At 62.7% G+C, this 56,878-nt stretch carries 55 protein-coding genes and 2 pseudogenes (1 of these 57 cut by a window edge); 27 read left to right on the top strand and 30 right to left on the bottom strand.

The window, feature by feature from the left end; genetic code table 11:
* The 18 genes from IVA78_RS12570 to IVA78_RS12485 form a co-directional block, all read right to left on the bottom strand.
* A protein-coding gene (locus IVA78_RS12570) for an MBL fold metallo-hydrolase (RefSeq protein ID WP_247278144.1) crosses the window boundary here: on the bottom strand, positions 1 to 840 show its 5' portion. Its footprint begins 9 nt before the window's first position; only the first 840 of its 849 coding nucleotides appear in the window; the start codon lies at positions 838 to 840; its stop codon lies beyond the left edge, outside the window.
* Positions 841 to 871: 31 nt separating this feature from the next.
* The gene (locus tag IVA78_RS12565) at positions 872 to 1,756 is read right to left on the bottom strand and encodes an amidohydrolase family protein (RefSeq protein WP_247278143.1); all 885 of its coding nucleotides are present in this window, start codon (positions 1,754 to 1,756) and stop codon (positions 872 to 874) included.
* Positions 1,753 to 2,874 carry a VWA domain-containing protein gene (locus IVA78_RS12560; protein WP_247278142.1) on the bottom strand — a complete coding sequence of 374 codons (1,122 nt, stop codon included), beginning with the start codon at positions 2,872 to 2,874 and terminating at the stop codon, positions 1,753 to 1,755. The genes IVA78_RS12565 and IVA78_RS12560 overlap by 4 nt, the downstream gene beginning before the upstream one ends.
* Positions 2,871 to 3,752 (bottom strand): MoxR family ATPase, encoded by an 882-nt coding sequence (locus IVA78_RS12555; RefSeq protein WP_247278141.1) that lies wholly within the window; start codon positions 3,750 to 3,752, stop codon positions 2,871 to 2,873. The genes IVA78_RS12560 and IVA78_RS12555 overlap by 4 nt, the downstream gene beginning before the upstream one ends.
* Before the next feature lie 10 nt (positions 3,753 to 3,762).
* Entirely contained in the window at positions 3,763 to 4,785 is a 1,023-nt protein-coding gene (locus tag IVA78_RS12550; RefSeq protein WP_091887626.1) for a molybdopterin cofactor-binding domain-containing protein, read from the bottom strand.
* The gene (locus IVA78_RS12545) at positions 4,786 to 6,378 is read right to left on the bottom strand and encodes a molybdopterin cofactor-binding domain-containing protein (RefSeq protein WP_247278140.1); all 1,593 of its coding nucleotides are present in this window, start codon (positions 6,376 to 6,378) and stop codon (positions 4,786 to 4,788) included.
* A gap of 9 nt (positions 6,379 to 6,387) precedes the next feature.
* Positions 6,388 to 6,864 carry a (2Fe-2S)-binding protein gene (locus tag IVA78_RS12540; RefSeq protein ID WP_247278139.1) on the bottom strand — a complete coding sequence of 159 codons (477 nt, stop codon included), beginning with the start codon at positions 6,862 to 6,864 and terminating at the stop codon, positions 6,388 to 6,390.
* 12 nt (positions 6,865 to 6,876) lie between these two features.
* On the bottom strand, positions 6,877 to 7,695 hold the full coding sequence (locus IVA78_RS12535; protein ID WP_247278138.1) for an FAD binding domain-containing protein: 819 nt from the start codon (positions 7,693 to 7,695) through the stop codon (positions 6,877 to 6,879).
* A gap of 2 nt (positions 7,696 to 7,697) precedes the next feature.
* Positions 7,698 to 8,141 carry an SRPBCC family protein gene (locus IVA78_RS12530; RefSeq protein ID WP_247278137.1) on the bottom strand — a complete coding sequence of 148 codons (444 nt, stop codon included), beginning with the start codon at positions 8,139 to 8,141 and terminating at the stop codon, positions 7,698 to 7,700.
* Between the two features lie 2 nt (positions 8,142 to 8,143).
* Positions 8,144 to 8,581, bottom strand: coding sequence for an SRPBCC family protein (locus IVA78_RS12525; protein ID WP_247465491.1), 438 nt, complete (start codon positions 8,579 to 8,581; stop codon positions 8,144 to 8,146).
* 10 nt (positions 8,582 to 8,591) lie between these two features.
* Positions 8,592 to 11,489, bottom strand: a complete 2,898-nt coding sequence (locus IVA78_RS12520; RefSeq protein ID WP_247278136.1) for a flotillin family protein — start codon at positions 11,487 to 11,489, stop codon at positions 8,592 to 8,594.
* A 25-nt stretch (positions 11,490 to 11,514) separates the two neighbouring features.
* Positions 11,515 to 12,348 (bottom strand): phosphoenolpyruvate hydrolase family protein, encoded by an 834-nt coding sequence (locus tag IVA78_RS12515; RefSeq protein ID WP_247278135.1) that lies wholly within the window; start codon positions 12,346 to 12,348, stop codon positions 11,515 to 11,517.
* Positions 12,349 to 12,351: 3 nt separating this feature from the next.
* The gene (locus IVA78_RS12510; protein WP_247278134.1) at positions 12,352 to 14,562 is read right to left on the bottom strand and encodes an ABC transporter permease; all 2,211 of its coding nucleotides are present in this window, start codon (positions 14,560 to 14,562) and stop codon (positions 12,352 to 12,354) included.
* Positions 14,555 to 15,337, bottom strand: a complete 783-nt coding sequence (locus IVA78_RS12505) for an ABC transporter ATP-binding protein (protein WP_025035423.1) — start codon at positions 15,335 to 15,337, stop codon at positions 14,555 to 14,557. The genes IVA78_RS12510 and IVA78_RS12505 overlap by 8 nt, the downstream gene beginning before the upstream one ends.
* On the bottom strand, positions 15,330 to 16,412 hold the full coding sequence (locus IVA78_RS12500) for a branched-chain amino acid ABC transporter permease (protein ID WP_247278133.1): 1,083 nt from the start codon (positions 16,410 to 16,412) through the stop codon (positions 15,330 to 15,332). Before IVA78_RS12500 ends, IVA78_RS12505 begins: the two co-directional genes overlap by 8 nt.
* Before the next feature lies 1 nt (position 16,413).
* A complete protein-coding gene (locus IVA78_RS12495) occupies positions 16,414 to 17,424 on the bottom strand; it encodes a branched-chain amino acid ABC transporter permease (protein WP_247278132.1) in 1,011 nt (336 codons plus the stop codon).
* Between the two features lie 483 nt (positions 17,425 to 17,907).
* Positions 17,908 to 18,735 (bottom strand): AraC family transcriptional regulator, encoded by an 828-nt coding sequence (locus IVA78_RS12490; RefSeq protein WP_247278131.1) that lies wholly within the window; start codon positions 18,733 to 18,735, stop codon positions 17,908 to 17,910.
* Between the two features lie 124 nt (positions 18,736 to 18,859).
* On the bottom strand, positions 18,860 to 20,110 hold the full coding sequence (locus tag IVA78_RS12485; protein ID WP_247278130.1) for an ABC transporter substrate-binding protein: 1,251 nt from the start codon (positions 20,108 to 20,110) through the stop codon (positions 18,860 to 18,862).
* 265 nt (positions 20,111 to 20,375) lie between these two features.
* Here IVA78_RS12485 and IVA78_RS12480 point away from each other — a divergent pair, with 265 nt between their 5' ends.
* The 4 genes from IVA78_RS12480 (at position 20,376) to IVA78_RS12470 (ending at position 23,049) form a co-directional block, all read left to right on the top strand.
* Complete coding sequence (locus IVA78_RS12480; RefSeq protein WP_247465488.1) at positions 20,376 to 21,503, top strand: mandelate racemase/muconate lactonizing enzyme family protein; 1,128 nt, start codon at positions 20,376 to 20,378, stop codon at positions 21,501 to 21,503.
* A gap of 231 nt (positions 21,504 to 21,734) precedes the next feature.
* Entirely contained in the window at positions 21,735 to 21,857 is a 123-nt protein-coding gene (locus IVA78_RS34390; RefSeq protein ID WP_256464607.1) for a hypothetical protein, read from the top strand.
* 624 nt (positions 21,858 to 22,481) lie between these two features.
* On the top strand, positions 22,482 to 22,700 hold the full coding sequence (locus IVA78_RS12475; protein ID WP_247278128.1) for a hypothetical protein: 219 nt from the start codon (positions 22,482 to 22,484) through the stop codon (positions 22,698 to 22,700).
* Between the two features lie 142 nt (positions 22,701 to 22,842).
* The gene (locus IVA78_RS12470) at positions 22,843 to 23,049 is read left to right on the top strand and encodes a hypothetical protein (RefSeq protein WP_247278278.1); all 207 of its coding nucleotides are present in this window, start codon (positions 22,843 to 22,845) and stop codon (positions 23,047 to 23,049) included.
* A gap of 586 nt (positions 23,050 to 23,635) precedes the next feature.
* Here IVA78_RS12470 and IVA78_RS12465 read toward each other — a convergent pair.
* Entirely contained in the window at positions 23,636 to 23,842 is a 207-nt protein-coding gene (locus tag IVA78_RS12465; protein ID WP_247278127.1) for a hypothetical protein, read from the bottom strand.
* 589 nt (positions 23,843 to 24,431) lie between these two features.
* Between IVA78_RS12465 and IVA78_RS12460 the strand changes: the two genes are divergently transcribed.
* Entirely contained in the window at positions 24,432 to 25,646 is a 1,215-nt protein-coding gene (locus IVA78_RS12460) for a c-type cytochrome (protein WP_247278269.1), read from the top strand.
* Positions 25,647 to 25,681: 35 nt separating this feature from the next.
* On the opposite strand, the gene IVA78_RS12455 is transcribed toward IVA78_RS12460, so the two are convergent.
* Positions 25,682 to 27,652, bottom strand: coding sequence for a 4Fe-4S binding protein (locus IVA78_RS12455; RefSeq protein WP_247278126.1), 1,971 nt, complete (start codon positions 27,650 to 27,652; stop codon positions 25,682 to 25,684).
* 182 nt (positions 27,653 to 27,834) lie between these two features.
* Here IVA78_RS12455 and IVA78_RS12450 point away from each other — a divergent pair, with 182 nt between their 5' ends.
* The 10 genes from IVA78_RS12450 to IVA78_RS12405 all read left to right on the top strand — a co-directional run bounded on the left by IVA78_RS12450 (position 27,835) and on the right by IVA78_RS12405 (position 36,971).
* On the top strand, positions 27,835 to 28,557 hold the full coding sequence (locus tag IVA78_RS12450) for a biotin/lipoate--protein ligase family protein (protein WP_247278125.1): 723 nt from the start codon (positions 27,835 to 27,837) through the stop codon (positions 28,555 to 28,557).
* Positions 28,554 to 29,093, top strand: a complete 540-nt coding sequence (locus tag IVA78_RS12445; protein WP_247278124.1) for a DUF6505 family protein — start codon at positions 28,554 to 28,556, stop codon at positions 29,091 to 29,093. The genes IVA78_RS12450 and IVA78_RS12445 overlap by 4 nt, the downstream gene beginning before the upstream one ends.
* Entirely contained in the window at positions 29,090 to 30,097 is a 1,008-nt protein-coding gene (locus tag IVA78_RS12440) for a DUF6352 family protein (RefSeq protein WP_247465486.1), read from the top strand. The genes IVA78_RS12445 and IVA78_RS12440 overlap by 4 nt, the downstream gene beginning before the upstream one ends.
* Complete coding sequence (locus IVA78_RS12435) at positions 30,094 to 30,609, top strand: DUF3305 domain-containing protein (RefSeq protein WP_247278122.1); 516 nt, start codon at positions 30,094 to 30,096, stop codon at positions 30,607 to 30,609. The genes IVA78_RS12440 and IVA78_RS12435 overlap by 4 nt, the downstream gene beginning before the upstream one ends.
* Positions 30,606 to 31,229: a DUF3306 domain-containing protein gene (locus IVA78_RS12430; RefSeq protein WP_247278121.1), complete on the top strand. Its 624-nt coding sequence runs from the start codon at positions 30,606 to 30,608 to the stop codon at positions 31,227 to 31,229. The genes IVA78_RS12435 and IVA78_RS12430 overlap by 4 nt, the downstream gene beginning before the upstream one ends.
* 121 nt (positions 31,230 to 31,350) lie before the next feature.
* Positions 31,351 to 32,130 (top strand): molecular chaperone TorD family protein, encoded by a 780-nt coding sequence (locus tag IVA78_RS12425; RefSeq protein ID WP_247278120.1) that lies wholly within the window; start codon positions 31,351 to 31,353, stop codon positions 32,128 to 32,130.
* Between the two features lie 29 nt (positions 32,131 to 32,159).
* Positions 32,160 to 32,378, top strand: a complete 219-nt coding sequence (locus IVA78_RS12420) for a twin-arginine translocation signal domain-containing protein (RefSeq protein ID WP_247278119.1) — start codon at positions 32,160 to 32,162, stop codon at positions 32,376 to 32,378.
* A gap of 2 nt (positions 32,379 to 32,380) precedes the next feature.
* A complete protein-coding gene (locus IVA78_RS12415; protein WP_247278118.1) occupies positions 32,381 to 35,323 on the top strand; it encodes a formate dehydrogenase subunit alpha in 2,943 nt (980 codons plus the stop codon).
* Positions 35,324 to 35,335: 12 nt separating this feature from the next.
* Positions 35,336 to 35,932 (top strand): formate dehydrogenase FDH3 subunit beta, encoded by a 597-nt coding sequence (gene fdh3B, locus IVA78_RS12410; protein ID WP_027571966.1) that lies wholly within the window; start codon positions 35,336 to 35,338, stop codon positions 35,930 to 35,932.
* 31 nt (positions 35,933 to 35,963) lie between these two features.
* Positions 35,964 to 36,971 carry a formate dehydrogenase subunit gamma gene (locus IVA78_RS12405; RefSeq protein ID WP_247278117.1) on the top strand — a complete coding sequence of 336 codons (1,008 nt, stop codon included), beginning with the start codon at positions 35,964 to 35,966 and terminating at the stop codon, positions 36,969 to 36,971.
* Positions 36,972 to 37,000: 29 nt separating this feature from the next.
* Here the strand turns inward: IVA78_RS12405 and IVA78_RS12400 are convergent, their stop codons facing one another.
* Positions 37,001 to 37,210: a hypothetical protein gene (locus IVA78_RS12400; RefSeq protein ID WP_247278116.1), complete on the bottom strand. Its 210-nt coding sequence runs from the start codon at positions 37,208 to 37,210 to the stop codon at positions 37,001 to 37,003.
* A 2,106-nt stretch (positions 37,211 to 39,316) separates the two neighbouring features.
* On the opposite strand from IVA78_RS12400, the gene IVA78_RS12395 reads away from it, so the two are divergent.
* The 8 genes from IVA78_RS12395 to IVA78_RS12360 all read left to right on the top strand — a co-directional run bounded on the left by IVA78_RS12395 (position 39,317) and on the right by IVA78_RS12360 (position 44,996).
* Entirely contained in the window at positions 39,317 to 39,772 is a 456-nt protein-coding gene (locus tag IVA78_RS12395) for a GMC oxidoreductase (RefSeq protein ID WP_247278115.1), read from the top strand.
* A gap of 78 nt (positions 39,773 to 39,850) precedes the next feature.
* Positions 39,851 to 40,045, top strand: a complete 195-nt coding sequence (locus IVA78_RS12390; RefSeq protein ID WP_247415326.1) for a hypothetical protein — start codon at positions 39,851 to 39,853, stop codon at positions 40,043 to 40,045.
* A gap of 247 nt (positions 40,046 to 40,292) precedes the next feature.
* Positions 40,293 to 40,712 carry a CopG family transcriptional regulator gene (locus tag IVA78_RS12385; protein WP_247415325.1) on the top strand — a complete coding sequence of 140 codons (420 nt, stop codon included), beginning with the start codon at positions 40,293 to 40,295 and terminating at the stop codon, positions 40,710 to 40,712.
* A 5-nt stretch (positions 40,713 to 40,717) separates the two neighbouring features.
* On the top strand, positions 40,718 to 41,896 hold the full coding sequence (locus IVA78_RS12380) for a PHB depolymerase family esterase (protein ID WP_247465483.1): 1,179 nt from the start codon (positions 40,718 to 40,720) through the stop codon (positions 41,894 to 41,896).
* Positions 41,897 to 42,178: 282 nt separating this feature from the next.
* The gene (locus IVA78_RS12375; protein ID WP_247465527.1) at positions 42,179 to 42,484 is read left to right on the top strand and encodes a hypothetical protein; all 306 of its coding nucleotides are present in this window, start codon (positions 42,179 to 42,181) and stop codon (positions 42,482 to 42,484) included.
* A gap of 233 nt (positions 42,485 to 42,717) precedes the next feature.
* Positions 42,718 to 43,062 (top strand): DUF1236 domain-containing protein, encoded by a 345-nt coding sequence (locus IVA78_RS12370; RefSeq protein WP_247279936.1) that lies wholly within the window; start codon positions 42,718 to 42,720, stop codon positions 43,060 to 43,062.
* A 91-nt stretch (positions 43,063 to 43,153) separates the two neighbouring features.
* Entirely contained in the window at positions 43,154 to 43,576 is a 423-nt protein-coding gene (locus IVA78_RS12365; protein WP_247279937.1) for a hypothetical protein, read from the top strand.
* A gap of 241 nt (positions 43,577 to 43,817) precedes the next feature.
* Entirely contained in the window at positions 43,818 to 44,996 is a 1,179-nt protein-coding gene (locus IVA78_RS12360) for an MFS transporter (RefSeq protein WP_247465481.1), read from the top strand.
* 895 nt (positions 44,997 to 45,891) lie between these two features.
* On the opposite strand, the gene IVA78_RS12355 is transcribed toward IVA78_RS12360, so the two are convergent.
* The 8 genes and pseudogenes from IVA78_RS12355 to IVA78_RS12320 form a co-directional block, all read right to left on the bottom strand.
* Positions 45,892 to 46,182: a hypothetical protein gene (locus tag IVA78_RS12355; RefSeq protein ID WP_247279939.1), complete on the bottom strand. Its 291-nt coding sequence runs from the start codon at positions 46,180 to 46,182 to the stop codon at positions 45,892 to 45,894.
* Positions 46,183 to 46,851: 669 nt separating this feature from the next.
* Complete coding sequence (locus tag IVA78_RS12350) at positions 46,852 to 47,286, bottom strand: hypothetical protein (RefSeq protein WP_247279955.1); 435 nt, start codon at positions 47,284 to 47,286, stop codon at positions 46,852 to 46,854.
* A gap of 1,061 nt (positions 47,287 to 48,347) precedes the next feature.
* Complete coding sequence (locus IVA78_RS12345) at positions 48,348 to 48,671, bottom strand: low affinity iron permease family protein (RefSeq protein ID WP_247279956.1); 324 nt, start codon at positions 48,669 to 48,671, stop codon at positions 48,348 to 48,350.
* An 815-nt stretch (positions 48,672 to 49,486) separates the two neighbouring features.
* Positions 49,487 to 49,657, bottom strand: a complete 171-nt coding sequence (locus IVA78_RS12340) for a hypothetical protein (RefSeq protein ID WP_247465478.1) — start codon at positions 49,655 to 49,657, stop codon at positions 49,487 to 49,489.
* A gap of 41 nt (positions 49,658 to 49,698) precedes the next feature.
* The gene (locus IVA78_RS12335; RefSeq protein ID WP_247465474.1) at positions 49,699 to 49,878 is read right to left on the bottom strand and encodes a hypothetical protein; all 180 of its coding nucleotides are present in this window, start codon (positions 49,876 to 49,878) and stop codon (positions 49,699 to 49,701) included.
* Positions 49,879 to 49,939: 61 nt separating this feature from the next.
* Positions 49,940 to 50,179 (bottom strand): annotated as a pseudogene (locus tag IVA78_RS12330) (hypothetical protein); the annotation flags it as partial.
* Positions 50,180 to 50,323: 144 nt separating this feature from the next.
* Positions 50,324 to 50,554 carry a hypothetical protein gene (locus IVA78_RS12325; RefSeq protein ID WP_247465470.1) on the bottom strand — a complete coding sequence of 77 codons (231 nt, stop codon included), beginning with the start codon at positions 50,552 to 50,554 and terminating at the stop codon, positions 50,324 to 50,326.
* A gap of 37 nt (positions 50,555 to 50,591) precedes the next feature.
* The gene (locus IVA78_RS12320; protein WP_247465467.1) at positions 50,592 to 50,873 is read right to left on the bottom strand and encodes a hypothetical protein; all 282 of its coding nucleotides are present in this window, start codon (positions 50,871 to 50,873) and stop codon (positions 50,592 to 50,594) included.
* 357 nt (positions 50,874 to 51,230) lie between these two features.
* Between IVA78_RS12320 and IVA78_RS12315 the strand changes: the two are divergent.
* From IVA78_RS12315 to IVA78_RS12305, 3 genes and pseudogenes are all read left to right on the top strand, one after another.
* Positions 51,231 to 51,579 (top strand): annotated as a pseudogene (locus IVA78_RS12315) (transposase); the annotation flags it as partial.
* 196 nt (positions 51,580 to 51,775) lie between these two features.
* Positions 51,776 to 53,455, top strand: a complete 1,680-nt coding sequence (locus tag IVA78_RS12310; protein ID WP_247415318.1) for a cytochrome b5 domain-containing protein — start codon at positions 51,776 to 51,778, stop codon at positions 53,453 to 53,455.
* Between the two features lie 519 nt (positions 53,456 to 53,974).
* Positions 53,975 to 54,715, top strand: coding sequence for a hypothetical protein (locus IVA78_RS12305; protein ID WP_247465464.1), 741 nt, complete (start codon positions 53,975 to 53,977; stop codon positions 54,713 to 54,715).
* 67 nt (positions 54,716 to 54,782) lie between these two features.
* Here IVA78_RS12305 and IVA78_RS12300 read toward each other — a convergent pair whose 3' ends face one another.
* Complete coding sequence (locus IVA78_RS12300; RefSeq protein WP_247415314.1) at positions 54,783 to 55,406, bottom strand: HWE histidine kinase domain-containing protein; 624 nt, start codon at positions 55,404 to 55,406, stop codon at positions 54,783 to 54,785.
* A gap of 1,061 nt (positions 55,407 to 56,467) precedes the next feature.
* Between IVA78_RS12300 and IVA78_RS12295 the strand changes: the two genes are divergently transcribed.
* Positions 56,468 to 56,878 (top strand): transposase (locus IVA78_RS12295; RefSeq protein WP_247464310.1); only part of this gene is annotated, 411 nt, incomplete at its 3' end.

Raw genomic sequence — 56,878 nt, 5'->3', positions numbered from 1 at the left:
GAACCAGTTGCGCTCGGGCAAGGACTGCACGATCGGGCCTGGGACCTGGTCGTGCAGCCGCCCGACGACATTGCCGCCTTCGATCTTGGCGGGGCGATCGTGCACGGGAAGGAGATAGCGCGAATTGCTGAGCAGCTTCTTGATCGCCGCCTTTTCCGCGCGCTTGCTGGTGCCGTGGTTGCCGGTGGTGCGCGGCTCCCAATCGTGGATCTCGTTGAAGGGCGTGACGATCTGGTCGTTGAAGTCGTAGATCACGTCGCCGCAGATGGTGGCAATGCCGTCGGCGGTGTGAACGATGATGTTCATCGATCCCTCGGTATGGGCGTTGGCGGCATCGCAATAGACGCCGGGCATCAACTCGATCGGGCCGGTGACCTCGAGATCCAGAAAGCGCAGCGCGCTCTTGGTGTGCAAGCGGTCGATCAGGTGCTTGATGTCGGGCGCTGGATATTGGGGATGCATCAGGCCGGAAACGGAATATTCGAGCTCCCTGCGGTTGAGGACGACTGTCGTGTTCATCGGAAATAGATCGTCCTTGCCGGCATGGTCGATGTGCAGATGAGTGTGGCAGACGAAGCGGACGTCGCCCATGCGCACACCATGGCGCGCAAGCTGATTCTCGATCATGTTCTCGTGGTATTGCAGCCCGCGCATGCCCAGCGTCTCCATGATCTGGTTGGAGCGATAGCCGGTATCGACCACGACCGGATATTTGCCGCCGAGGATCAGGAAGCCCAGGGTGAGAACGCGGCGCGTGCGGCCGCAGTCGCGGCCGAGCACCAGGAAGCTCGATTCCAGCTCGATATCGCCGTAGTCCAGGATCTTGATCTCCAGCGCCATTCGCGTCCCTCCTTGTATTGCTTCTTGTCTGTCAAAGCCGATAGACGCGCGTAGCGGTCGCCCGAAAGATCGCGTCCTGTTGTTCGGTGCTCAGCGGTGCGGCTGCCGCGCAAAACGCGTCGACGAGCTCGCGATAGCTGGTCCACAATTTCTCGATCGGGAAATTGGAGCCGAACAGGCAGCGCTCGGCACCGAAAATCGCAACGGTGTCGGCGAGAACGGCAGCGATGTGCGCGGGATCGTTGCGATGGATGAAGGTGCCGAGCCCGGAGAGCTTTGAGACTACGTTCGGGCAGGCCGCAAGCCGCGCCATGCCGGCGCGCCAGGCGGCGCGGCCTGCCGCCGAGAGGTCCTCCAGCATGCCGGCATGCTGGAGGATGAAAGTCACCTTCGGACAAGCGTCGGCCAGCTCCGCTGCCTCCGGCATCTGCGGCGTGAACACCTGCAGGTCGAAGCTCCAGCCATAGTCGGCGAGATGCGCGACGTTGCGGCGGATTATTGGATCTGCGCAGAGATCGGGGCGGGCTGCAAAGCGGTAGCGCGGGTTCTCGTGCCAATGCAGTTGCATGCGTACGCCGCGCACGAGCGGATAGCGCTTGAGACGATCGAGCTGGGGACGAACGTCCTCGACCGCGAAATTGGCGTAGGCGATGATCGCGTGCGGCCAGCCGTGTTCGTCGGCGGCCTGCTGCACCCAGGCGGCCTCGTCCTCGAAGCGGTCGTTGGCCCAGTTGGTCTGCACATAGACCGAGCGGGTGACGCTGGTGCCCTCGATGTCGTCGAGATATTCCTGGATCGGATAATCGCGCCGTATCGACTCGTAGGGGCCGAAGATTCGCGGCTGCATCGGACCGATCAGCCAGGGCAGGTCGGCCTGCCGCCAGATGTGATGATGGCCGTCGACAATATTGGTCACGCCGCTCTCCTTCGTCCCAACGCCAGAATGTGCGCGACGATCGACGCGCTCGAGCCGCCATCCACGAGATCATCGACGAAGCGCTCGATGGCAATGAGCGCTTCGGTCTGCGGGCGGAAGGCCGGGCTTGTGGCGAGCGGCGTCAGCCAGCTCAAGCGCCAGGACCGCCGCGATAGTTTCGCGACGGCGTCGCGAAGTGCGTCGCCTTCACCGCGCTCGAGTCCATCGGAGACGATCACCACAGCGGCGCCACGCGCATAGCCGCCGAACCGTGGCACGGCGAGGAAGGCTTGCAGCGCATCGCCAATGCGGGTGCCACCATCCCAGTCGCTGACGAGATGAGCGGCTGCGTTCAATGCCTGCTCGCGACGCTTCAGTCGTAAGGGGCGGGTGACCCGCGTCAGCCGCGTACCGAAGGTGAAGACCTCGACATTGGGTGCCGCCTGCACCAGCGCATGCGCGAGCTTCATGTTCTCCTCAGTGCGAGTCTTCATGGAGCCGGACACGTCGATCAGCAGCAATATCTTGCGTGACCGCTGCCGCCGCTTGAGGTGACCGAGCCGCAAGATCTCGCCGTCGCTGCGGACGGTGTCGCGCAAGGTGCGGCGGAGGTCGGCAAATGGTCCGCGGCGGGCGCGCATGCGCCGGTGGCCACGCCGTCGCGGCAGACGTCGCGACGCCTCGCGCGCCAGGCGGCGTAGCGCGTCCGTTGTCGAACTCACCCCAAAGCGGCGCTCGACCAGCGCCTCGCTTCGGGTCGCGGTGAGGCCGGACTCGCTCGCCTCGTCGGAGAGCAGGGGCTCCTCGTCGCCGCGGCCCTCTTCCTGGAGGCGAACCGTCTCGTCGTCCTCGCCCTCGTCATCGCGCGCAATCGTCTCGCTGCCGCGGAAGTGGAGATCGAACAGCCGGTCGAAGGTGGCACGACGATCGGGCGGCGGAGCTAGCGTCGCCAGTGCAGCTTGTCTGATATCCTCGATGCTATCAGGGCCGAGCAGCTCGATGGCCGCCAGGAACGTCGTGGTCTGCTCCGGCGCCACGGCAAAGCCATTCGCGCGCAGCAGCGGGACGAAGGCGACGAACACGCGCGCGGCGCGCGGGAGCTGCGGCTCGGTGCTCATGCGGTCGCCTCCGCGAGCATGGCGTCGAGCCGCGGCGAAATGAAATGCAGGTCTTCTTCGTCCTTCAGCGCCACGCCGATCGAGCGCTTGAACGCATCGGGCCAGCGCGCGCCGCCCTCGTGAAGGAGCGTCGCGGCCTCGGCCCAATCGACGGCCTCAGCGATGCCCGGTGCCTTGCTGAGCGGCTCGCGCCGCAGCCGTTCGACGGTCGCGACGACCGCGCGTGCCGTGGCCTCGGCGACGCTCGAGGCGCGCATCATGATGATGCGGGCTTCGCGCTCGGCGGTGGGATAGTCGATCCAGTGATAGACGCAGCGGCGGCGCAGCGCTTCGTGCAGGTCGCGTGTCCGGTTCGATGTCAGCACGACCACGGGTCGCTCCGCCGCGCGTACCGTGCCGCGCTCGGGGATCGAGATCTGGAAGTCGGAGAGGAATTCGAGCAGGAAGGCCTCGAACTCCTGATCGGCGCGATCGATTTCGTCAATCAGCAGAACGGTGGAATCGGGTGCGCGCAGCGCGGCCAGCATCGGCCGCTCGATCAGGAACGTCTCGCCATAGATGTCGATGCTCTCGTCGCCGGCCTGGCGGATCGCGAGCATCTGGCGCGGGTAGTTCCACTCATAGAGTGCGGCCGACGCGTCGATGCCCTCATAGCATTGCAGGCGGATGAGCCGGCGGCCGAGCACGGCAGCGATCGCCTTTGCAGCCTCCGTCTTGCCGACGCCGGGCGCTCCTTCCAGCAGCAGCGGCTTGCCGAGCGCGAGCCCGAGATAGGCGGCGGTGGCCAGTCCCTCGTCGGCGAGGTAATAGGCTGCGCGCAGCGCCTTCTCCAGCGCTTGTGGGCTGTCGATTCCGACGATGTTGCTGCGAACCGCCACGGCCAATCCTCTAGCGTCGCGCCTGCGGCCGTGCGCCGCCCTGGGCCTTGATCGCGCGCAGCACTTTCTCGGGCGTAATCGGGAGATCGTCGATGCGCACGCCGACCGCGTTGAAGATCGCATTCGCCACGGCCGGCAGCACCGGGTTGGCGCACATCTCGCCGGGACCCTTGGCGCCGAAGGGACCATCGGGAGCAGGGCGTTCCAGCACCGCGATATCGTGCGGGCAGATATCGCCGGGGCCGGGCATCAGATATTCGACGAAGTCGCGCGGGCCGTGAGCGGGGTCGGGATAGTAAGGCTCGGGCGTCTCGTAGAGCGCGTGGCTGACGCCCATCCAGGCGCCGCCTACGAGCTGCTGCTCGACCAGCCGCGGGTTGAGCGCGCGGCCGAGCTCATAGGCGGAGTCCATCCGGACCATCGCGACCTCACCGGTCTCGTCGTCGACCTCGACCTCGGCGACCAGGCAGGCATGGGCATAGCAGGTTGCCGGCGACATCTCTCCGGTTTCGGGGTCGACATCGGACAGCGGTACCAGGAATATTCCCCGGCCGGAGATGGTCTTGCCCTGCTTGAATTGCGCGGCGATCGCGACATCCTTGGTCGAGATCGAGCGATGCGGCGCGCCTTTGACATGGATGTTGCCGCGCCCGTCTGTCTCGAGGTCGGCGGCGTTGACCTCCAGCTCCTCGGCCGCAGCCTCCATCATCACGCCGCGGGCTTCGCGGGCTGCAGCCATCACGGCGTTACCGACGCGGTGAGTGCCGCGCGAGGCGAACGAACCCATGCAATGCGGGCCGGTGTCGGAATCCGCGGTGTCGACGTAGACGTCCTCGACCGGCACGCCCAGCGTCTCAGCGCAAATCTGCCGCGTCACCGATTTCATGCCCTGGCCGAGATCGATCGACGACAGCGCCACTGTGAACTTGCCGCTGGGATTGGAGTGAACCAGCGCCTGGCTGGGATCGCCGCCGAGGTTCATGCCGATGGGATAGTTGATCGACGCCATGCCGCGTCCGCGATGTCTGGTCATCTAGCGCCTCCTGGTCCCGAACACGGAAGAGAAGCGGGTGGCGCCGTGCGATGGTGCCGCCGGGCGGGGCGGAGGAGGCGGCGGTGTCGGCGGTGGCGGTTCGCGCGGCGGCTCTCTTGTCGCGGTCACGGGTGCGCGGTCATAGGTCGTGCGCTGCTGGGCGGGCGCGGCCGGCCGCGCGCGCACATCCGTCGGCGTCGGCGGAATCGCGGCGCGGCTGCCGCCACCATCCTTGCGCGAGGAGGCGCGCCTGAACTCGTCGCGGATCGGCCATTTGGCCTTTTCGGCGGCGACCTGAACGCATTCGATCAGCGCCGTGTTCTTGGCCTCGCGCCGATGCGCCTTCATGTCACCGTCGCGATAGGCGTTCAGAATCCGGAACTCCATTGGGTCCATGCCGACGAGGTTTGCGAGCTTGTCCATCTGGCATTCGATGGCAAAGTCCATCGCGGTGACGCCGAAGCCGCGCATGGCGGTCGCCGGCGTGCGATTGGTGAAGACGCAGTAGACGTCGCCATAAACGTTCGGGATGGTATAGGGGCCCGGCAAATGCGCGGCGCATTTCACCGCGGCGTAGCTAGAGAGCCGCGTATAGGCGCCGCTGTCGAAATAGGCACGGATCTTTCGGGCGACGATGCGGCCGTCGCGCATCACGCCGTCCTTGATGTAGATGCGCTCGGCGCCGCGCGGCGGGCCGTACTGCATCTCCTCCTCGCGACCGAACACGTAGCGCACGGGCCGTCCGGTCAGCATGGCGCCGAGGATCGCGAGCGGCTCGGTCAGGGTATCCACCTTGCCGCCAAAGCCGCCGCCGACCGTGCCACCGATGAAGTGGAAGGTGTTGGAAGGCACGTCCAAAATCTTGGCGCAGGTATCGACCGAGAAGAACAGCGCCTGGGTCGAGGTGTAGACGACGTAGCGGCCGTTGGTGTCGGGCGCGGCAATCGCGCCATTGGTCTCGGTCGGCGCGTGCTCGATCGGCGACATCTGGTAGCGCTGTTCGAGGACGTGGTCGGCGTTCGCGAGTGCCGCATCGGCATCGCCGAACCGCAGGCGCTGGTGATCGTAGACGTCGTGATAGATGAAGGCGTTCTTCGGATAGGTCTCGTTGACCACGGGCGCGCCCGGCTTGAGGGCATCCTCGACGTCGAACACGGTCGGTAGCGGCTCATAGTCGATCCGCACTTTTGCAATGGCCTCGAACGCCTCACGCTCGCTGTCGGCGACGATGGCGAGGATCGGCTCGCCCTTGTAGCGGACCTTGTCGACGGCCAGTGATGGCTCGTCGTCCTTGCCGAAATTGATCAGGCTCAGCAGCGTGTTGAGATTGACCGGCACGTCAGTGCCGCGAATGATCCGGCGCACGCCGGCTGAGCGTTCTGCGTCCGTGGTATCGATGCGGCGCAGCTTAGCATGGGCCTGAGTCGAGCGAACGACCTTCAAGTGCAGCATGCCCTGGAGCTTATGATCGTTGAAATAGCTCGACGTCCCCGTGATGTGGCCGAGCATGTCCTGGCGCTGCGTGCCCTTGCCGATCTCCTTGAGATTGTCGTCGCGCTCGTCGGCGAAGATGTCCTTGCGTAGTTCCAGCATGATCTGACCTCAGGCGCTGGCCCGGCCGCCGGCGGCGGCGAGGATGGCATTGATGATCGGCTCGTATCCGGTGCAGCGGCAGATGTTGCCGGAGATCGCCTCGATCACGTCGGCCCGGCTCGGGGACGGATTGCGGTCGAGCAGCGCCTTCGCGGCCATCAGCATGCCCGGCGTGCAATAGCCGCATTGGGCGGCAAAATTGTCGGCAAAGGCGCGCTGGAGCGGGTGCAGGTTCGGACCCTGCTTGAGGCCGTCGAGCGTTTCGACGGAGTGGCCCGCGACGGTCTCGGCGAGCGTCAGACAGGAGAGGTGGAGTTCTCCGTCGATCAGCACGCTGCAGGTGCCGCAGCCGCCCTGGCCGCAGCCGAACTTAGGCGTCATGTCACCGACCAGCTCGCGCAAGGCGACCAGCAAGTTGGCGCCGCCATCGACGAAGATGGCGACGTCGCGGCCGTTGTGACGAAATTGCAGAGGCGTCTTGGACATGTTGGTCCTTGTCTATTCCTGACCGGACAGCAAACGGCGGAGATGGACGCCGACGATCTCGCGGCGATACCAGGCGCTGCCGAGCGCGTTGTCCGCGGGCGATGTGCCCTCGATTGCGGTAGAGGCGGCTGCATTGATGTTCGCGGTATCGAGCGTGCGTCCTTCGAGGGCACGTTCCGCGGCCTTGGCGCGGATCTGGGTCGCCGCCATCGAGCCGAGCGCAATGCGAGCACCGGCGATGCGCCCGCCGCTGACCGGCAGATGTGCGGCCAGCGTGATGACCGAGCCGCCCTTCGGCTTGATGCGGGCAACTTTGCGATAGCGAAAGGCCTCGGCGTTGGCCGGCCGGGTGCAGGAGACCGAGAGGACTAACGCACCGGATTGCCGCTCGCGCGATTGCAGGAACTCCTCGATCGCGATGTCGCGGGCGCCGAAGCCGCCTTGCAGCGCGACTGTGGCGTCGAGCGCCAGCAGCGCCACGGTGAAATCGCCGTAAGGGTTGGGCGCGAACAGATTGCCGCCGACGGTGCCCATGTTGCGCACGGCGGGCCCGCCGATCGAACGGGCGGGCGCGTGCAGGAAAGCGAGGTCCCGCTCGCCGAGAATTCTCGCGAAAGTGACGCCGGCACCGAGCGTGATGCGTGGGCCGGACGCATCGATCCGGCTCAGCGCCTGGTCACTGGCGCGAACGATGGTCGATATCGAGACGTCGCCCTCGTTCAATGCCCGCATCACCAGCGTGCCGCCGCCGAGATAGCGCGCGCTGCGGTCCGAGGATATGGCCCCGGCCGCTTCGCTGGCGCTGGCAAAGGTCTTTACGGTCACAGCCATGGTTAGGCGGCCTCCTTCAGATGGCGGCGGATCGCCTCGAATCCCGCCTGGTAGATGTCTTCCGCGACCATGTGGGTGATGCGGTCCCTATCCTCGGGCTTGGTGGTGAAGCGCGATTCCCAATTCCAGAAGGTGCGGTCGCCATCGGTCACCGGGAGCAGTCGGACATGGGCGACGTAATTGAACATCGGGATCGGGGTATCGAGCAGGCAATAGCTGAAGGTCTGTTCGAGGTCGGACAGCGCCAGCAACTGCTCGCGCAGCTCGGAGCCATCCTTGAGCTTGAAGCGCCTGATACAGCCGATCTTGTCGGAGGCCTGAGCGCGTTCGATCGAGGAGGTCGCAACCGCCGGATGCCAGCGGTCGTGGCCGTTGAAATCCCGCAGCAGGTCCCACACCGCATCGGTCGGTGCGCTCAGGATCGTGCTCTTGACGATATGCGGCACGGCTAACCTCCGAACACGCGTTTCAAGGCGTCGAAGCCGCCCTGGAACACGCCGCCGCCGATGTTGCTGACGAGCTCGGTCTCGCGCTCCGGCGCGCAGTCGAATTCGGCGGTCCATTCCACAAAGGTCTGGTCGCCGTCGGTGACGGGCGTCAGCCGCAAGGTCGCGACGTAGTTCTCGACGCCCATCGGCGATTCCAGGATCGAGTAGGTGCAGAACATGTCGTAGTCGGATAGGCCCAGGAGCTTCTCGCGAATGCGGTCGCCGTTGCGCAGGCGGAAATCCCTGACGCAGCCGATCTTGTCGGCGGGTGCGCCACCCTCGATCCGGCTTTCGGCGATGGCCGGATGCCAGTTCGGCAGGCCGTTGAAATCGCGCACCCGCGCCCAGACGCGGTCGTTGCGGGCGTTGACGACGGTGGAGACATAGACGCGGGCCATGGATCAGACCTCAGCTCTTCTTTCTCGGCCCGCGCTCGGCCGGCGGCTCGCCGCCTTCGGCCGCAGGCGGGGAGGCCGGCTTGTCGCCGCCACTCTTGCGCGCGGAATCCCTGATGCCCTGCATGTCGCGCGCCTCGCGGATCAGGCCCGGCATTTTTGCGAGACTGCCGCCCTCGACGCCGATGTCCGACAGGATCGAGTCGATCAGCGGCGCCTGAACGCGGTAGCGCAGCGCCGAATCGATCACCTCGTCGGTGGCGCTGCGGCCGCCATTGCCGTTTCCGTGGCCATTGCCGTTGAGGCCATCGACCTGGAGGATGCGGATGCCCTCGATCTTCTCCATCGGCTTGACGCTCTCGCGTACGATGCCCTCGATGCGGTCGAGCAGTTTTCTGCGGAAGAGGGAGTAGCGCGCCTGGTCGGTGAGAACGTTCTCGGCCTCGTTGAGCAATCGCTGCGCTTCCGCTTCCACGGCCGCGCGCACGCGCTCGGCCTCGGCGGCGATCCGTGTCTCCTCGGCCTGCTTCTCGGCGATGAGAATTTCTACGCCCTTGCGACGCTTGGCAATCTCGTTCTCGCGAGCGGTGATGACCCGCTCGGTGGCTTCTGTGGCGCGCATCCGCGCTTCCTCGGCTGATGCTTTGGCTGCGGATTCCTCCAGCGACTTCGTGTGGATTGCGATCGCCTTCTCCATCAGCACGGTCTCGACCTCCTTCTCGCGATTGATTTCGAGCTTGCGCAGCTCGCGTTCGCGGCCGATCCGGGCTTCGTCGAGGCCGCGGTCGGAGGAGATGCGCGCGCGCTCGACTTCCTCGCGCGCGGCAATCTCGGCTTCCTGCAAGGATTGCACCCGAGCAACCTCGAGCTGCTCGATGGCGCGACGCCGCTCGATCCGGGCGGCTTCCAGCGCCTGCTCGCGCGAGACGTCGGTGGTCTCGACCTCCTTGCGTGCGACGATCTCTGCCTGCCGGACCTGGCGATCGGCGTCGATCCGCTCGGACTTCTTGGTGGACAGCGCGATGACGCGGTCCTCGTCGGCGATCTCGATCGCCTTCTTCTGCTCGATGTTGAGCACCTCGCGCTTCTTGGAGGAATTGATCCGTTCGGCCTCGAGCGCCAGATCCACCGTGATACGCTGGCGCTCGATCGCGTCACGCCGCTTCAGCTCGGCCGCCTCCAAGACGCCGGTCCGTTCGATCTCCAGTGCGCGGGTTTCGCGCTCGGCCTGGATGCGCTCGGCCGCAACCGCCTTCTCCTGGGCGATGCGGGCCGCCTCGATCGCCTCGCGCGAGGCGATATCAGCTTCCTCGACGGCGCGGTTGCGGGCGATCTCAAGCGAGCGCACGCGCTCCTCCTGCGCGATGCGCGTGGCCTCCGTGGCTTCTCGCGCTGCGATGCCGGCGACGTCGAGTGCCTGGTTGCGCTCGATCTCGAGTTGCCGTGTGTTCTGTTCGGCGGCGATGCGCTCTGCCGCGAGCGTCCGCTCGCGGGCGATGCGGGCCGCCTCGACCGCGCGTTGAGCCTCGATCTCGGCCTCCTGGATTGTTCGCACCTGCTGGATCTCCAGCGCGCGGGTGCGCTCGTCCGAGGAGATGCGCTCGACATTGACCGTCATGGTCTGGGCGATGCGGGCCTTTTCGGTGGCTTCGCGCGCGGCAATCTCTGCCTCTTCCACGGCACGCGTGCGCTCGATCTCGCGGCGCCTCGTCTCCTCGTCGTTGGCGATGCGGGCGTCGGTCACGACGCGATCCTGCTGGATCCGCGCCTTCTCGATCGCCTCGCGCGCGGCGATCTCGGCTTCCTCGACCGTGCGCATCCGCTCGATCTCGCGTTGGCGTACCTCGCGCTCCGAAGCGATGCGGGTGGTGTCGATCGAGCGCTGGTTGGCGATCCGGGTCTTCTCGATCTCCTCGCGCGCCAGCAGTTCCTTCTCCTCGATGGTACGGGTGCGCTCGATCTCCTTCTGCCGGGTCTCCCGCTCGGAGGCGATGCGGGCCTCCGCGATCGCCTGATCATTGGCGATGCGCGCGCGCTCGATGGCCTCCCGCGCAGAAATCTGCGCCTGTTCGGCCTCGGTCTCGCGGAGCGCGCGTTCGCGGGCAACCTCGGTGCGCTGAAGGGCGCGGCGCATCTCGATGTCGCGCTCCTGCTCGAGGCGCGCGGTCTCGCTCTCGCGCTCGATCTCGAGCGCCTGCCGCTCGGCTTCCAGATTGCGCGAGCGGATCTTGATCATCGAGTCCTGCTCGATATCGTTGCGCAGCTTTCGCTTGGCCTCGATATCCTCCATCAGGCGGGTCAGGCCTTCGGCGTCGAACCGGTTCGACGGGTTGAAGAACTCCAGGTCGGTCTGATCGAGATCAGTGATCGCGACCGATTCTAGCTCGAGACCATTCTGGGCGAGGGCTTCGGATGCATTGGTCTTGAGGCGTGCGACATAGTCGCCGCGCCGCTCGTGCATTTCCTCCATGGTCATTTCGGAGGCGACCGAGCGGATCGCGGATATGAATTTGCCGGCCAGCAGCGCATGGAGCTGCTCGGGCTCCATGGTGCGGCGGCCGAGCGTCGCCGCCGCGATCGAGACCGCTTCGCGGGTCGGCTGGACCCGGACATAGAAGTCGGCCTCGATGTCGACGCGCATGCGGTCGCGGGTGATCACGGCGTCCTGCTTGGAGCGGACGATGCCCATCGGCAGCACGTTCATGTTGACCGGCGTGTAGTCGTGGATGAACGGCAGCACGAAGGCGCCGCCATCGATGACCACGCGTTCGCCGAGGAAGCCGGTCCGGACGAACGAGGTCTCCTTCGAGGAGCGGTGGTACAGCCAGTTGACGATGTAGACGCCAACCACGATCACGACGATCGCGACGATCAGCCAGAGGATCAATTCACCGACGAGAATCCCCGACATCTTTCCCTCCCTCGTACCTTCGGCGTTACCGCGCGCCGATCGCCTTGAATTGACGCACCTGCTCCGTCAGCGCCCGCTCCACGGGCAGTCGCTCCATCGAGGACGCCCCGTAGAAGCCGTGGCAATGGCGGGTGTTCTTCATGATGAAATCGGCATCGGCGGGATCCGCGATCGGGCCGCCGTGAGCCAGCACCAGAATGTCCGGATTGACACTGAGCGCAGCGGACGCCCAGATGTCGATCTGCGCGGGACAATCCTCGAGCTTCAGTGCGGTCTGCGCGCCGATGGTGCCGCCGGTGGTCAGGCCCATGTGACAAACGATGATGTCGGCGCCGGCGATCGCCATTGCGGCGGCCTCCTTCTCGCTGAACACGTAGGGCGTGGTCAGCATGTCCTTGTCGTGCGCCTTGGCGATCATGTCGATCTCCAGCGCATAGGACATGCCGGTCTCTTCGAGATTGGCGCGGAAGACGCCGTCGATCAGGCCGACGGTCGGAAAGTTCTGCACGCCGGCAAACCCGAGCGCCTTCAACTGGTCGAGAAACACGTCCATGTCGCGGAATGGATCGGTGCCGTTGACGCCCGCCAGCACCGGCGTCCTGGTGACCACGGGCAGCACTTCGTTCGCCATTTCGACGACGATGGCGTTGGCATCGCCGTAAGCCATCAGACCCGCGAGCGAGCCGCGGCCGGCCATCCGATAGCGGCCCGAATTGTAGATGACGATGAGATCAACGCCGCCGGCTTCCTCGCACTTGGCTGATAGACCGGTGCCGGCGCCGCCGCCGACGATCGGCTCACCGCGCCTTGCCATGTCGCGAAAGGTCTTCAGGAGCGCTGCGCGTTCAAACCTCGCCATCGGTCACCTCGCTACTCTTCGGCGCACCTTGGTACGGCCGAACAGGGTTCGGAACGCACTGACAATGGCGGCGGCGAACTCGGGATCGTTGATGTTCTTGGGCACGCGGATGAGCTGGCGGTTGCCGGTCTGCCGCACCGTGCGCTCCAGCGTGCGAAATAGCGCGGTGTCGGCGTCTGGATCCCAGAACGGCTGGCCCCGCGCATCGAGGGCGGACACGCCGCCCTCGGGCAGGAAAAAGCGTACAGGGCCATCCATCTGATTGAGCCGCTCAGCGATCCAGCGGCCCATGCGCTCGTTCTCTTCGGCCGTTGTCCGCATCAGCGTCACTTGCGGATTGTGGACGTGAAACTTGCGGCCGCGGTAGCGTTCGGGAATAGTCTCGGGCGCGCCAAAATTGACCATGTCGAGCGCGCCGACCGAGCCGACATAGGGAACGCGGCTGCGGATGATCGCGCCGAAGCGATCTTCGGTCGCAGGAAACACGCCGCCCATGAGCAGATCGCAGATCTCGGTCGTCGTGAGGTCGATGATTCCGGCGAGCTGGCCGGACTCGACGAGCTTCTCCATCGAGCGTCCGCCGACGCCGGTGGCATGGAACACCAGGCATTCGAAATCATCACGCAACTCGGCCGCGATCTTCTGAACGGCCGGCGTGGTGACGCCGAACATGGTAATACCGACCGCTGGCAGGCCGCCGGCCTCGCGCGCCGCTGCGGCGCGGGCATCGAGCCGCGCCTTGACCATGCCGGCGAGCGCGTTGGCGCCGTTGGCCAGCACCGCCCGCGAGATCGAGTTCAGCCCCTGCACGTCGGTGACCGAGTACATCATCGTGATGTCGGCGGGACCGACATAGGGCCCGACATCGCCCGAGGCGACGGAGGAGATGATCAGCTTGGGTACGCCGACGGGTAGCGTGCGCATCCCCGGGGCGACCAGAGACGCTGCGCCCGAGCCGCCGGCCGAGATCACTCCGACGACATTGCCCTGGCGCCGCAGCCAGTTGGCGAAGGCATCGGCCATCGCGGTCACGGCGGCGCCACGATCGGCGCCGAACACCGCTGCGCCGCCACGGCTGTGGTTCAGGGCGATCTCCTGCGCGGAGACATCGCACGACGAATGCTTGCCACTCGTGGAAACATCGACTAGCCGCGTGCGCAGGCCGCTTTCTGCGATGATGTCGCGGATGAAGCGCAGCTCAACGCCCTTGGTGTCGAGCGTGCCGACGACCAACGCCACAGGCGGGCCGGCGGCCTGCGTCGTCACCGGCTCGCGCTTGCGCCGCGTCGTCTCTTCGAGCCGGGTGACTTGCGTCGAGACCGTTCGCGCAGCAGCTTCGATGCGGGCGATCGGTACCGGTTGCGACCATCGGGTCGGGAGCGTCGGGTTGGAGATGTAGATGCGGATCGGTCCCTCGCGGCGTGGCGCCGGCGCCGGCCTGGCTTCGACACCGGGCGCGGCGACGTCGATATCCGGCTCGAGCTCGGCGTGAAGCCCGACGCCGAGCAGGCGCTGCTGGAGCTCGCGGTCGGCGGCGAGGCGGGCGGAGTCGATGATGCGGTTGATGCGGCCGTTGACCATGATCGCGACGTTGCGCGAGATCGCGGTGGCGACGCCGATATTCTGCTCGATCACGAGCACGGACATGTCGCCGTCCTCACCGAGCCGCAGCAGCATCTCCTCGACCTGCGCCACGATGACGGGCGCGAGCCCTTCGGTCGGCTCGTCCATGATCAGGAGATGCGGATTGGTGAGTAGCGCGCGAGAGATGGCGAGCATCTGCTGCTCGCCGCCGGAGAGCTGGCCGCCGCCGTGATCCTTGCGCTCGGCGAGTCGCGGGAAGGTCTCGTAGATGCGATCGACAGTCCAGGCGCCGGGCCGCAGGCCGCCGGCCAGCCGCAAATGCTCGTCGACGCTGAGCGAGCGCCAGAGCCGGCGTCCTTGCGGCACATAGCCGACGCCGAGCCGGGCGATCTGGGCCGGAGGCCGCCGCGTGATGTCGTCGCCACGAACGCGGATCGAGCCGCCGCTCACGCCTACCAGACCCATGATCGCCTTGCACAGCGTGGTCTTGCCCATGCCGTTGCGGCCGACGACGGAGAACACACCGTTCTCCAGTGTGAGATCGACGCCTTGCAGGGCGTGCGAGTGGCCATAGTAGACATCGAGGCCGCGGACCTCGAGCGCGGCCTTGCTGCGGCGGACCTCATTCATGACCGCCTCCGAGGTAGAGCTCCTGCACCTCGGGATCGGACTGGATCTCCTGCGGCAGGCCTTCCTTGAAGATGCGGCCGTTGTGCATCATCGTGACGCTCTCGACGACGCGTAAAGCGACATCCATGTCGTGCTCGATGATGATGTAGCCGATATGCGCGGGCAGCGAGGTCAGGATCTCGATCAGCTCGGCCCGTTCGGTCGGCGACAAGCCGGCGGCCGGTTCGTCGAACAGGACAAAGCGCGGGGCGCCCGCGAGCGCGAGCGCGATCTCGAGCTGGCGCTGCTGGCCATGCGCGAGCTCGGCCACGCGCTGGTCCTTCACGGCCGAAAGATGCACGGCCTGGACGAGATTGTCCGCCGCATGCATCAGGGCGTCGTTCTGTCCCGGACGCAGAAACGAGAAGCGTCCGCGCGAGACGCCGCGGCAGGCGAGATAGACGTTGTCCTGCACGGTGAGGCCGGGGAACAGCGCCGAGATCTGATAGGTCCGCCGCAATCCGCGCCGGATGCGTTCATAAGGCGGGAAGTGCGTGACGTCCTCGCCGAAGAAGCGGATGGTGCCGGAGGAGGGCGGGAAGTCGCCGGTGATGCAATTGAACAGCGTGGTCTTGCCGGCGCCGTTCGAACCGAGCACCGCGCGCCGCTCACCCGGACGCACCGTGATGGTGACGTCGGTCAGCGCCGCCAGCGCGCCGAACAGGCGCGTCACGCCGCGGAGCTCCAGCGCAGCGCCGGCGCCCACGGCGGAGAGGCGTTGAGCGACGCTATCCATCACGGCGCCCTCCGCCGGAACGGTCCGCGCCGCGGCGCTGACGCTGGCGCCATCGCTGCCATAGGCCGATGACGCCGTCCGAGGACCAGAACACGATGGCGAGGAAGCCGAGCCCGATCAGCAGGCGGAAGCGGTTGCCATCGAGGCCAAGCCTGACCAGGAAGTCGAGCGCGAAGGTGCGCAGTAGCACGAAGATCAGCGCGCCGATGAAGGGACCGATCGGGCGCGTGATGCCGCCGACAACGGCGATGATCAGCACGTCGATGCAGGCTCCGACGCTGACCGACCCCGGCGAGATCTGACGGTAGTTCCAGACCTGGAGCACGCCGGCCAGCGCGGCCACGAACGAGGCGAACGCATAGGCGGCGACGCGGTGCGCATTGACGTTGAAGCCGAGCGCAGCCATGCGCCTGGGATTGTCACGCACGCCCTGGAGGGCAAGACCGAAGGGCGCGCGTGAGAGATATTCGACTGCGAAATAGCAGAGCGCGGCGACCGCGAGCACGACGTAGTAGAAGGGAATGTCGGCGCGCCAGTTCACGCCCCAGAAGTGCGGCGTGGCCACGGTGTTGATACCGGTATGGCCGTTGAAGATCGCCCAGTTCTGGTTGGTGAAATAGTAGAAGGCCGCGCCGATCGCGAGCGTGATCATGATGGTGTAGATGCCTTCGGTGCGGACCGCGAGCGCGCCGCCGAGCGTGCCGAAAGCGGTCGCCAGCGTCAGCGCCATCGGCACCGCGAGCCACCACGGCCAGCCCAGGCTGATATTGGCATTGCCGCTGACGCCGAACACGGCGACCATATAGGCCGCGAACCCCGCGATGGTAAGCTGCATCAGGCTGACCATGCCGCCATAGCCGGCGAGGAACATCAGGCTCAGCGCCATGGTGCCGAGGATCAAGGTGGAGGCGAAGATCTCGATCAGAAAGAAGCCGTTGGCGATCAGCGGCATGATCAGGAGAATGACCGCGACGATCCAGGCGGCGGGATTGTTGACCTCCGGCCACGTCCGTGCCGGGCGCTGCGCCATTGTGGCGGGGCGTACGGCAAGCCGTGCATCGTGGGCGAGCGACATCTCAGCGCCTCGCCAATAGGCCTTGCGGCCGGATGGCCAGCACCAGCACCATGATCAGGAAGGTCACGACGATGGCGTAGGTCGGGATGTAGACCGAGCCGAGCTGTTCGGCGAGGCCGATGATCAGTGCGCCGAGTGCGGCGCCGGGGATCGAACCCATGCCGCCGACGATCACGACGACGAGGGACGCCAGCAGGAAGCGGATGTCCTCGCCGGGCGACAATGACTGGAACGTGCCGCCGACCACGCCGGCGGTGCCGGCAAGTCCCGCGCCAAAGGCGAACACCAGCACGAAGACGAGCTGGATGCGCACTCCGGTCGCAGCAAGGATATCGCGATCATCGACGCCGGCACGAATGATCATGCCGATCCGGGTGCGGTTGAGCGCGAGCCACATCGCCACGCCGATGATCACGGAAGCGGCGAAGATCACGAGCCGCACCAGCGGATATCTGAGATAGACCGGCTCGCCTGAGGATTTGATCGCCGTGATCAGCGGCAGCTCCACCGGGCCGATCAGCCAATTCGGCGTCTGGATCTGGTAAAAGTCGCCGCCGCAGGCCCACAGCATGAGGTCGGCGAATACGATCGAAAGCCCGATCGTCACCATGGTCTGCCTGAGATCCTGTCCCTCCATCCGGCGGAACACGATCAACTGGAGCAGGACGCCGACCAGGGCGGTCAGGATGAAAGCGACGATGAAGCTGAGGATCCAGGAGCCGGTCGAGGCGCTGATGGCGTAGCCGACATAACCGCCGAACAGATAGAGCGAGCCATGCGCGAGGTTGACGTTGCGCATCAGGCCGAAGATCAGCGTGAAGCCGCTGGCGACGAGGAAGTAGAGCCCTCCGAGCGTGATGCCGTTGAAGACGGCATTGAGGAAGACGCGCTTGCGGCCGATCGCCTCTTCGAGGCCCGGCGGCCAGACCGCGAAGACCAGCCAAAGCACGACGGCAATGGCAATGATCACGATCAGCGCCCAGACGGGATGGCGTTCGACAAAGCGGCTCATGGTCTCGCCCCGCTTGCGGCAGGGCAATCGCATATGGGAAGCGATTCCCTGCGGCCCATCCTTCGAGACGCCCGCTTTGGCGGGCTCCTCAGGATGAGCGCGGAGTGTGCGGCAGCAGGTTCAACGGGCCGGATGCCAATTAGCCTCGTCCTGAGGAGACCGCGGAGCGGGTGTCTCGAAGGACGAGGCGCTTGCTCAGACCACTCCAAGAGATCATATGCGATAACCCTGCCGCTTCCGGGGAGCGGTCGCGTCCAACGGGTCGCGCCAAAGGCGCGCTCGATGACGGGCTTCGGCGCGGGTGCACCCCAACCCTCTCCCCGCAAGTGGGACGAGGCGGCGTGCAAGCCGTTATCGGCTGCGAGCCCTGCCATGGGCGAACATCCTCCCTGGACTCGCAATTCTCTAGCGAGATCGCGTTGCCCACATCCTAGCCGGGCTGCGAGGAGGACGTTTGATCGTGAGTATCTTTTCGCGCAGCGGCTAGGTGCGCAAAACTTTGGCCGCGCGACGATAATCGGTCGGGGCCATCCCGACATTGGCGGCGAAGAAGCGGGTGAAGCCGCTTTGCGAGGAGAAGCCGAGATCGAAGCCGATATCGGCGATCGGCGCCTCGCTCGCCACCAGCGCTTCGAGCGCCTGTTCCATGATCAGCGTGTTGAGATAGAGATTCGGCGTGACGCCGGTCTGGACGCGGAACAGCCGGTAGAAATGCGGTCGAGACAAACCGGATTCCCGCGCGATCCTATCGAGCTCCATCTCGGCCCCGGGGCTCTCCGACATCAGCCTGATGCATTTGCGCACACGGAAGTCGGTCACGGCACCATTGGCGCGCGGATCGCGCGCGATCTCGGCCTGTTGCCAGCTTTCATCGTAGCAGATGTCGATCAGCCGCCTCAGCTCGGAATCGAGGCTGGAAAGCGATGGTGCGCCGCACACGAGCGCGGCGGTCCGCCTGATGTGCTTGTCGAGCGCAGGCGTGCGCCTGAATTGGGTGCGGCCGAAACGCAACCGGTCGGAGCCGGATGCGTCCGGCGCAAACCATTCGGCGTTGACGTAAAGCACGAAGAAGATCGCGCCGCCGTCGACATCGGCCGGCAGGAAGTTGTGCGGCTCCCACGGATTGACGGCAACGACCGAGGATTCGGTGAGATCATAATGCCCGTTGGAGACATCGATGCATGCCGGCATGCCGCCGACATGGAAGATCAGATGACCTTCACGATGGGCGTGGATATTGAAAGGGCGGTTCAACTGATAAACCGTCGCCCGGCCGAACCGGCCGTGGAAGACGGCGAGCGCGCGGCTCATGCCTTCCCCTCCCGAATGTTCTTGTCTTTTCGGCCAGCGTTCAACAACCCCGGCGAGATTGCAAGAGCGGAGAGCGACCGCGTCAGCAAGTCGCTCTCCGCCAGCGCGGTGCAGGCGTGATGCGTCAGTACTTCTTACATTCCGGTACTGTGCGGCTCGGCAGCCCGATCTTCGAGAACACGGCCGGATCATAGCCGAGCGTCTGGTTCACGTTCGGGATCACCTTCACGACCTTGCTGAACAGCGCGCCCTTGCCGTCGTCGACGACTTCGGTGACGAAGTTGGTGCCGATCGCCTGGCGATTGGAGTCGAGCTTGATCTTGCCGTTCGGCGCGTCGAGCTCGATCTTCGCCAGTGCTTCCTTGAACTTCGCCTGGTTGTTGGAGAGGTCGCCATTGACTTGGCGCAGCGCAAGGATCAGCGCCATGGTTGAATCATAATAGTTGGTCGCGAGCAGCGACGGGCTCGGGAAGCGCTTGTTGGGCGGGAAGGCGTCCTGATAGGCCTTCACGAACTTCTGCCAGCCCGGATCCTCCCAGGTATCGGCTTGGCCGCTCGCCGCAATGGTGCCGATCAGCGCGTTCTTGGCGTTGCCCTTCGACGACAGGATGGTCTGGTCGATCATGATGGAACCGCCCATCAGGTGCGCCTTGCCGCCGGCCTGCTGATACTGGTTGAGAAAGTTGACGGCATCCGCGCCGCCGAGCCCGAGATAGATGGCGTCGACGTCGTCGGGCAGGGCGGCGATGACCGAGGCGAAATCCTTCGTTCCGAGCGGCACCCATTGCCGGTTGGTGACCTGTCCGCCGGCACCGCAGAACTCGAGCACAAGGCCGAACACCTGGGTGTAGATGAAGGAGTAATCCTCGCCGACGGTCGCGATCTTGCGATACTTCTTTTCGTCATAGGCGTATTTGCCGAGGCCGACTTGCCACTGTGCGCCGTCCATGTTGTACCGGAAGAAGTTCGGGGCCGGATCGACATAAGTCGTTTCCTGGGCGCCGGAGGCCGCATTGATGAAGGTCAGCTCGGGATGAGTTTTTGCAAAATTCTTTACCGCGATGCCCTCGTCGCCAGAGAGCGGTGAGAGCAGGATCTGCACCTTGTCCTGTTCGATCAGCTTGCGCACCGCGCGCACGGCGGAGTCGGGCGTTGCGTCGGTCGAGGCGACGATGAATTCGAGTTCCTTGTCGCCGACCTTCTTGCCGAGCACGTTGAGGGCCGTCTGGTGGCCGCGCATGCCGTCCTCGCCGAGCACCGTGTAGGTGCCTTCGAGCGTCGCAGTCACGCCCACCTTGATCTTCTCCTGAGCGATCGCGGCGCCTGAAAGAAACAGGCTGCTCAGCGCCAGCAGTCCCACACTGCATTTCGACATTGTGCTCCTCCCTGTACCGTCGATTTGTCGCCGTGCCAACCGGCGCGGCGCCCGCAGCTCGAAAGGCTGGCGGATTTGACGGGAAGGCTAGCCGAAGTCGCATGCGGTGCATGCGCGGGCGCCTCGTTCCGCTTGACGGGCAGTCTCATTTTGGATGTTGCGGCGCAAATGGTTTCGCGGTGCAGCACGTGGCGGGTGACTTCGCGCGCGCCTGTTGAGATAGTGGCGCCCGCCGCTTTTCGATCTCGACCGCAGGATCTGCAACATGACGACTGACAGCTTCACCATCCGCGCGATCGAGGCGTTCTGCTATCGCTATCCGCTGGCAACGCCGGTGGTGACGTCGTTCGGCAAGATGCTCGACCGTCCCGCCGTCTTCGTTCGCGCTGTCGACGAGGACGGCGTCGAGGGATGGGGCGAAGCCTGGTGCAACTTTCCGGCTCCAGGCGCGGAGCATCGCGCCCGGCTCGTCAACGAGGTGCTCGCCCCCGGCCTCGTCGGACGCAAATTCGAGGGTCCTGCCCAGGCCTTCGAGCCGCTGACCAAAAGCACCGAAGTTCTGGCGCTTCAATGCGGTGAACCTGGTCCGTTCGCGCAGGCGATTGCGGGCATCGATCTCGCGCTGTGGGATCTCTCCGCGCGCCGCCAGCGCCTGCCGTTGTGGCGGCTGCTCGGCGGTCAGTCGCGCAAGATCAAGGTCTATGCCAGCGGCATCAATCCCGGCGGTGCGGCGCAGACGGCGGAGGCCGCGCTCGAGCGCGGCCATCGCGCGCTGAAGCTGAAGGTCGGGTTCGGCGCCGAGACCGACCTCGCCAATTTGGCGGCGCTGCGCCGGATCGTCGGCCCCGGTATGCTTGCTACCGATGCCAATCAGGGCTGGTCAGTCACGCAGGCGATGGAGATGCTGCCGCGGCTGGCCCAGTTCGATCTGCGCTGGTTGGAAGAGCCGATCCGCGCCGATCGGCCGCGCGAGGAATGGCGCAGGCTGCACGCCGCAGCGAAGATGCCGATTGCCGCCGGCGAAAACATTTCGAGCGCCGAGGGTTTCAGGGAAGTTCTGGCCGAAGAGGTGCTCGGCGTGGTTCAGCCCGATATTGCGAAATGGGGCGGGCTGAGTGTCTGCGCTCCACTGGCTCGCGACATTCTGAAGGCGGGCAAGACGTTTTGCCCGCACTATCTAGGCGGAGGTCTTGGCTTGCTTGCATCCGCGCACCTGCTCGCCGGTATCGGAGGCAATGGCTGGCTGGAAGTCGACGCGAACGACAATCCCTTGCGCGATCTGTTTTGCCGCCCGGTCCTCAACGTGAGGGAAGGCACGATTGAATTGGACGAAGAGCCGGGCCTCGGAGTAGCGCCTGATCTGGCATCTATCGAGCGTCATCGCACCATTTAGATCAGAGATTCGTCGGCTTCCGACCAACCCGCGCGTCGGGTGGCGATGTCATCGCCCGCTGGCGGTCGCCGAAATGGCGCGCGCGTGCGCGATCAGCGCTCTCGCCGTCGGACCTTTCAGGTGATCATCGAGAATGCCGACGGGTGCACCCCGCGAGCGAGGACGCCTGCCTTGTTCTGCTTCAAAGACCTGGCTGTGACCGAAGGCCTCGGGCTCTATCGGGAGAGGCCTATGGCGACAATGCCGGTCATCGGCCGGCGGCCTGACATCACGTTGCCCGTTTCGGATGTCGCGGAGTCCGCCAAGAGCCTGGACACCCACAAGGATCCCTCGAAACAGCCGGTCGTCTTCTAAAAGCCGCCGCCTCGGTAATCGGCCCGGGAGCGGCGGTGGAATACATTCCTGCATGTGTGTGCCGCTTCACATTTTGTACGTGAAACGATGCTACCATTGACTTGAAAGTCCCTTTTATTTTTTGGCCCAACGTCAGCGTTTTTTTGCAATTGCCTTCTTCCAGGGGCGCGTAATGAGTAGTCGTGATCGGGTCTGCGACCGTATGGTCATTCTGCACCAACGTGTCTGGTCGCTCAATTCTCAACTTGCAGAGCTTCGAAACCTTAGCACCCGGGTGCAAAAGGCGTTGGAAAGAAGCAACGGCAAACGTTCAAGAGTCCCATGTGTCGGGGCAGTGCGGCGTCGAGCTCGGAGATAAGTGCGCGTTGAGAGCCATTAGCCATGGCTCGGCCATGTGACAGCAACCCGCCGAAGGGAGGCTCTCTGCCAGAGGTCTGCTCTGGGGCCAAAAGCGTCGTTCTCGTTGCCTGCTGGTCAGTTCAGGTCTGCGCCGATTGGCGCAGATTTGGAGCCCGGCCATGGGCATTCGCGGGGGGTGATCCTTGGGGTGGTCCAATCGCGTACCGCTCTATTTCCATGTGTGCTATCTGTTGGGTAGCAAAATGGTAGCAGGAAGAGCGGATCATGACTGACGATCAGGTCAACCTTGTCGTTCAGCACCTTTGCGAGCATTTGCACTTGGCACTCCGATTAAAGGGCAGCGAGGCGCATCCACCAAACGCCAAGGATATTGGATTCGATCCTGCCTCCGTAAGAACCGTGTTCCTAACCGGGTTGCGTTCGGCGGGGGTCACGATCCATGACGATGCGGCCGGGACGAGCGAAGAGCCGCCGTGGTCCTAAAGGCAAAACGGGGGACACCCTAGACAGCCGACGCTTGGACGAGCATCGAGTTAGGCAGCGTCGGGCCGGACGCTGCCGTCGTGAACTTACGAAACACTCTTCGGCAGCTCCCGTTGCGCCTGGCCGACTACGGGCCGGGTCGATGGCGGCGCTGATTGAAGCGTGCCGCTTTTCAATGGTCCGCATTGACATCGTCGCGCCGCATCCGCTTGCAAGGCTGCGTCTGGACGATTGCCGCATTCCGATCAACCGTCGCCTGGGAGCGCGGAGCGTAGAGGGCGGCATACCCAACCTTCTCCGTGATATCGTCGAGGCTGAGCCGAGTTGCGGCATCATTCGATTTGAGTGATGGGGCGATCACTGGGCTGGCCGAACCCACCGTTGCGGCTCGATCCGGTGCAGGTCAAGGGCGCGGAAATTTGGATCGAGGCGCAGAGGCGACATCCGCGTCGATGATGACATCATGCCCCTGTTTTGCCCGACGTGTCAAAAGCATCTGCGACATGGACTTTTTTCTCAGGAAATTGTCCTTTGGAAACAAGGGCCTTCTACTGTGCATGGGGTTGTTTTCGCATTTATTGGTTCAGTGCTCGGCGGGCAGCGTCGACCAGAACGCCGTAAGGCCTCGAGAATGGGAGGCTGCTTGGCCCCATGCCATGCTTGATTGCCGATCTCGGGGATCATGCCGCCAAGAATGTTGAACATGGTCCTGAGATGGGTGTCTCAGAGACGTACCCCGGTTGTGGCAAACGCTTGCGCGACTGGCTCCTGGATTCGATTCAAGATCACCATCCCCACAATCGCGATCAACGTTGCAGCGACGCAGCCAAGAAGAAAAGCCTTCATCCGCAGCCTCCCTCGATCGAAACGTCAAGCTGTTATACGACACCGCTTGGCGCGAGCAAACTCGTTGATCGTATCAAGGCAGAAGCCGCCTACGGGCTCTTGAACATCGCATCGACGGAAAGTGCATCACCCATCAAGCCGAGGGACTGAAGTGCGGCGCCATTCCTGTCGATTTCCAATATTGCAAGAAGAAGCGCAAGCACGACGGCAACGAGGATCAGGAATGGCGAGGCGTCTCGGGAATCGGGATCTTGCGATCCATCAAACGCGCGCAAAGCGCGCAGTCGCGCCAGCATCTGCAGAAATGGCCGCGTTCGCCCCTGCATGCCGTCATCCTTGACGTGGCCAGTCGGAGATTAGTCTCCGGATCACCGGCATTCAAGCGGGATGCGCAAAGCCAGCCCGTTGCGACGCACACGCCGGAACGGAATGCAGTGTCGCCCCGTTTAGTACGGGCATTCGGAGGATCCAACGTGAAATTTCTGATGACGATTTTGTGCTTTGCAGCACTCTGCCTGTTCGAGCGCGCCTCCGCCGAACCCCCACAAACCAATTCGTCTGCGGCGCCAACCCGGCCCGAGGAGAAGGGCCAACCACAACCGCAAGGCTGGACGGGTCCAATCAATACGGGTTCGGGTGGTGCGCCCGCCGAAAGTCCCCAAGGTCAGAGTCCGCCTGGAATGCAGGCCGCGCCTGAAGGATCGTCCAAGAGGACGACGGCACCAGCCAAGTAAATGGGTTCGGATTTTCATCTCCGTGGGCTTCTGGCAATCTTGAGGCCGTGAACGTGACCAGAGCCGGTGACGGATGATGAGGTTACCTTTCTGCACGGGCGGCGCCGCAGCCCTGTGGGCCATCTTCGCGCTATCATCCGCGCACGCCGACATGGTGGGACATGGCGGCCCCGTACGGGCGCTTGCCATTTCCCCCGATGGCGAGGCCCTCTTGTCCGGCAGCTTCGACACAGCAGCCATCCGCTGGTCCCTGAAGACCGAAACGGCACAGCAAGTGCTGCGGTATCATGCTGACGCCGTCAATGCCGTCGCCTTTCTGAAGGACGGCCGCATGATCACAGCGGGTGCCGATGCGCGAATTGCAGTGTGGATGCCTGGCCGGCAGCAGCCGGATCGGGTGTTTGAGGGACATCGAGGTCCAATCGTGGCGCTTGCGGCGTCCCCTGATGGGGCGCTTCTCGCATCGGCTTCATGGGATCGGACGGTGCGGCTCTGGTCGCTGTCGGACGGCGCGTCGCGCGTGCTCGAAGGTCATTCACAGAACGTCAACGGTGTCGCTTTCACGCCGGACGGCAAGTCGCTTCTCAGCGTCGGCTATGATCTCACCTTGCGCATCTGGCATTTGCCGGACGGCCAACCTGAAGTCTTGACGTTGCCGGCGCCGCTCAACGTCGTTGCTGCGGCGCCGGATGGTGAAATCGTCACGGGCGCGGTCGACGGCACGCTGCGGATACTGACCACAGACGGCAAGCCGAGCGGCGAGGTCGCGGCCGGTCCCACGGCGGTGGCGGCCTTGACGATATCGGAAGACGGCACGTTGATTGCTGCGGCCGGCATCGGCGGCACGGTGGCGATCATAGATCGCAAGTCGCGCAGCCTGCTACGAACGCTGGTCGTGTCCGGCTTGCCGGTATGGTCGGTCGCCTTCCTTCCGGATCGAGAAACACTGATGACGGGTGGCGCGGACGGCAAGATCAGGCGCTGGAATGCCCGCACCGGCGATCCCATTGGTTCGAACCTCTTGGGAACGCCGGCCGATCCTCTCGCCGCCTATGCGGGCGATCGGGGCGCCGATGTATTTCGGGCGTGTGTGGCCTGTCACACCCTGTCGGACAAGGATGTTCAGCGTGCGGGGCCGACGCTTGCCCGACTATACGGTCGCAAGATCGCTTCGCTGCCGGGCTATCGCTTCTCCGACGCGCTGAAGAGCATGGACATCGTCTGGACGCCGGAGACGGTCGCACGACTGTTCGAGGTTGGACCGAATGCCTACACCCCCGGCACCAAAATGCCGGAGCAGCGCATCGGCGCGGCCGAGGACCGCCGTGCGTTGACGGACTTCTTGGGCCGCGCAACGTCGCAATGATTGCCCCTTCCGACCCTGCGAAGATGTTCGCTCGTCTAATCCTTACCATCGCGCTGGCGTAGATAGTCATCCGTCGTTCGCGGCGGCGTTCGTTCCGGAACGCCCTTGAACGGGTCGAATTGCTGTTCGCTCATGACGATGACGCGGCAGTCTGCGCACATCCTAAGTGCTGCGACCCGCTTGTCGCCGGCCGGATACATCCAGTGCCGGCCCTCGAGCTTGGCTGCGATGCGGTCGATCGTGCTCTTGACGCCGAAGGCGGTACCGCAGCGGACGCAGAGTGCGGGCTCCTCTTCCTTGATAATCACGGCGGAGGCGCGTGCCGCGCGGAAATCGATCTGCGGCTTGAGGCTGATGACTTTCTCCGGACAGGTGCTCTGGCACAGGCCGCATTGCACGCAGGCGTCCTCGACGAACTTCAGCACTGGCCGCTCAGGATCGTCGCGAAGCGCGCCGGTCGGGCAGGCCGAGACGCAAGACAGGCATAGGGTACAGCCGCTGGTATCGACGCTGATTGCGCCGATCGGCGCACCCTTGGGCAGGGCGATCACGTCGACCGGCGTCGGCGCCACGCGATGCAACTCGCTCAGGGCGAACCGCAAAAGGTCGCGCCGCTTGCCGACGGTTTTGAAGGTCGCGGGCGTCGCGACGGCCGCCAGTGTGCCGATAGCAGCCAAATGCCCGCCGAGCGCGTCGGGATCATCCGTTTCGATGGTGGCGAGGCGGTGGCCCTCAAAGCCGAGGCCGCCAAGGATCGCTTCAGCCATGCCGATCGTCTGTGACAGTCCGGTGAGATCGTGGCGTGGTCTTGCGCGGAGCAGGAATCGTATGGCCGATACGCCATAGGCAAAGGCACCGACGATCGCCTCCAGCCCGAGTTGCGTGAGTTCGTTGATGGCAAAGGGGAGCACGTTTGCCGGCAGGCCATCGCCATGCCGCGCCAGGGCATCGATCAATGGCGTGCCGTGCGGGCTGTCATGAAAGAGTAGCACCGCATTCGTGCCACCGGCCTTGTGGTAAGCCAGCAGCATGGCACGAATTCTTTGAAGCTGCGTATCAGCGGGCGGGAGCGTATAAGATGCCGCGCCGGTCGGGCAGGCGGCGGCGCATTGGCCGCAGCCCGCGCAGATGTTCGGGTCAATTGCGACATGATCGCCGACGGGCGTGATCGCTCCAGTGGGGCAGAGATCGAGGCACCGCCGGCACCCCGTGCGCTTCGAACGCGAATGGGCGCAAAGAGCGGGCGTGACGTCGACATATTTCGGCTTGTCGAAGCTGCCGACGAGGTCTCGCGCGGTCAGCACGGCGCGAAGCACGGCGGCGGGATCGCTCGGATCGGCGCGCAGATAGCCGTCGCGTAACGCGTGGGCAGGAAACAATGGCATCCCACCGGAAATGTCGAGCACGATATCGCAGCGCGAGGTCACCCCACTTCGCGGTGCGTCCAGCACGAAGCGATCGCGCGAAGAAGGGCGGGGGCGCGCGTAATCGTCGATCGCAAGCTCGAACGCTCCGAAATGTCCCTTTGCGGAGCGGATCGTGCCCTTCACGATCGGGAAGACCGTTGCAGCGGGCGGCACGATCTCGTCGAGCTGCTTCAGCATCACCGTCACGTCGAGGTGATCGGCAAGCAGGCGGCCGGCTTCAATCGCGGCCTCATCGCGCCCGTAGGTCAGGACCACGCCCTCGCTCGACAAAGTGACGAGCGGATAGTCCGGCGCTGGGATGGAGGCGGAAGCGAGCAGGGCAGCCATTTTCGCGCCGGCGCGCGCGCCATCTCGCGACCAGCCGGCCGTTTCGCGGATGTTGACGAAGCTGATCGCATCAGGCCGCTCGCCGGCCTCCTCAGTGAACTGCGCGGCCTGCTGCGTGCAGGCGACCGTCAATGCGCCGCCAGCGGCCGCTGCGCTGCGGAAGTGATCGAGCTCGGCGCCGCAGAGATGATGAAAGCTTTTGATTTCGCAGTTGGGACATCCGCGCTGAATCGCGGCCGCGTCGAGACGCATCGTGTCTTCGCACGAGCAGATCAGGACGGTCTTGGATGGCTGCTCCAGGTTAACCCCTCCGCCAATCCGGCACCGACGACGGACTCGCGCCGGCCCTTCGCCTCGTATAGAACTTATCCATCGGGAAGAAAAGGAAAGCGGAGGACGGCCTGCCGTCGATCCCAGTCAGCCACGTTTCCCTGGTGGAACCGATCCACCTGCCGCCGCCGTTCACATTGGTGCGGCTGCGCGAGAGTGGCGACGCTTTTGCCCACGCATGCCGCATTGCACCGGAGAGCGGCGCCGGAACGCTCGTCTATGTCGGCCGCTTTGATCTGGCGGAGTTCGCCGTGGTGCTGGAGCCAGCCGAGCCCTTACGTACGGCGCGGCGCGCGTTCTACGCCGGCATGGTCGCCCTCACCGATGCCTTGCGTGCCTACGCACCGCCGAGCAAGCCGATCACGATCGTTTGGCCCGACGCCGTCAGGATCGATGGGGGGCTGGTGGGCGGTGGGCGGATGGGATGGCCTCCTGAGGCTGACGAGGACGCGTCGCCACCATGGATGGTTTTCGGCGCGATGATCCGGACGGTTGCCATGAACGAGGACGAGCGGGGTGTTCACCCGCTCGCTTCGGCGCTCGAACAGGAAGGCTTTGGCGAGGCTGGTGCGGTGCAGATCACGGAGAGCTTTGCTCGGCACCTGATGCTGGCATTCGATGATTGGCAGGCGGGCGGTTTTGAGGGCGTGGCGCGAGAATATCTTTCCCGCATGCCCCGCGAACGGCAGACCGTTCTGCGCATCGACGATCGCGGCCATCTTCTCACGCGCCGGGTTGGGGCGGGCGAGATTGAACGTGGCGACCTCGTGCGGGCGCTGGCGACGCCTTCGTGGCTCGATCCGGCGCTCGGAGGGCCGCGGCTGTGAAGCTCCTGCGTACCATCGCGCTCGATCCCTCCGACACCTTCGTGTTCGATGTGGCGGCGGAGCCGGGTGAATGGGCCGTCTCCGGTGCTTTCCGCTTCTGGGATTGCGACGGTGCGAAGCTCGAGGGCAAGGCGCGCGCGGCGTTTCGCGGCGGGTTCCTCGGGGTGCAATCCTGGGGCTGGTCGACGCTGGCGCAGATCGTTCCGGCGACCGAGGACGATTACCGCAGCCTGATCGATCTCCTTGCAAGGCAACTCATCGATCGTTTCGGTGCGCCGGACATGGCCACAGCAATGACGGCCGCGGAAGAAGAGGTGGCGTTCTCGCAATCGCTGTGCAGTCATCCGATCAGCTCCCTTATTGCGGTGCACCGGACTTCAATTTACGGCGAAGTCCGCGAGTCCTTCCGCCGACTGAAGCTCCGCGTAGGGCAGGGGCACAGCAAGGCGTTCTCGTTCATGGAAGTGGAGGACGACGTCCAGCCTGACGGCGACGTCAGGCTTGCGGATCTGGGCCGGGAGCCGACCGTCAGATGAACGATTTCTGGATCGCCTGCGGCCATCATCTGCTCGATCGCGACGAGGGCGGTGGGCTGTGCGTCACCGACGAATTCCTCAAAGCCTATTTTGCCCGTCCCGAGCTGATGCCGCCCGACGATGCGTGTCCGGTCGAACGCCGGTTGCACCGCGAGCTGCTCGCCGATCCGCGTCAGGGGGTCGGCGCCGACGAAATTGCCGGAATTTCCGACGCCGACGCCCGGGAGAACTGGCGGTTCGTGCTGGCGTTTCGCGATCTCCTGTTGCGGCATCCGACGCTCGAAGCGGCCTATCTTGCATCGCTGCGATCAGGCGCGAACGACCTGCCGCCGCTGTTCGTCAATCAGCTGGTACATGTCATCCTGCGCAACGCGCTCGATGGCTGCGACGACCCCTTTGTGCTCCGCGCGGCCGAGCTATTCTTCCGGGTTCAGCGGATCCTGCCGCATGAGCAAGCCCTGCTGCTCGGCGACGAGGAGATCGTCGGCGGCCGGAGCCCGACCCCGGTGCTCTCCCTGATGTCGATGCTGGGCGCCACCAACGAGGCGATGCTCGATATATTGAGCGAAGAGAATGTCGAGGCCTATTGGCAGCGCAGCGACCAATTCGACATGGCCCTTGACCTCACGGCCGGCGGACGCGGACCAACTGCGCTGGCGCAGGCGATGATGCGCTGGGTCTCTCATCTGCTCGGCATCGAGGTCACGATCGAGCCGCTGCGCGCGCTGCAGGACGCAAAGCTCACCTGGTATGTCGGGCTCGATACCGAGGCCACCAGGCTTGGCGACCGTCTGTGGCAAGGCGAAGACGTCGACGAGCGCGACGCCGACCGGGTGCTTGCACTGTTCCGGCTGATTTGTGCGGATTCGAGCCGCGCGCACGACGACGTCCGGGACGAGCCCGTCTACCTGATCCTGTCCATGACGGCGGATCAGAAGCTCCGGATGAAGCCACAAAATCTGCTGACCGGCCTTCCCGTGAAGCGCCTGGAGATGTTCACATGAGCCCCGCGGCATCGCCACTCGCATCCATCTCCGTCGGCGTCGTCGTCGAGCGGCGCAAGGCTGCCTCGCCCTGGGTTGACTTCGTCTGGCGCGGAATTGCTGTCCTGCCGGACGAGCCGGCGACACAACCCTGGACCGTGCTTCGCGAGCAGGATGGCACAGCCCTGTTCTATGCCGGAAGCGCGACCGTGGATCTCTATCCGTCCGAGACGGCGCGCTATCGCGATAATCTCGCCTCCGGCAATCCGAGCATCTGGACTGTGCTGTCGCCCTCGGAAGGCGCCTGGCCCTATGCCGTGACTGCGGTTACCGCTGACCCCGCGGAGGGCGAGGGCTTTACCGAAGCCGCCGATAATCTGGTCGAGGCCGTGCCGATGCCGGAGGTGCTGCGCGAAGTAATTGAAAGGTTCGTGGTCGAGCACCATGTCGAGCGGGAGTTCGTCAAGCGCAAGCGGCGCCGCGCTGATCCGGAGGCGCTGGCGCGGCGCGAACATGAAGGCGGACAGGAATGACTGAGGAGGAGTTCCTTGCACGCTGGTCCCGCCGTAAGCGCGAGGCGCAAGCGGAGCCGGCGGAGCCTGCCCGGGCGCAGCCCACGCCCCCGCCTGCGGCAAAGCAGGATGAGAGCGAGTTCGATCTCTCGACCCTGCCGTCGATCGACGAGATCAACGCTGCGACCGACATCACCGCCTTCCTGCGCAAGGGTATTCCACAGGAGTTGAGCCGTGCGGCTCTTCGCCGCGCGTGGGCAACCGACCCCGCCATTCGCGACTTTGTCGGGCTTGCGGAGAACGCATGGGACTTCAACGACCCGACCGCGATGCCGGGTTTTGGCCCGCTGGATTGCTCGTCGGAACAGCTGGCGGCGCTCGTCGAGCGCATCGTGGGCGGCGTGCGTGAGGCGGTGCAGTCTCTCCCCGAGGCGTCGATTGAAACAGCGGATTCTTCGGCGGAATTGCATCAAGCCGATGCGGCGGGCGCGCCGGATATTGTGCGGACAGCAGGCGCCACGGAACGTCCGGCAATCTCTGTTGCGGTGCAACCGTCAGTGGCGGAGAGATCTGCGGATTTCGCTGAGCCCCTCAGGCACCGTATTCACGGTGGCGCACTGCCGCGCGAGCAGCACGACTAAAGGCTATAGGTTCACGCTATGGACGGATGATTGACCATCCGTGGAACCGGGACTACGATTTCGTTAGAACACTGTTACAAAAGCAGTAATCAAGCAGACGGGACTCGGATGGGAGGTCCACGTGCGGGATGACGGGCTTGATCGCGCAATCGATGCCGCAGGCGGCATTGCTCAGCTTGCGCGCAAAATCGGCATCAGCCAGCCTTCGGTCTCGAACTGGACCCGGGTGCCAGCACAACGGGTGGTTGCAGTTGAAACGGCCACCGGTATTCCACGCAACGATTTGCGGCCCGATCTCTACAGCGAAAAAGCCGTCCCAGCGGGGCTCATCGATCCCGTCGATGCTGCGCGCGCGCAAGAATACGCGTTGCTAGCAACCTTGCTGTCCGCGCCGCCGTCGAAACGACTGCTCGAGCAGCTCTCGGCATTGAGTGGTGACGCCACGCCGCTCGGCCGCGCGCATGCGGCGCTCGCCGACGTCGCCTCAAGCGCAGTCGCGGCTAAGGTCGAGCGCGAATATTTCGATTTGTTCGTGGGGCTCGGTCGCGGCGAATTGCTGCCTTACGCCTCCTACTATCTCACCGGCTTTCTCAACGAACGGCCGCTATCGCGCCTGCGTGGGGACCTGACGACGCTCGGCGTCGAGCGTGTTGCCAACAATTCCGAACCCGAGGACCACGCCGCCATCATTTGCGAGATCATGTCCGGCCTTGCCGGCGGACACTTCGGTGCCTCGCCAGAGGCACAGCGCGCCTTCTTCGAGAAACATGTGTCGCCGTGGCTGGGGCGACTATTCGCAGACATGGAGGGCGCCGGGAACGCCCGCTTCTATCGGGCCGTCGGCGCGCTCGGTCGCACCTTTATCGAGATCGAGACGGAAGCATTCACATTCGCCAACTGACCGGCACGCGCAGGTCCAGGAGAGATGCGATGAGTGAAGACAAGAAGACCACAGTGGGACGCCGCGACTTCCTGCGCAAGGTCAGCATCGGCACGGTCGGTGTCGGTGCGACACTCGCGACACCGTTGGTCGGGTCGGCGCAGGCCGACGGTGAGACCAACGATGAGAAGCGCAAGGCGCGCTACCAGGAGTCCGACCACGTCAAGGCGTTTTACCGCGTCAATCGTTATCCGGCCAAGGGAGGCTGACCGTGCTGATCAAGCGAACACACCAGCATTCCCCGGGCCACGGCTCCGTTGTCGAGTCCCTTGCGGGCCAGGCCGGCGGTCTCGACCGCCGCAGCTTCTTGCGCAAATCCGGGCTTGCCGGCGGTGCGCTTGCCGCGCTCGGCGCCCTGCCGGTCGGCAGCGTGCGCAAAGCGGAAGCCGCAATGGCTGGTCCGCTCACCGCAGGCGCGACCATCCGCAAGAACATCTGCACGCATTGCTCCGTTGGCTGCACGGTGACGGCCGAGGTCTTGAACGGCGTATGGATCGGCCAGGAGCCGAGCTGGGATTCGCCGATCAATCGCGGCTCGCATTGTGCCAAGGGCGCCTCGGTACGTGAACTCGTACACAGCGAGCGGCGGCTGCGCTATCCGATGAAGCTGGTAAATGGTCAGTGGACCCGCGTCTCCTGGGATACCGCGATCAATGAGATCGGTGACAAACTTCAAGCTGTACGCGAGAAGTCGGGCCCCGATTCCGTCTATTGGCTCGGCTCGGCCAAGATGACCAACGAAGGCGCCTATCTGTTCCGCAAGCTCGGTGCGTTCTGGGGGACCAACAATACCGATCATCAGGCTCGCATCTGCCATTCGACTACCGTGACCGGCGTCGCCAATACCTGGGGCTACGGCGCGATGACCAACAGCTACAATGATATTCGCAACGCAAAGACACAGGTCATCTTGGGCGGCAATCCGGCCGAAGCGCATCCCGTGTCGCTGCAACATCTGCTCGAGGGCAAGGAGCTGCAAAAGGCCAACTTTATCGTCATCGATCCGCGCCTGACGCGTACGGCGGCCCACGCGACGGAATATGTGCGGATGCGCCCGGGCACCGACATTCCGGTGCTCTACGGCATGATGTGGCACATTCTCCAGAATGGCTGGGAGGACAAGGAATTCATCCAGCAGCGCGTTTACGGTTTCGACGACATCAAGAAAGAAGTTGAGAAGTGGCCTCCGGAAGAAGTCGAGCGCGTCACCGGCATTCCCGGCGAGCAGCTCAAGCGCGTCGCCAAGATGTTCGCCACCGAGAAGCCGGCAACCCTCATCTGGGCCATGGGCCAGACCCAGAAGACCGTCGGCACCGCCAACGTCCGCGCGAGTTGCATTGCCCTCCTGATGACCGGCAATGTCGGGAAAGCCGGCGCGGGCGCCAACATCTTCCGTGGCCATGACAACGTGCAGGGCGCGACCGATGTCGGGCTCGATATCGTCACGCTGCCGTTCTATTACGGGCTCGCCGAAGGCGCCTGGAAGCATTGGTCGCGGGTTTGGGAGGTCGACTATGACTTCCTGAAGTCCCGCTTCGACTCCAAGCAGATCATGGAAACCCCGGGCATTCCGCTGACCCGCTGGTTCGAGGCAGTGACATTGCCCAAGGATCAGGTCGCTCAGAAAGACAATGTGAAGGCGGTGTTCGTGCAGGGACACGCCTCCAACAGCATCACCCGCATTCCTGAGTCCCTGAATGGTCTGAAGGCTCTCGAGCTGCTCGTCATTGCCGACCCGCATCCGACGACCTGGGCCTCGCTCTCCGTCGAGGCGGGCCGCAAGGATGGCGTCTACATTCTGCCGGTCGCTACGCAATTCGAATGCAAGGGGTCGCGCGTCGCCTCCAACCGCTCGCTGCAATGGGGCGAGCAGATCGTGAAGCCGATCTTTGAATCGAAGGATGATCTCGAGGTCATCTATCTGATGGCGAAGAAGCTCGGCTTCGCTGACCAGATGTTCAAGAAGATCAAGGTCGAAAACAATCTTCCTGAAGCCGAGGATGTGCTGCGCGAGATGAACCGCGGCAGCTGGTCGACTGGCTATTGCGGGCAATCGCCCGAGCGCCTCAAGGCGCACATGAAGAACCAGGCCAAGTTCGATATGCTGAGCATGCGGGCACCGAAGGACGATCCCGAGGTCGGCGGCGATTATTATGGCCTGCCCTGGCCGTGCTGGGGATCGCCTGAGGTCAAGCATCCCGGCACGCCGCTGCTCTACAACACCAATTTGAATGTGATGGACGGCGGTGGCACGTTCCGGCCACGGTTCGGCGTCGAGCGCGAGGAGAAGCTGCCGGACGGCACGACGCGGAAGGTGAGCTTGCTCGCGGACGGCTCGTACTCGTTGGGGTCGGGAATTCAGGACGGCTATCCGGAGTTCACGCTGGCGAGCTTGAAGAAGCTCGGCTGGGACTCCGAGCTCACCGAAGCGGAAATGGCCGTGATCAACAAGATCAATCCGGCCAATCCGGACACGGTGTCGTGGGCGCTCGACCTGTCGGGAGGCATCCAGCGCGTGGCGCTGGCGCATGGCTGCGTTCCCTATGGCAACGGCAAGGCGCGCATGAATGCCTTCGGCTTGCCCGATCCTATCCCTGTTCACCGCGAGCCGATCTACACGCCGCGCGTCGACCTCGTCGCTAAATATCCGACGCTGCCCGATGCCAAGCAGTTCCGAATGCCGAATATCGGTTTTTCCGTGCAGAAGGCAGCGGTGGAGAAGGGAATTGCAAAACAGTTCCCGCTCATCCTGTCGTCCGGCCGTCTGGTCGAATATGAGGGCGGCGGCGAGGAGACGCGCACGAACCCGTGGCTTGCCGAATTGCAGCAAGACATGTTCATTGAGATCAACCCTGCCGATGCCGCCGAGCGCGGTGTCAAGGACGGTGGCTGGGTGTGGGTCACGGGTGCAGAGAACAATTCCCGGGCGAAGATGAAGGCGCTCGTTACCGAGCGCGTCGGCAAGGGCGTCGCCTGGATGCCATTCCACTTCGGCGGCTGGCTCGCGGGCAAGGATCTTCGCGGCAATTACCCGAAGGGCACCGACCCGATCGTGCTCGGCGAAAGCGCCAACACGATCACTACCTACGGATACGACCCCGCGACGGGCATGCAGGAGCCCAAGGTCACTCTCTGCCAAATCGCGGCGGTTTAGGGAGTAACGACGATGGCACGTATGAAATTTCTCTGTGACGCTGATCGCTGCATCGAGTGCAACGCCTGCGTCACCGCCTGCAAGAACGAGCACGAGGTGCCCTGGGGCATCAACCGGCGCCGCGTCGTCACTATCAACGACGGCAAGCCGGGCGAGCGGTCGATCTCGATGGCCTGCATGCACTGCACGGATGCGCCCTGTGCGGCCGTGTGCCCGGTGAATTGCTTCTACACCACGGCCGATGCTGTGGTGCTGCATTCCAAGGACCTGTGCATCGGTTGCGGCTACTGCTTCTACGCCTGCCCGTTCGGTGCTCCGCAATATCCGAAGGTCGGGAATTTCGGCTCTCGCGGCAAGATGGATAAGTGCACCTATTGCGCCGGCGGTCCGGAGGCCGACGGCAGCAAAGAGGAATACGAGAAATACGGCGCGAACCGGTTGGCCGAGGGCAAGCTGCCGCTGTGTGCCGAAATGTGTTCGACCAAGTCGCTGCTTGCGGGTGACGGCGAGATCATTGCCCAGATTTACAAGGAGCGCGTGATGAAGCGCGGTTACGGCTCGGGTGCCTGGGGGTGGAAGACGGCCTATCGCGAGACGATCGAATCCTGACGAAGGTCGCGCGAGCATTGAGGAGGAGCTCATGGTGTCGTTTGCAAAATTCGTTCGGGCGGCTGTCTGGGCTTGTGCTTTACTCCTTCTCATCGTGGCAGCTCCGGCACCGGTAGGCGCTCAGCAGGTCAATCCGACCGCAAGCGCGGTCAAGGAGCGGCAGCTCTTGCAGGAGCTGAACCGGATCCAGGGTCGCGTCAGCATTCCTGATCAAAGGTCCGGCGTTCTCGAGCAGCCACAGGGGCGGGAATGGCGCGAGTTCCACAATGTCACGCTGCGCTGGATCGGCGGAGTCGCGATCATCGGCATGCTGGCGGTGCTCGTGATCTTCTATCTCACGCGCGGCATGGTGCGCCTCGAAAGCGGACGATCCGGCCGCACCATCGTGCGCTTCAACACGTATGAGCGTTTCGTGCATTGGATGACCGCCACCTGCTTCATCATTTTGGCGATCTCCGGACTGAACATCACCTTCGGGCGACCGCTGCTATTGCCGCTGATCGGCTTCGAGGCCTTCTCCGAATGGTCCCTTTGGGCAAAGTACGCCCACAACTATCTGAGCTTCCCGTTCACCATTGGGGTCGTTCTGATTCTTCTGATGTGGATCGGTGGCAATATTCCGAACAAGGTGGACGTCGAGTGGATGAAGCGAGGCGGCGGCATCGTCGGGCACGATCATCCGCCGGCCTACCGCTTCAACGCCGGCCAGAAGGCGATCTACTGGATCGTCGTGATCGGCGGCGGTTTTGTCGCCGCGAGCGGCTATGTCCTCATGTTCCCGTTCTACACGACGGGGATCGAAGGCATGCAGCTGGCCCAGATCGTCCACTCCATCGTCGCTGTGCTGTTCGTCGCGGCGATGATCGCGCACATCTATATTGGTACGATCGGAATGGAAGGTGCGTTCGAGGCCATGGGCTCGGGCGAAGTCGACGTCAATTGGGCCCGCGAGCACCATAGCCTCTGGCTCGACGAGCAGATGGCGCGAACGGGTCCGAACGACGGACAGCCTCAACCTGCGACCGCGGCGGCCGAGTAAGACGAACAGCCTGAAAGTGGCCGGGCGTTCTACTGAACCGGCTCTCTCGCAAACAGGACAGAGCGGTCCTGCATCTGCAACTCCGGCAGCTTGCTCGCCTGACCGGTCTGCAGTTCCTTGATGGATGGCATGCTGCTCTGGCCGGCATGGAACAGGACGTGCGATTTGAGCACGCTGCTGGCGGCACCGGCGAGAAGCAAGGCTGCGATGAGCGAGGGCATGAGGCGTTTCATGCGCATCTCCGTCTGCCATTCCACCCGGCACGACCGATAAACGTAAATTGCCTGGCGGGATGTGAGCCACGTCACAGCCGGCCTTCAAATTACATCGGCCCCAGCGAGGCGGGAGTATGAAGCGAAGCAACTAAGCCGTTTCGCGCGAGCACGCCCTGCAAGCTCTATGGAATCCCTGATGTGCGCTATCGAGTGACGGGCCATTGTCGTTCTAGTGTGCGTGACGAGTGCACTGATAATCGAAAATGCGATTTCCGCTTCCAATTCGTGCCTATATGGGTTCCAGAAGAGCCAAGCTGCGGAAGCCTCGTCAAAGCAGATTTCTCAATCGGTCCAATCGCATAAAGAGACTGATCAGAGTAAAAATATATCAACAGAATGAATGGCTTAGATCGGAAATTTTCCACGGCGCCCATGATGGATTGGAGCGAGAGTTCAAGTCTTTCAATTGGTTGGAAGGCGTCGTATGCACGGCGTGTGCACCGAGAGATCAAGAAAAATCTACTGGCAGCAAGCGTGGACTTCGCTCTCCGAAGAATTTGGCTTCCAATGGCCCGAAAGTGCCGCGACTTATCAAGGGCAGTCCCTGCCAGCATTCCGTTGTTTACGAAGAAGCGCGAAGAATGACCGAAAGGCCAGCTCGAATTTCAAGCTGGCCGTCGCACACTTGCTCATCAACCGCCGACACGCGTCACGAAAAAGTAACATGCAGAAGCGGAAATCTAAGGCGCTCGTTCTACCTTATTCCCAGCATGACGTGGCTCGGACACGCGTGATCGCCGCTCTTTTTAGCGGCGCAGGCATTGCGACAGGCGCAAAAACGTGGCGGGCAGGCGCGGTCGATCCATCCTATTGCGACAAATGTGCCCACCGGGCGTTTCACTCATCGAAATAGGCGCGCTCGGGCGAAGCGGCAGAGAATGCCAAAATCCGCAATAACTGGCTCATCCATCGCATGTTTAGCTCCAAATGCCGGAGTTTTCGGCAAGATATACCATGACACCCAATGCTACCAAGGAGGGAATTCGAGGGAGCCTGACGACAGTGCGTTGCCTGGTGCGAAGAGGCCGACCAAGCGCGCCAGCCATTAGAAATCGAAAACCTGAGCCGGCATCACGTGTCCCTCTGCCGTTCTTTCATGTGGGACCCGAATATGGCGGGAGATTCTCGGAGCGCCTTCAAGGTACCTTTGAGCGTTCAAGAGGAGGAGTTTGCCGCGGCGTGTCGAGACTTCGTTCTGGAGAGAAAACCCGATCTGCCGGCATCCATCGTCATTAGGGACAACCAGCTCACGATCGCGGACGATCCGCATGTTCGAGACGCATTCGTAGAACTCGGTCTTGCCAGATTGATACGAGTTCTACATCTCGCAATCGAGGGCAGGGCGATTGCGCTCAAAAGAGTGCCAAGGCTTCTGTTCGATCTGTCGAGTTTCAGAAGAAAGGTGCTCTGCGCGTTAGATAGAGACGGTCGAGGTCGGCCCCTCGGGAAATAGGCGCGATTTCTCCAGCGCACCGTTTCAAGTGATAGATGGATGTGCGGTAAGGGCCTGGTATCGGGCCTGCTAAGTCACGCACGCATTCCTTGCGGTGCTGTCGAAATCTAACGACGCGGCAAATGCCGGAAAAGGCGCTCAAAGCCATCAACTTTAGCAGAAAATGCTTTTTGATGTGTACGATAGTTCTGCTGCTGGACGTCGTTCGTTGGGTTGCTTCGATCGAATTTCGCATTTGGCGTTTGCGAGAGATTTCCTATCGCTCGTTTCCTCCCTCTACTCGGCCCGGCGGCGATCGCCGGGCCCTTTTCCCAGGTCTCCGCTACGTCTGATGCTTCTCGGAACGCGGCTGATCAGCGTCGTATGACCTTCTTCAAGATTTCGGTAAGCGTTCGACATTCATCTCGGGTCTCTCGCGCGACCGCGCGAGAGGCTGGACGGCTGCGTGTTTAGGTTTCGCACTACGGCCGTTCTGCTCTCCGTGGTCTACCTTGCGAACGGCTGTTTCAACGACAGGGCTGGCGGCCGCTTCGGAGCTCTCGTGCCCGCGCTGTTTTCGGTCGGGTCTCTTGTCGGTATGGCCGTGTGGGACAGCCGTCCGGCTGCTGGCAAGGCTCGTGGTGCATCCGCAGCTCAATCCCTGGGCCGGCGATTTCTTTCCCGCCTCCTATTCCCCGCTCATCAAGCGCCTGAGGAAGTATGGCACCGCGAACCGCATCGTCGCCTCGATCCTCGGGCCGATGCTCGACGTGCCCGCCGGCCTCCGGCACCTCCTGATCCGGCTGGTGCTGCTCAACGGCACCGCCTTCCAGGCGACGCTCGCGGACGACCGCGCCTTCGAAGCCTTCGTGCGGCAGAGCGTGTTCGGCGTTTGGCATCCGGTCGGAACGTGCCGCATGGGCGATCCCGCCGACCGCACGGCGGTGGTCAATCCTGAGGGGCGAGTGATTGGCAGCGCGAACATGTACGTGGCGGATGCGTCCATTATGCCGCGCCTGCCCGCGGCCAATACCAATATTCCCACGATCATGATTGCGGAGAAAATCGGCGATTTCTTGCGAAAGTCGACCTGAGAAAATCGCGACGAGCGCGGGAGAACCAGAAGCAAGCGCTACCCCACTCGACCAATGCTGGAGGGAGACCGGGGACAAATGGAACGTCTAACTGGCGAGATCGTCCTGGTCTGCCGCTGCCTGACTCAGCACCGCAAGGGGAATAGATACGGACCTGATGTTGGCTCCAGAAAGCGCGGCATGGGCCGGCTTGGGTGGGAGCTGGCGCAGCAGATCAGGGAAATCTCGCCTGGCTTTCCCGTAGTCTACATGACGAGCGCCGGCGCGCCCTGACTGGAAATTGCAGGGCGTCGACGGCAGGGCCTTTGCCCCAGTTGGCTGCCGCGGTGTCGCAGCTACTCGATACCGGGGCCTCATCGGCTTGAACCGCTCCGAGTTTCCGATCCTTCGACCCCTCGGTGGTGGCTGATCGTCGGCTCCAGTGTCTCGTCGGATGGCAAAACTTCCTCTTGTAAAACCTCGCCAGCCATCCAAATAGCTTCTAGGCGCCATCCACGGGGATGGTCAATGGATAATTTCGATGTATGACAATGTTCGCGACCTGCGTCCCAAAGCACCAGACACCGAGAAAATCACGATCAACCTTGGCTACGTGGACCTCGGCCATGTCGATCTGATGGTGCAGGAAGGGTTCTATTCGAACCGCACTGATTTCATTCGCACGGCCATCCGCAATCAGCTCGAGCGGCATGCAGATGTTCTCAAGCAGTCGACGGCCAGACACAGCTTGGACCTCGGGCTACGCAACTTCACCCGCCAGGATCTCGAAGCGGCTCAGCGCGCCGGCGAGATGCTGCACATCAACGTCCTCGGCTTGGCAATCATCGCCCAGGACGTCACGCCCGACCTGGCACGCGCCACCATCGCGTCGGTCTCGGTGCTCGGAGCCCTCCATGCCACTCCCGCGGTCAAGGCCGCTCTTGCCGACAGAACGAGGTAAAGCAGATGCTGAATCGAAATACGATCCATGAGGCCACTCGTCTCACGCGTGCGGGCAAGTTGGTCGAGGCCACTGCGCTTCTGCAGCGCATGCTCCGGGGTGAAACTGCCGCAGAACCGTTTGATCGCGCGGGCCCTCCGGCGCCAGCGCGGCTGGAGCCGCCGACCATCGAGGTGAAGGCCGACGTGGTCGGGAAGAAGGAAAGGCGCCCAGCCACGCGGGCCGCTTCCGCGCAGCGGCGCGGACGGCCCGCGCCTTTGGACAACATGCAAGAGTTCGCTGGCCTCGGTCTGCGAGGCCCGATATTGCGCGCTCCTCCGTCCATGTCGGATGTCGCGCCCGACGGGACGCAATTCATTGCCGGCACATTCCGCAACGCGGCCGGAGTTCGAGCCTACAAGCTGTTCATCCCGAGCCGCTCTCGAGGAGAGCCCCTTCCCCTCGTCGTCATGCTTCACGGCTGCACCCAGTCGGCGGACGATTTCGCGGCCGGCACACGCATGAATTTTCTGGCCCGGAATTGTTTCGTGGTCTATCCCGAGCAGCCGCGCGCAGCCAATCAGTCGAAATGCTGGAATTGGTTTCGTACTGGTGACCAGGAACGGGATGGCGGCGAGCCTTCGCTTATCGCGGGCATCACCCGCCAGGTCATGCAGGATCATCGGATCGACCCAAAGCGCGTGTACGTAGCGGGGCTGTCCGCCGGCGGCGCGGCGGCTGCCATCATGGCTGCGACGCACCCCGACCTCTACGCCGCCGTTGGCATCCATTCGGGCTTGGTTTGCGGAGCTGCCAGTGATCTTCCCTCCGCTCTTGTCGCCATGCGGCAGGGAGCCCGTTCTATCATTTCCCATCGCGGACCGCAGGTGCCGACCATCGTTTTCCATGGCGACCGAGACACAACGGTGCATCCGAACAACGGCGACCGTATCGCCGAACAATCGGGTAATGCGTCGGATTTCAATGCGAAGGTCATCGGTGGAAAAGTGCCACACGGGCACGCGTATACCCGCACCATTCTGACCGACGTGAGCGGGCGCGCGGTCTCCGAACACTGGAATGTTCACGGCGCAGGCCACGCTTGGTCGGGAGGAAGTCCGGCGGGATCCTACACGGATCCAAGCGGCCCGGATGCAAGCAGGGAGATGCTTCGCTTCTTTCTCGAGCAATCGCTCCCGACTTAGTCGGCATCAGGTTGATGCCACTAGAGCAAGCAGAGCGATTGCAGAATGAATTGGCGCGGCCCGGATTGAAGTTTGCTGAAGCCGACTGGCCGTGATCTTCACCTCGATTGAGCGCGTGCGTCCAACGGACGCTCGCGCCGATCGCGCTACGTCTTCCCGGGCACCCAAATCGATGCTGGCGCGGTCATATTTGAGGCCCGGCGCCGTGCGGGGAAATGTGGCAGACGTTCCAAAGCCGGAACATCGCGCATGACGGGAAGTTAGCGGGTAGGAGCACCCGTGATGGGCTTGAAGCTAACGATCAAAAACCTCGGCCCCTATCCGTCGCTCCTTCTATTGGCAGTACCCACGGCGACGGTCGAACCGTTGAAGCTTGTTGCGTTGGCGGTTGCCGGCAAAGGCCATTGGATCACCGGGACCGCGATGATCGTCGCCTGCTATCTCCTTAGCCTGTGTGTCGTCGAAAGGCTCTTTGTGATCGTCAAGCCGAAGCTTTTGACGCTTCCGTGGTTCGCCAAGTTGTGGAATGCCGTCACCTCGGTTCGCACGGCTATTTTTGCGCCTTTTCGTAAGCTGCGCGTGGATTAGGGCTCCGACGCGCGCGACGTGCTGTCCCGTATGCGAGGGTCGTCGCCACAACCACACCCATGAGGTGCGCCGCTACGTCGAGTGCCGCGCCGATGGCGACGGGGTGAGGCTTAGCCTCTCCGTATCATCCTGTGCTCGCGCGGGCAAAAGCGGCAATCGTGCTGCCGCGCGTCCGGAACCTTGCCACCATTCGCGGGTTCATGCAGGCTGCATGCTGCGGCGAGGAGATATGCATGAAGAAGCTGATGCTGACGTGCGCGGCCGCCGCGCTGATCTCGACGGGCGCGATGGCCCAGTCCACGGTGGTCACAACCACCGGGACGAGCCACGCCGCGGCCGTGCAGATCGAGCCGGAATACCGCACGAAGATCCGGAGCTACGTGACGGAACACAAGATCCGTCCGGTAGAGAGCCGCGAGAAGATCGTGGTCGGCTCGCCCGTGCCGCGCGAGCTCGAGCTCGAGTCCGTGCCGGCCGAATGGGGGCCCTCTCTTACGAAGTATCGCTACGTCTACTCCGGCGAGCGCGTGATGCTGGTGGACCCGTCGACGCGCACCGTGGTCCAAGAGGTGGAGTAGTCCTCGAAGGCGGGCCGCTGAAGGAAGCGGCCCGCCTTCAGCCACGTCCGGACCGTCGAAATCGATTCCCTTCATTTGCAAGCGGCTGTCCATGCCGATCATCCGTTATTTCGCGTTCCTGAGCGGGCTGCTGCTGGCGCTGCTCTTCGCAGCGGACCGGTACCTGCCGGCGCCAGTCGAGCGCGCAGGCGCGGCCGACCCCGACAGGACGACCATCCGGATCAGCTCGGCAAGGAGCCTTCCGGAGAAGATCGTCTTCGACACGCGCCCGCGCACCGATGTTCCGGAGATGGTGCAGGCCGAGCCGACGGCCGAAGTACCGCACCAGGCAATGCGGGAGGCCCTGGCCGCCATGCCTGCTGCAGCTCCCCACCAGATCAAGAAAGAACCGCGTGCCCGCACATCTACTGAGGCGCGTCCGCATGCAAAGCGGTTGGCGAAATCGTCGAGCCGACCGCCCGAGCCACGGCTGGCCTTCGAACGGTACGACCTCTTTTCCGGCGGGTGGTGGTGAGCGGGACGATTGATCCCGGGTACAGGAAAAGGCCGCGCCCACCGCGTGCGCGGCCCTCGTTCCGTTCCAGATGGGCCGGAGTCACCAGTGGGATGATGCCAGCGGTGCCGCACGACCGGATACGAGCGATAGTAGAAGAGCTTGAAAAGGCAGATCGACTAGGTGCAATGAACGGTGTTGCAAGTTGGGTGGAGAGCTTGGCGTAAAACACCGGCGAAACCGATTTCAGTGGCTTTAGGCTGTGGCTGGACCAATCGCCTATATTGCTCTTTACGGCGCCCTGTACGCTGCGTTCGGTGCGGCATCGCCATTCTGGCCTAAGCTTTTCGAGACGAGAGCTCTGACGCCTCAGCAGATCGGTTCAATCCTCGCTGCGGCAATGTTGGTGCGGCTTGTCTCCGGTCCGTGTCTTGCAAGGCTCGCCGACGTCCTCGGTTCATTGCGCCTTGTGCTCGCAAGCTGTGCCGTGTTGGCGGCCGGAGCGGCAGCTGGCTTCGTCTGGGCAGATGGATTCTGGTGGTTGCTTGTTCTAGCGTTGGCTCAGGCTGCGGCACTTGCTCCGACGACCTCGATTGCGGACGCGTTGTCAGTGAATGCAGCGAAACCTCAAATGGGCGGAAGGCCATTTGAATACGGCTGGATACGGGGTTCGGGCTCGGCCGCCTTCGTCGTGGGCACGATCGTCGTTGGACAACTGATCGGTCCTGCTGACCTCATGCCGGTTATCTGGATGAATGCCAGCCTACTGATCGCAGCGGCCAGCGCGACGGTGTTTATGCCCGCTGTTAACGCTCAAGCCGCTCCACCTGCGCCGCCGGCATCGTTGGCCTTCGGTGAGGTAGGTGCTCTTTTGGCGATCCCGCGATTTCGGATCCTGATTTTGGTTTCCGCTTTGGTCTATGGAAGTCACTCGATGCACGACGCATTTGCCGTCATTCGGTGGAGCGACGCTGGAATAGGAACTTCCGTCATAAGCGTTCTGTGGTCGGAAGCGGTGGCGGCAGAAGTTTTGGTCTTCTTTTTCGTTGGTCCTCGGTTGATTGAACGGTTTGGCGTGCGTGGTGCGGCCATCTTAGCAGCCGCGGCCGGCATCATACGTTGGCTGATTGAGGGAGCGACGACTTCTATTGTGCTTCTCTCAATGATTCAGCCCTTACACGGGTTGACCTTTGCGCTGCTCCATCTCGCTTGCATGGACATGATGAGGGCAGTTGTCTCCCCGACGGTAGCCGCCACCGCCCAAGCCCTTTATGCCCTTGGTTCAGGCCTCGTTACCGCTGCGTTGATATCGCTGTCCGGCATTCTTTATGCTCGATATGCAGGAGCTGCGTTCTTGCCGATGGCAGCTCTCTGTGCATTGGCCCTCCCGTTGGCTTGGTACGGCTTTGCCGACCAAAGGGCGCGATGCGGCCCCGTTTGATCCAACAGGTCCAACTGCCGGCGCACCGGCATCTTTATCGGCGCAGCGCGCGCGGCACGACGCTACGCTTGCGAATATCGCCAGGTGACGAAAAGGCGCCAGTTGGCAGGAGGCGCTTGTGGCGACCAGTCCAATGCCGATCAAGCGCGAGACTTATATCGGGCGGGCGCGTCACTCCGAGTTGCACAGCATCCAGAACCTACCTGTTACTCTCTTAGCTGAGCGGCGTTACCGCCGCGCGATGACATACCCGATGAGGAAAGCGACGGCCAGCGAAGCTAGAGGAGCTTCCCTGACCACGTCACGAACAATTTGGGACCACGCGCTGTACTGTTGGCCTTGCTCCAGAGATTCTCGAACGTTGCGCCCCACCTCCCGCACACTCTCTGATACTTGCTTTACTGTGGACATTGACGCCGCTTCGTACTCGTCGGCAGAACTGCGCGCGCCAGACCGCGGCGCTCACCAAGAAGAGCGACGAATTCGCAAAGCGGCTTCCAGCCTGGTCATCCACTTCCACCGCTCTTGCCCGTAAACGCCAAGCGTATTCGAGACCGAAACCAAGGCGATCCCTGCCTCGGCAACCTTCAAGCCGAGTAGGCGAAGCCCCACGTTGCCACCTTTCTGTTTTGGCGCGGCCGCTATCGGTCACTTGAGCGCCGCTGGCGTGAACGTGTCGGTCCACAGCCTTGGAAAGGTGTGTCAAGCATCGTGCGACTTCAAAGCACTTGTCGGATCCTTCTTGCCTCATCCAACCGCCCACGCGATTTGCGAAGGTCGCAATGTTCTCCACGTTGAGCCTGCAGCTCATCTGGGCAAGGGAAAAAATCATGATGCGATTGTCTCTGTCGCATCATGATCTGCACTCAAGGCCGATTTGGTGCGAGTGTCTGTATCACCCTTTGCGCTTGCCGAGCGTGTGAGAAGAGTTGGCGTTGGATGGATAGTATAGACGGTTGCAATCATTTACACCCTTCTTTTGGATGGCTTCAGCGATTCCTGGCGTTGAGCTCACGCGCTGAGCTTCGACGCGCGCCATGTCAGCGCGTTTCACGCAGTCGACATATGGCTTATTTCCTAACCAGTCCCACTGGCCGGCCGAGGCTGGAGAGATTTGTGCAGAGCCAACAAAGGCGCCTAGGCTGAGCGCGGCGGCTAGAGCTAGAGCGAGGCGAGAAGATTTCATTGTCGTGATCCCTGGTTTTTGCGGCTGCTCGATTGCAGCGCGGGGGGACCATCCCATTTTTCGATTCAGCAACTCTATAATGTTCGTCACACTTCGCGACGATGACCATGAGGCGTCATCTCGGCGCGCGTATGCTCACATTGCAGATGAAGGAGATCAAGAGCCGCTGCCCTCGGCTGTATTCAATGAATTGGCGCCATCATTCGACGGTTCGATTGGAACGCCGAGTGGGGACATAGCAATGTTGTTTCCGCTTTCGTCTCTGTTTAAGTCTCTGACGGTCCCCCCCGATTTGGCTGCGGCTGCGGGCGAGGCCGGGGATAGAGGTTCAGTTGTCCGCGTAATAGACCGAGTAGAAGGTCGCCTATTGATGCTGTGGACGGCTCCTCCCGACGCGAAGACGGTTTAGGGTCAACCCTCTTCGTCCTTCCCGACTCCACGCCGCGAAGCCTGAACGTGAAATCGACTTTGTGGGGATCGCTACGGGGATTTTGCTGCCCGCTTTGATATGGCCCTTGCGCCGCTCGTCTCTCGACACGAAGCCAATGCAGATGGCCCTGAAGTGAACAACGCTAAAACCGTTGCCACGTCGGCTCTCCGTGGCACACGATTTATGCCATTATTCCCTATCGGGCGAGAATCGGACATCGCAAACGTCGGCAGGCGATTTTAATGCGCTAGGAATATGAAAGCGGCAATCAGTGCTACCATGCTCGCGAAGATCAGCAGTGCCGGCACCGATTTTCGAGTCATTGGCCCCGTCGAATGGCGTGCAGGCGACTGACCGGGTTGAACTCTGAGCCGTCTCTGTGACCGCACGACTTTGCTCTGTGTCATTGGCGTCCGAGCCTTTGGTTCCGGAGCTGCGCCTACACCTCCCATCTCGCTGTAATAAGCGCTGTATACTTCGCGAACGGCCAGGGCCGTGGACTCGACCTCGCTCATGATCTCGAGCCGGGCTCGATAATTGGTCAGAAAGCTTTGGGCGTTGGACGGTAGGTCATCGAAACCACCGAGCTTGGCCATCATGAGCCAAGTGGCGAAATCCGCCTCAGCCTTCGTGCGAGCTTTCTTGGCGATATTGGTGTTGGAGCTAGAGGACATGGTGGTCCGCTTGGTTTGAACGCGGCCGCGAAGCTGGTTCATCGACAGCATCCGCGCCGCGCGAACGGCAATTGGCAATCCAGTCACAATAATGACGGCGCGGGAGAGTTCAAACGCGAACCCTACCAACTAGTCGGCTTCTGGCCGCGGTTGAAGCCGGCCGAGCAGGCTAGCCAGGGTAGGGCGCGCCTCTGCTGACACCACAATGGCAGTAGCCAACATTGAATCGTGGTCCAATTCGACTCCAATTGTCACGCTCTCAATGTATGCTCCGCGACGCACTTACGACAGTGAGCGCGATAACAGCATCTGCAGACTCATCTTGCAATGTCTGCGGATATCCGCTCCTCTACACTCCCCAGTGCAAGTAGTTAGAGCTGCATAGATTTCAGCTGAGTGTCTGAGCGTCGGCATGAATTACTACGGCCACTTGCTACAAGTTAGTGGCTTCCCCAACGCTGGCTCGAGCTGAGCTTGGCCGCGAAGGCGCCAGTGCGCGAAGGACGACTTCGCGACTGCATTTTGCATCGGCGCAGCCGCCGACAAGCGCAATGAGTTACTTGGGCGGCTTCATGGTCGCTGATCGCTTCGCTGCTGGCCTGCGCGAGGTGATCGCCTCTACCTTCTTCAGCGTCTGTGCAAACTTAGATCGGAGATACTGTTCATGCTCCGGGTCTTTAGGCTCTGAGAGGAATGCAACCTTCACGAGGAAGCGGTTCAGTAGCGATGCTATCGCAAGGTTGTCCGAGTGTTGCGAGCGCAGGGCCGTGAGTTGCCGACGCATCTCAATGAGATCGATGGTTTCGCGGTCTGACTGCCTTTTTCAAATGAAACTCGCGCGAGAGGCCTACAGCCCAGCGGAAGCCACCGCGACGAGTATGGTGGCGCGACGGCTTCGACACTTGGGGACCCGGACCAAGGGCAATGTCCGGCGATAAAAAGCTAGCGCTCCGCAGCTTCGCTGCAATCAAAGTCTGCAGTTAAGCTTGATGCCGCGGTGGCGGGTTAATTCTGGAACCTGAAGGGAAGAGCGGTCAACGTGATTCGAGTGCATCATTAGCTCACGACGTACGGACCTGTGCTCGCTCTCGCTCGACTTCCTCGGCGTCCCTGTCATCGATATTCATAAGTGAGTTTTTGGCATCGTCATGAACCTTCAGGAGTCCGTCGAGCTTCGCATGAATGGCCTGTGTGTCGCGGTGCCCGGCGCGCTGGATCACGAGGGTCATTCCCCAGGTCGCAAGCGTGGCAAGCGAGTGCCAGTCCCGTCCATTGCCGAAGATGATCCAAAGCGCGGCATAAAGGAGAAACACGGCGAACGCGCCTGGTCGCGCGGCAAGCACGCCGATATTGGTCAACCAGGCTCGGACTTCGCTCGGGGCCATGGCGATCAACGTACCGCTGCTTTTGTAGGTTCGAGAGAGGAGGCGCGCTCGCTCGTTCTCCCGGAAGCATCCGGTAGCCGTCGTGCTTCACCTCACGAATTCAGTCCAGTCCTGACGAGACCTGCTTACCGCTGGCCGCCAGGCAGAGCTCATACGCCATGCGCATGCGGGGAAAATAGGTGTTGAGGTAGGCGATTGCGAATCGAGTTCGTGGTTCCAATGTTCAGAAGCGAGCAGAACGAATCCGTCGAGCTCGATTCCCTTGTCGATCCGCGCCAAGCACCTCCAGCGGCCTCGGCATCGCCCCCTCAACGCATATAGTGCTGAGGCCGCATTTCTTTCGCGGCGGCAGGCACACGCGACCTTCCTGATACCGTGCACAGAAGGAACCTGTGTTCCTTGAATGGCGGCAGCACTCCATACATTAGCCGTAGATCGGCCACAGCGGGCGGGTTCGCTACAAAGCAGGACCCGTCCCGACTGTGGACAGGGACGCCTGACGACGAGCATCATCTGGTAGAGTGATCCAATGGCTGATCAACGCACGCCCGTGCGCCGCGCCGCGGCCGGTATCGGTTCAGAACCCGCTGAGAAGAACAATGTTGGGGAGGCACTCGATCATGTGTTGCACGAGGTCCTAGCCGCGCGGCGTGACCTCAGTATGACTCGCTTCTGCCTCCAACAGGCAGAAGCCGTTCGCAGAATAGATCGAGCCGCAACCACACTCGCTGATCTGATGCAATCCGGAAACCGCATAAACAAGGACCCCCCGGCCTACCAGCCGTTTCAAAGGGAAGAGGCGTAGTAAGGCCGCCTCATCGTTGCTTCTTGCCTGCTCGCTTTTTCGATTTCAGGACGTCGGCCTGGCTTTGGAACGCGCGTGCTAGTGCCTGCAGTTCCTCGGACACCCCGGCATCTGCAGCCGACTTTGCTGCGCGCGCAGCCTTTTCAGCTTGCTTGCGAAACTGTTTGATTTTCTTCGCCATGGATCAGTCTCCTTGTGGTTCCCGATCAGGCCGCCAGAAGATTATATCATGTCGCCGCCGCTGCGGAGCCGAACATAGGTCCCGCTCTCGTGCAGCTGCAGCCAGCCGCGCTCAATAGCGAACTTTAGGCCGGCACCGACCTCCTCGCCGCTAGCTTTGAGCGTGTGGAGGAACGGTGCGTTGATTTTTTCAATATGGATGCGGCCGTCCTGGACGGGCACGACACTGGCGGCGAGCTGGACGAGCTTTCGGGCGGCGGCTTCCGGTTTGGCGTGGGGACGTTCAGCGGCAAACTAGCGCTCCTGGGGGATGGACCCACTTACAAGGCGTGATCTGCCTTGTCTCGGTTAGCTTGACCATGCGGGGAGGTGGCGCGTACCGGGCGGTGCGACATGGTCGGCATCTGAGGGAAGCTTCCAGCTTCCAGAGCGGCGTATCTTTCGGCCGGCGGATGGCCTCTAGCGGGAGACTGGCGCGGGTCTTACAGCGGGCGCACTCTACCTCTAGCCAGCCAAGTCCGCCATATATTGAATAGGAATTTGCCCGAATATGAGAGCGACCGGTACAAGCAAGGTCCGGGCGGCGTCTCTGTTGTCGGTTCATCGGGCAAACCGGAAGCAACCTGCCGAGTTGCCGAACGACGCTCGTGGACTCCATTGCGTTGATTTACGCGGCGCGTTCCTTGTTCGACTGTTCCTGTACGGCGGTCGCGGTTTCTTCCAACCCCTTTTCGTAATTGCCCGCCAACCTCTCAATACTGTCGGCCCACATCCTCAGCATTGAGACTTGAAAGTGCATAATTGCCTTCAAGGCATTCATACCGATTGCAGTCGCTGCGCTGATGGGACCTTGTTGGTCGCGCGCGAAACGGTTTTCGTTAGCGGTCTCGTCTGCCATGCGTTTCTCTCCCTCGTTTTGATGTTCTCGCCGTAAGCTATGTGGTGGGTTGTGCCCTGCGTGACTCTAAGCATTCAGCCAAGACTTGATCTGCCGCGAGCCTCGCACGTCGGTCGTCGTGCAGTTCATCCAGTTTTTTTAAGTACGCGACGGCCGCTATTTGCAAGAGATCGAAATCATCTTGACCCGAATCACGAACATTGGCGACGTAGCGATAGAGGGCAGAACGCCTATTACCGTTCTCGCTGATGCCGCTGTGGAACAGCAAGTAATTCCGCCAAGCGAACGCACACGCGCCTTCTATGGTCTGAGAAGTCATGGCCACCTCACAAAGCCCAGAGAAAGACTGACGACCCGTTTCGTTCCTGGAATCTCTCAGATGTAATATTGTTCCGTAGCTGCACTGCAAGGTGTTTGCACCGTTGCGACGTCGATGGTGTAGTCGGCAACTGTCGATATCGCATTCGGTCAATGCGATTGGGTCCGAACGGCCCTGGAGCGCACGCATTTCGAGTGGCGGGTTTGCTCGAATGATCGTTCGTGTGTTCGCCGGAAAAATGAGACTGCACTAGGTGCGAGACTTCCGCTTCTGATGCTGTGGACGGCTCCTCCACGGGCACGAGAGTGCCAATGATTGGGCGCCGTTTGAGGCTCCCACGATTCGGAGGAGCAGCGCATGCAGTTAATTTCGACGATCGGTCTGGACATCTGGAAAGTCGGTCTTTCAAGTGCATGGCGTCGATGCAGCCGGCCAGGTGGTGATTCGTCGCCAACTCAAGGCCCGTTTCATGCTGTCGTTTTTTGAGAAGTTCCCGCCGTGCCTGGTGGGGATGGAGGCTTGCGCGCCATCCCACTATTGGTCCCGCGAACTGCAGGCGTTGGGGCATACGGTGCGCTTGATGCCTCCGGCGTACGTGAAGCCCTACGTCAAGCGGCAGAAGAACGACACCAAGGACGCAGAGGCGATTTGCGAGGCGGTCACGAGACCTAACATGCGGTTCGTGCCGACCAAGACGGTCGAGCAACCCTATCCCGATAGGCAGCTCGAGCATGCTACTGCGGGCTCGTTGGCGATTGTGAAGCTAGCACGTCCGGTTCCGCCAGAAGCTGCTTTATTGCTGGTCAACCCGAAGCTACTCTCGAGTTAATTCGAGCGGCACCCACCGTGCTCCGCCACGAGCTGGGTAATCGGTGCGTTCGCTTACTTGGCAAGGGCGACAGATGCGGGCAGTGATCATCGGCGCAGGAATGGGCGGGTTGATGACGGCGTTGGCGCTGCGGCAGTCCGGCGTCTTCGCCTCGGTCGATGTCTACGAGCAAACCAAGGTGCCGAGCACTGCAGGCGCCGGGTTGAACGTACCGCCCAACGGGGCGCGAATATGTCGTTGGCTGGGCGTTGACCTGGATGGCGGGGATCCCAGGGGCCCCGACGGGGTGATCGACGGTGGCCGGGCCGCAATTCTGGAGTCGACAAGGCAGTTCAACGCCGATGGGACGGTGACGCAGAGGCCGTTCGATCATGTCACCGCCGCGGGCGACGGCGCCGGCTTCCATCACATGCACAGGCTTGACCTGTTGATGTGTCTGTACAAGCGCGTGTTCGAGTTCGGTCCCGAAAGCGGGGCGCCGTGCCCGATCACCGTGCACATGGACTGTCGGCTGACGCAGCTGCATCAGACCGCGGGCGAGGTGACGGCGAGTTTTTCGAATGGTCGAAGCGCCGCGGGAGAGGTTCTCGTCGGCGCCGACGGAATCAACTCCGCCACCTTGCAGCTGGCGTGGCCGAACCCGCGTCCCAAGCGGTGGACGGAGGTGACCTGCTTCCGTGGACTTATTCCGCGGGCGGTGGTCGCCTCGCTCCGCAAGACTGACGGTAGCCCGCTGGACCACAACCCCATCCACTCCTTCAGCATGGACCGGCACCGGAGCGAGCGGAGCGGGGCGACAACGTACTGGGTGCGCCGGGGCGAGTTGTTGAACGTGTGGATCGCCCGCTATGAGCCGGACTCTGCCGCATTCGAGCAGGAGGAGGGCGACTGGTTTCCTGTCAGACACGAGGAGATCGTTCGCGATGTGGCTGAAGCATTTACTGGGCACCCCAGCAGAGACGATCTGCTCGCTTTGGCGGGCGCGATCGTTCGACCTACGAAATGGGGCCTCTACGATCGTGACGCCCTCGAAACCTGGGTGCAAGATCGTATCTGTCTGCTCGGCGACGCGGCGCATCCGATGCTTCCGACGTTCGGCCAGGGCGCCGCGCAGTCCTTCGAGGACGCCGCCGCGCTCGCTTGCGCGTTCACCCTGCACGGCCGCGACGTGGCCACAGCACTGTTGCACTACGAACGCGTGCGGCATTATCGCGCGACCCGATTCCAGCTCGGCTCCAAGTTCGCCTTCGATCATTTGCGGGCCAAGGACACCGCTGAGCAGAAGGCTCTGCTCGAAAAGATCGACGAGCGGGTGAGCCCGGCATTTGCCCACGACAAGCGGGGCGGTGAGGACGACTCCTGGATCTATGCGTACGATGCCCGAAACATCGGCGCCGAATTGCCTCCCAAGAGATTGGGGCCGTGGGACTTCCGCCGCGCCGCAAAGGCCAACTACCCCGCGATCACCCGCGAGTTCTGGACACCGGCTGCTCCCGCCAGGGCTCCACGCCCGGTCACGCGCGAAGAAGTCGCCCTGCACAAAACGCGCGACGACTGCTGGGTCATCATCCGGGGAAAAGTCTACGATATCACGGAGTGGGCACCCCATCACCCCGGTGGCGCAGGAATCGCCCGCATGTATGCCGGCAAGGAAGCTACTGCCGAATTCGGTGACTATCACAGTCCTGAAGCTGTCGCCCACATGTCTCATTTCTGTATCGGCGACCTCGTCGACGCTCCAACACCTGCGTGACTGGCCATCACTAGCTCGCCGACCCAAATCGGACTTCAGGGTTGACCATAAGCCATGCGCCAGTGAGGACGGGGGTTGGGACGCGAGGGTCGCTTTAGTCAACATATTTGCTAAACTGTGCAGGGAAATGGAAACGGGTGGATCAGCACAACCCGCCGGCGATGCCGCTGAAGAACTTCGTGAGTGGATCGGGTTGAGATCCCCGACAGCCAAGCTCGACAGTGCGGCTCGTTGCGATTTCCGCTTAGGGGCCCTGAGCTGAATAGCGGTCCGGCTGGCAGTACGTCAGCTGTCTGGCTTGGAACGGGCACGCCGGGCGCTTCCCTCGACCGCCGCTGGTGACCTCATAGCTGCCCTTAAGCAGCGTCGGCTCTCGGGTCCCGAGCGAACAGGTGGCGGACGGTGCCACGAAGGCCGCTTGTGGTCCCAGACCAGACAAAGACGCTCCGCACAGACGTGTCTCCGGAGAGCCAAAAAACGCAGAAACAGGCTACGATCCGGCCCGACGTTGCGCCCCGATTGTCCCTCGTTGTCCTACCATTTGCAAATCTCAACAACGATGCGGAGCAGGACTATTTCGCCAACGGCATTACGACCGATCTGACGACAGATCTCGCGCAAATGCCCGAGACATTCGTGATCGGGCGCGGGACGGCTTTCACCTATAAGAATAAGCAGGTCGATCTGAAGACGCTCGGCAAGGACCTTGGTATCCGATGGGCGGTACAGGGCGCGGTGCAGCGGGCCGGAGATCGGGTCCGTATGAACGTATCACTTTCCGACCTGTCGACTGGTCGTGACGTCTGGTCGGACCGCTTTGACGGCGATCGGTCAAACCTTACTGCCTTGCAGGACCAGGTCACGGCTCGGCTCGCCCGCTCCCTCAACGTCGAGCTCATCCAGGCTGAAAGCCGGCGCAGCCAAATGGATAGGCCAACCAATCCAGACGCTGTGGATTTCAGCATGCGCGGCTGGGCGAAGCGCTATGGCCCCCGGAGCAAGTTAACGAATGCAGAGGCAAACGACCTGTTCGATAGCGCACTGCGCCTCGATCCGGACAACGTTGATGCAATCATCGGCAAGACGTTGTGCATAGCGGATGGCGTGATCTACGGATGGTCACCATCCGTAGTCGAGGACAAAAAGAGGGCGATCAAGCTAATAGATCAAGTTCTTGCAAAACGACCGGCGACCGCAAACGCGCACGTAGCCAACGGAAACATTCTGAACTACGGGAATCCTGAGGAAGCTTTACCTTAACATGACGCAGCTTTGGAAATCGATCCCAATTCGCCCGTCGCGTATGCATCCAAGGGGATCGTACTTGTTACGGCGGGACGCGCGGGTGAAGCGTTTTCTCCGATTGAGATCGCTTTGCGCCTAAGCCCCAAAGACCCGGCTGCTGGCACTTGGGTGTCGTGAGAAGGTCATGGGCACGGGCAAGAGCTAACTGCCGTCCTGTGAACGTCGGCAGAAACTCTTGCAGATCGGTGGCATGGCGAGCCGTCTGACTGGCGAGTGACTGCACCGTGGCAAGCGTATTTTTCACGTGGTGGTTCAGCTCGTCGATGAGCACCTTTTGAGCATTCTCTGCCTGCTTGCGCTCGCTGATGTCGACGAGCATGTTGATGGCGCCGACCAAGTTTCCTTCCGCATCGCGGAGCGGAGTCGGATAAGCAATGAACGGCACGCGTCTGCCGTCTGGACGCTCAGCAATTGCCTCGGCCCCGCGAACCGGGCGGTTTTCACGCAGCGCCACTGCCATCGGACATTCATTGTGCGGCAGAGGCGGACCGTCGGGCCAATAGAGTTTCCAGGTTACACACCATTTATCGCCAGGCTGGGCGTCCGCCCCGCCATCTCGACTGCGGCCCGATTGAAGAAATTTAATACGGCCGTCGGCATCAGTGGTGTAGATCGCTGCGGGCAGACCCTCAAGGAGATCGCGCATGCGTTGTAGGATGTGCGCCGAAGTTTGGAGAGAAAATCATTGGTGTGACAGCCCTTTCTCGCCGGATATTCAATCGTCAGATTCGCCGAGGGGCAGCGATTTCCGGGTTGTGGGGAAGTGTATCCGAAATCCTAGGATTGGCTTGAGTGTTGCCAGCCCGGACCATGGGAAACTGTCACGACTTAGTTTGGATCACATCGAGAAATCTCTTTAAGCGCCATAGCTTAGGCGCCCAAAGTTCAACCGCTGGATCGGCCCGACAGACTCCAATTGAACGCGAATGATCCAGATCGAACGCGAAACGACACCATTGAAAAGGAAGGATGAGATGGACGGCCGACACGGCCGTCAGAACCTTAGGTCGAAGCTCGATGACGCCCGCTTGCGTGCCGCTAAGCGATCGACGCGAAACGACACCCGAATTTGGCGCGCCGTTTCGGGCCAGATAGGCTGTTTGAATGTGTATCCGAAAATCTTGGGATTGGCTTGAGGGCTGCCAGCTCAGATCATAGGACTGACATTAGCTAGTGCGGATCACATCGAACGCGAAACGACATCGAATTAGCCGAGCGTCGGACTTTTGGGATAACAAGATGGCCCAGCAGAAACACGTCAGACTGTTCCGGAACGGCCGCAACCAGGCGGTTCGTCAACACGCCTGCTACTGCGCAGGAAGCCTGGGGGTGTTGTGCGGAGTATCTGTCCGGCACGGCGGGCTGGGAACGTCGAGGAGCGAGTGAGAGATACGGCCGCATTCAAGGCGCTAGGAGTTTCCGATTTTCGGACCAAGGCGGCGCGCGAACTGCGCGATGCTGGGTATGCCTGTCGCGCAAGAAGGCCATCTCCGTATCGCCAAAGGACGTCTGGTGACGAGCCAACGCCACGGTACCTAGTCGTCCGTGAAGAACCTCCAAGCGGTTGATCAAGAATCAGTTTTCGGGGCGAGAAGGTCTTGGGGATTGCAAACTTTCGGGCTTTGACGGCCCAAAAGCTTGCAGTTTCATTTTTGAGGATTCCGTCGAATCACGAGTCGTGATTCCGTCGTCGCATCGGAGGGAGCGATGCGACCAAAGGAACGACGCGGGACGGGACAAACCGATCTTCTGCGCTCGCGGCTGGACGCGATCATCGATATGGGGCACCCGCTGGTGAAGCTGGCGGGGACAATCGACTGGTCGTTCCTGGAGCAGCGGTTCGGGGCGGTCTACGAGGACAAGCCGGGCCGGCCGCCATTGCCGACGCGGCTGATGGCGGGGCTGGCGATCCTCAAGCACACCTACGACCTCTCCGACGAGGTCCTGTGCGAGCGCTGGGTGGAGAACCCCTATTACCAGTTCTTCTGCGGCGAGGAGTTCTTCCAGCACCGATTGGTGTTCGATCGCTCTTCGCTGACGCGCTGGCGCCAGCGGATGGGCGAGGAGAAGCTGCAGGCTTTGCTGCAGGAGAGCCTTTCGGTTGCCACCAAGACCGAG

The sequence above is a fragment of the Bradyrhizobium sp. 137 genome (assembly GCF_023074095.1).
Lineage (GTDB): Bacteria > Pseudomonadota > Alphaproteobacteria > Rhizobiales > Xanthobacteraceae > Bradyrhizobium.
The sequence above is the reverse complement of the archived record's forward strand: the minus strand, read 5'-3'. Positions and strand labels throughout refer to the sequence as shown.

Bases quoted from the DNA above. Each gene is read 5' to 3' on its own strand.
- IVA78_RS12560 (WP_247278142.1), bottom strand. From the start codon at position 2,874: ATGAGCACCGAGCCGCAGCTCCCGCGCGCCGCGCGCGTGTTCGTCGCC.
- IVA78_RS12550 (WP_091887626.1), bottom strand. From the start codon at position 4,785: ATGACCAGACATCGCGGACGCGGCATGGCGTCGATCAACTATCCCATC.
- IVA78_RS12545 (WP_247278140.1), bottom strand. From the start codon at position 6,378: ATGCTGGAACTACGCAAGGACATCTTCGCCGACGAGCGCGACGACAAT.
- IVA78_RS12540 (WP_247278139.1), bottom strand. From the start codon at position 6,864: ATGTCCAAGACGCCTCTGCAATTTCGTCACAACGGCCGCGACGTCGCC.
- IVA78_RS12535 (WP_247278138.1), bottom strand. From the start codon at position 7,695: ATGGCTGTGACCGTAAAGACCTTTGCCAGCGCCAGCGAAGCGGCCGGG.
- IVA78_RS12525 (WP_247465491.1), bottom strand. From the start codon at position 8,581: ATGGCCCGCGTCTATGTCTCCACCGTCGTCAACGCCCGCAACGACCGC.
- IVA78_RS12520 (WP_247278136.1), bottom strand. From the start codon at position 11,489: ATGTCGGGGATTCTCGTCGGTGAATTGATCCTCTGGCTGATCGTCGCG.
- IVA78_RS12515 (WP_247278135.1), bottom strand. From the start codon at position 12,348: ATGGCGAGGTTTGAACGCGCAGCGCTCCTGAAGACCTTTCGCGACATG.
- IVA78_RS12510 (WP_247278134.1), bottom strand. From the start codon at position 14,562: ATGAATGAGGTCCGCCGCAGCAAGGCCGCGCTCGAGGTCCGCGGCCTC.
- IVA78_RS12505 (WP_025035423.1), bottom strand. From the start codon at position 15,337: ATGGATAGCGTCGCTCAACGCCTCTCCGCCGTGGGCGCCGGCGCTGCG.
- IVA78_RS12500 (WP_247278133.1), bottom strand. From the start codon at position 16,412: ATGTCGCTCGCCCACGATGCACGGCTTGCCGTACGCCCCGCCACAATG.
- IVA78_RS12495 (WP_247278132.1), bottom strand. From the start codon at position 17,424: ATGAGCCGCTTTGTCGAACGCCATCCCGTCTGGGCGCTGATCGTGATC.
- IVA78_RS12490 (WP_247278131.1), bottom strand. From the start codon at position 18,735: ATGAGCCGCGCGCTCGCCGTCTTCCACGGCCGGTTCGGCCGGGCGACG.
- IVA78_RS12485 (WP_247278130.1), bottom strand. From the start codon at position 20,110: ATGTCGAAATGCAGTGTGGGACTGCTGGCGCTGAGCAGCCTGTTTCTT.
- IVA78_RS12480 (WP_247465488.1), top strand. From the start codon at position 20,376: ATGACGACTGACAGCTTCACCATCCGCGCGATCGAGGCGTTCTGCTAT.
- IVA78_RS34390 (WP_256464607.1), top strand. From the start codon at position 21,735: ATGGCGACAATGCCGGTCATCGGCCGGCGGCCTGACATCACGTTGCCC.
- IVA78_RS12475 (WP_247278128.1), top strand. From the start codon at position 22,482: ATGACTGACGATCAGGTCAACCTTGTCGTTCAGCACCTTTGCGAGCAT.
- IVA78_RS12470 (WP_247278278.1), top strand. From the start codon at position 22,843: ATGGCGGCGCTGATTGAAGCGTGCCGCTTTTCAATGGTCCGCATTGAC.
- IVA78_RS12465 (WP_247278127.1), bottom strand. From the start codon at position 23,842: ATGCTGGCGCGACTGCGCGCTTTGCGCGCGTTTGATGGATCGCAAGAT.
- IVA78_RS12460 (WP_247278269.1), top strand. From the start codon at position 24,432: ATGGTGGGACATGGCGGCCCCGTACGGGCGCTTGCCATTTCCCCCGAT.
- IVA78_RS12455 (WP_247278126.1), bottom strand. From the start codon at position 27,652: ATGCGTCTCGACGCGGCCGCGATTCAGCGCGGATGTCCCAACTGCGAA.
- IVA78_RS12440 (WP_247465486.1), top strand. From the start codon at position 29,090: ATGAACGATTTCTGGATCGCCTGCGGCCATCATCTGCTCGATCGCGAC.
- IVA78_RS12435 (WP_247278122.1), top strand. From the start codon at position 30,094: ATGAGCCCCGCGGCATCGCCACTCGCATCCATCTCCGTCGGCGTCGTC.
- IVA78_RS12430 (WP_247278121.1), top strand. From the start codon at position 30,606: ATGACTGAGGAGGAGTTCCTTGCACGCTGGTCCCGCCGTAAGCGCGAG.
- IVA78_RS12420 (WP_247278119.1), top strand. From the start codon at position 32,160: ATGAGTGAAGACAAGAAGACCACAGTGGGACGCCGCGACTTCCTGCGC.
- fdh3B (WP_027571966.1), top strand. From the start codon at position 35,336: ATGGCACGTATGAAATTTCTCTGTGACGCTGATCGCTGCATCGAGTGC.
- IVA78_RS12405 (WP_247278117.1), top strand. From the start codon at position 35,964: ATGGTGTCGTTTGCAAAATTCGTTCGGGCGGCTGTCTGGGCTTGTGCT.
- IVA78_RS12400 (WP_247278116.1), bottom strand. From the start codon at position 37,210: ATGCGCATGAAACGCCTCATGCCCTCGCTCATCGCAGCCTTGCTTCTC.
- IVA78_RS12390 (WP_247415326.1), top strand. From the start codon at position 39,851: ATGGAACGTCTAACTGGCGAGATCGTCCTGGTCTGCCGCTGCCTGACT.
- IVA78_RS12385 (WP_247415325.1), top strand. From the start codon at position 40,293: ATGTATGACAATGTTCGCGACCTGCGTCCCAAAGCACCAGACACCGAG.
- IVA78_RS12380 (WP_247465483.1), top strand. From the start codon at position 40,718: ATGCTGAATCGAAATACGATCCATGAGGCCACTCGTCTCACGCGTGCG.
- IVA78_RS12375 (WP_247465527.1), top strand. From the start codon at position 42,179: ATGGGCTTGAAGCTAACGATCAAAAACCTCGGCCCCTATCCGTCGCTC.
- IVA78_RS12370 (WP_247279936.1), top strand. From the start codon at position 42,718: ATGAAGAAGCTGATGCTGACGTGCGCGGCCGCCGCGCTGATCTCGACG.
- IVA78_RS12365 (WP_247279937.1), top strand. From the start codon at position 43,154: ATGCCGATCATCCGTTATTTCGCGTTCCTGAGCGGGCTGCTGCTGGCG.
- IVA78_RS12355 (WP_247279939.1), bottom strand. From the start codon at position 46,182: ATGAAATCTTCTCGCCTCGCTCTAGCTCTAGCCGCCGCGCTCAGCCTA.
- IVA78_RS12350 (WP_247279955.1), bottom strand. From the start codon at position 47,286: ATGTCCTCTAGCTCCAACACCAATATCGCCAAGAAAGCTCGCACGAAG.
- IVA78_RS12345 (WP_247279956.1), bottom strand. From the start codon at position 48,671: ATGGCCCCGAGCGAAGTCCGAGCCTGGTTGACCAATATCGGCGTGCTT.
- IVA78_RS12340 (WP_247465478.1), bottom strand. From the start codon at position 49,657: ATGGCGAAGAAAATCAAACAGTTTCGCAAGCAAGCTGAAAAGGCTGCG.
- IVA78_RS12325 (WP_247465470.1), bottom strand. From the start codon at position 50,554: ATGGCAGACGAGACCGCTAACGAAAACCGTTTCGCGCGCGACCAACAA.
- IVA78_RS12320 (WP_247465467.1), bottom strand. From the start codon at position 50,873: ATGACTTCTCAGACCATAGAAGGCGCGTGTGCGTTCGCTTGGCGGAAT.
- IVA78_RS12310 (WP_247415318.1), top strand. From the start codon at position 51,776: ATGCGGGCAGTGATCATCGGCGCAGGAATGGGCGGGTTGATGACGGCG.
- IVA78_RS12300 (WP_247415314.1), bottom strand. From the start codon at position 55,406: ATGCGCGATCTCCTTGAGGGTCTGCCCGCAGCGATCTACACCACTGAT.